Source organism: Microbacterium sp. Leaf320 (genome assembly GCF_001423485.1).
Lineage (GTDB): Bacteria > Actinomycetota > Actinomycetes > Actinomycetales > Microbacteriaceae > Microbacterium.
This window is the reverse complement of the sequence record NZ_LMOD01000002.1, coordinates 727,932-782,878: the sequence shown is the minus strand read 5'-3', so window position 1 is coordinate 782,878 and position 54,947 is coordinate 727,932. Positions and strand designations below refer to the sequence as shown.

Genomic DNA, 54,947 nt, shown 5'->3' with positions numbered 1-54,947 from the left:
GGCGCACGCGGTGAGCGCCAGGGCTCCCACGAGCAGCGCTGCGGCTGCGGTTCGAAGTCGAGTGAATCTGCGGGTCATGAGCTGTTCCGTTCTGCGGTGTCTGGCTTGTCTCGGTGCGGGTGGTGGCCATCCTGACGCGGGTCAGAGGGGCGGCGATAGGGAGGTGTCACAAAGGTTCCGGCGACGAAACCTGGCGTCACATGTCGTCGTCGGAGGACTCCGACGACGGGCGATCAGCGGGTCGCGGATGCCGTCGCGGGGGTCTCCGCGGCCGCATCCGTGCCTGCGGTCACGAGGGTGTCGCGAGCGGGAGTGCGCCCGTAGACGCGGTCGAGGACTGCTGCGGCATCCGCTGCGTCCACGCCTCGCCATGCGACGTGGTGGTCGGGTCGGACCAGCGCGTAGGGGGCGCCGTAGAGCTCGCGTGCGCCGGCATCGGGGAGGTGGATCACCTCGAGGCTGATCGCCCGTTCCCGCGCCGCCTCGGTGAATCCGACGACCGCGGAGACGTCGTCGGAGAGGACCAGCAGGGCCACATCGCCGCCGATGCGGTCGTACAGTGTGACGCCGTACGGGTCGATGATGCCGTTGGGTGCGCGATGCCCCGGACGACCGCCGGGCACATAGACGCCGGCATCCCAGGGCGTCTCGGTCGCGGCCTGGTCGGGCTCGTAGGCGATCACCGGGGAGTCGTCATAGCGCTCGTCGAAATAGACGCCGACGTCGCGACGCTGGCCCTGGGCGAGGATCTCGCGGATGCGGTCGCGTCGCTCCTCGGCCTCGGGACTCGTGTCGTCGTCTGCGGGGAATCCGAGCCTGCGGGCCTCGTCGACGTTGCTCTCGGTGCGGTCGGCGCGCGCCTTGGCCGAGGCGCCGACGCGGGCGTTGTGCGGCCGGCGTTCGCGGTCGTAGGAGTCGAGCAGGGCGTCACCGCCGGTGCCGCGCAGGACTGCCGCGAGCTTCCACCCGAGGTTGAACACGTCGCCGAAGCCCTCGCCGAGGTTGCCGCCGGGCGTGCGCACGTGGGCGGCATCGCCGACGAGCAGCACTCGACCCTGCCGGAAGGTCTTCGCGAGCCGGGTGCTCTTGAAGTAGGGGGTCACGTCGACGACCTGGAGTGAGAGGTCCGAGCCGAAGGCCGCGCGGGCGAGCGTCAGGAGCTCCTCCTCGGTGGGGGTGTGCTCGAGCGGGTACGGACCCGCGTAGACACGCCAGTCGGTCTCGTTGAGAGCTGCGAGGAAGCCGGAGTGGATGCCGTTCACGATCACGTTCACGGCGCTCGGGAACGGGTCGCGGCCGGCGTAGTCGCCCTCGGTGCGCACCACGAAGCGGAAGTGCCGATCCGTCGCATAGGCGCCGTCCCGTTCGATTCCCGCGAGAGTGCGCACGGTGCTGCGGGCGCCGTCGGCACCGACCACGTACTTCGCTCGGATGCGACGGACGGCCCCGGTCTCGACATGTTCGACGGTCGCGATGACCCCGTCGCGTGCTCCGGCATCCTGCTGGTCGCCGGATGCGCCCGATGCACCGGATGCACCCGATGCACCCGATGCGCTCTCGAGCAGCGAGAGCAGGCGCCATCCGCCGGCCACCGATACGTCGAGTTCGGCCAGCTGGTCGAGGAACGCCTGCTGCAGGGCGGTCTGCGGGCGGCGCAACGATTCGGCCAGCGAGTACGGGTTCTCGGCGCGGCCGGTGAAGCCGGGACGGCCGGTCGGAGTGCCGGGGCGTGTGAGGTCGTGGCCGATCAGGGAGGTGCGGAACGTGGTGCCGAGGTTCCACTCGGGCGGGAAGGTCCAGCCGCGACGGATGCGGTCTTCGACGCGCCACTGCTGGAAGAACTCCACCGTGCGGGCGCTGTGCCCCATCGCCCCGGCTCGGATCAGGCGGAACGAGGTCGCCGCATCGACCACGGCGACGTCGACCTTCTGCCTGTTGAGCTCGAGCGCGGTCGCGAGACCCGACGGCCCCGCACCGACGACGAGGACCTCGACCTCCTGCGGCGGGGTGCCGTGTGCGAGCAGCACCGTGTCGACGTGCCGCTCTCCGCGGCTGATCTCGTTCTGGGCGACCATGGGGGAACCTCCAGGCTGGGGTCGGGAATGCAGATCATCATTCGCCTCACCCGCGGCGCATGGGTCTGCGGTGTCACAGAACTTCTGCGCGCGTCATGCGGCGTCACCGGACGACACGGGCCGACAGCCGGCGCCGCCGCCGAAGCCGCGCTGGCTACTGTGAGCCGCACATCGCATCGGACCGGAGGACAGAGATGACGATCACCGACACAGGGACGACACCCGCTCCCGCCTTCGACTTCGACTTCGTGCAGGAGTGGCAGCAGTGGCACGACGGGATCGAGGCGCAGCGGCGGACCCCGCACAGTTTTCTCGCGTACACGAGCTTCAACCTGTTGAGCGAGGAGCCGCAGCGCTTCGACGACGTGCCCGGCACCTGGACGACGGGCCCGGAGGGCGTGATCGTGCAGCTCGACGCCGGACAGGTGCTCGATGTCGACGGCGCCGCGGTGCGAGGGGTGCACCAGTGGGGCGTGATCGACGAGCGCACGTTCCATCGGGCTCGCTTCGAAGACGCCGTGGTCGAGGTCTCGAAGCGCGGCGGCCGGGACATCGTGCGGCCGCTGCATCCGGAGCATGCGCTGCGCACCGAGTACGCCGGCACGCCCACCTTCGCGCCCGATGAGCGCTGGGTGGTCGAGGGCGTGTTCGAACCGGAGCCGCTGCGCGACATCGACATCGCGGCGGCGATCCCGTCGATCGAGCACGTGCATGCGACGCCGGGCAGGGTGCGTTTCTCCGTGGACGGCATCGAGTCCACCGTCACGCTGATCGGGCAGGGGCCGGATGCCGCGGTGCTGCTGTTCCGCGATTCGACGAGCGGCGTGACCACGTACGGCGCGAGCCGGACTCTCGCGGTGACGTTGCCGAGCGGGGGCGACCGTCGCGTGATCCTGGACTTCAATCGGGCGAGGAATCTGCAGTGCGCCTACACCGACTACTCTCCGTGCCCGTTGGCGCCGGTCGAGAACTGGCTGCCGTTCGCGGTCGAGGCGGGTGAGAAGACGCCGCTCGCCCGCACGTCATGACCGCAGGAGTAGCCTGACCGCGTGACGGTCATCATCGCTTTTCTCGCCAACATCCTCGTCGCTATCGCGAAGACCGTCGCGGCGGTGCTCACATCGTCGGCGTCGATGGTGGCGGAGGCTGCGCACTCGTGGGCGGATGCCGGCAACGAGATCTTCCTCCTCATAGCCGATCGTCGTGGCGCCCGCGCGAAGGATGAGCGGCACCCGCTCGGCTACGGTCGCGCGGCGTTCGTCTGGTCGCTGATCGCCGCCTTCGGGATCTTCACCGCAGGGTCGATCGTGTCGATCATGCATGGCGTGCAGGAGCTGTCCGCGACCGGACCTGTCGAGAGCCCCGCCGTCGCCTACACGGTGCTCGGCATCGCGTTCGTGCTGGAGGGCGCGTCGTTCACGCAGGCGATGGTGAAGTCGCGACGCCTCGCGCGTGAGCGCGGATCGTCGACCTGGGACTATGTGCTCGACACCAGCGACACGACGTTGCGCGCGGTGTTCTTCGAGGACATGGCCGCCCTGATCGGTCTCGTCCTCGCCGCCGGGGCGATCGCGATGCATCAGATCACCGGGGTCGCCGCCTGGGATGCCGTGGGATCGATCCTCGTGGGAATCCTGCTCGGTGTCGTCGCGATCATCTTGATCGGGCGCAACATCGCGTTCCTCGTCGGCTCGAACGCGTCGCCGCAGCTGCGTGACCGCGTGGGGCGCGCGCTGCTCGGTTCGCCGCAGATCCAGCGCCTCACCTACCTGCACATCGAGTACGTCGGACCGAACCGGCTGTTCATCGTCGCCGAGATCGACCTGGCCGGCGACGCCCGGGAACACGATGTCGCCCGACGCCTGCGCGAGATCGAGCAGCAGATCGAGGCGCACGAGGTCGTCGAGACCGTGGTTCTGTCCCTCTCCGTCGACGACGAGGACTCGCTCGTCTTCGGCGCAGGATCCGGCACGGGTGCAGGCGCGCCCGAGCAGCCGCAGTAGCCGCGTCATCCTGCGTGCGCGAAGAGAGGAGGGCTCTGCGCCTGCCTCGCCCCGTGCATTCGCGTCGGCTCTCGCCGCTGCGTCGAAGAACTGAGTCGCGGCGTGTGCCATCGCTGCTCGGGGTCCCACCACCGCGGACCCCGCACCTGCGGAAGACCGTCGTCCATCCGAATCTCCCACCCCGAGCTGCCGAGACTTCGGTGATGCCACCAGCACAACGGCACACCGTTATCCGTATGCGTCGGCCCACCCCTCGCATGCTCTGTCACATGGTGAATCTCGCACCACGACGCCGGAACATGACAGCCCGGAATCAGGCACTCCTGATCGCGGGCGACGATCGCCCGCCGTTGATGCACCGTGAAGACCCGGTCGGTGGTTGTGATCCCGATGATCCGACCTTCATCCATGAGCACCCGTTGGATGGTCCCCGAGCATCCGACGTGCGCGGCGACGCTCACAGGCAGCTGCCCCCATGCACCGCTGACGCTCGCACGCCCGGTGCCGCTATCGAGGTCTTTCGCATCGACCGTCACGACCAGTACCGGACCCGCACCTCCGAGCGTGGGCATGTCCCGGTGGCGTGCAGCGATCGCCAGGGCCGCGGCAAGAGCATCGTGCCGCTTCTGCGCAGCCGTGCGGCCGTCGATCACGTTGCGCGGATCCGAGTTGAACGGATCTTCTTCGGCACCGCGCTCGTCGGCGCCGCTCTCGTCGGCACGGCGCTCGTCGGCACCGTTCTCGTCGGCATCACCCTCCCCCTGCGTGAACGCCACCCCCGGCTTCGGCGGACCGTCGCCCTTGGGGTTGTTCTGCGCGTCGAGGATCAGCTCCAACTGCGCGGCGACCTCGGGCGTCAGATAGCCCTTGATCGAGCGCAATCCGTCACGCACCCGCCCGAGCGTGATGCCTCGCCGGCGGGTGGGCTCGTCGCCGGGTTCGTCTCCGTCGGGGTCGAGCAGCGCGACCAGCGTCTCGGCAAGCAGCTTCAGCTCTTCGAGAGTGGGTGCCGGACCCTGAACCTCGTCATCGGGTCCACCCGCAGGATCAGGCCTGATGCCCCGCGCCGCCCGGGCAAGGCACATGTCGGCCTCGAGCCGATCATCGACGCTGATGCGATACGACACCTTCTCGAGCGGTTCGGTAGCCGCGAGCATGCCCGCGACTCCTATCGCACCGTCGAGCATCGCCTCTCGCAACGCCGGCCAACGCGCGGGCAGTCGATCGCCCGACACCAGGTTCACATTCCGCCGGATCAGGGCGACGACCTTCTCGACCCGTGTGGCCCCGCGCACATCTGTCAGCAGTGTGCGCTGCAGCAGTTCGTTCGGTGTGCGGCAGCCCGTGGAATGCGGGAAGTCCACCGCATCCGTCGAGGCGATCGTCTCGACCACCACGGCCTCGACCCGCCGGAACGCCGCGCCGGCCGCCTGCAGCACCTCTACCCGTTCAGCGTCTGACAGCCCCGCGAGCGCGTCGTCGGACAGCACCCGATCGAGGTCGGCGACGACCTGATCGACAAGGGCGCGAGTGCGGGATGACATGACTCCATCTCACTCGGGGCCACCGACATTCCAAGCGCAGAATCGGGCACTTTTCGACCAGATCAGAAGCATATTCTGGAACACCGGAGCAGCGTTCCGGAATGCCGATCGCGAACGCCACGGTCGCCGGCGAGACACTGACCGAGCGCTCAGCTCTCCCAGTTGTCGGCGAGCTTGTTCAGCAGGTTCGCGAGCTGCTCGCGCTCATCTTCGGTGAACGCCGCGAGCGCCTTGCCAAGTGCTTCACGCCGCTCGCCCCGCATGCCTCGCGCGACCTTGCGGCCCTCATCCGTGAGCGCGATGCGCGTGCGTCGCGCGTCGTCAGGATCCGCCTCACGCCGCACGAAACCGTGCGCGACCCCCTGCTGCACGAGTCGCGAGGCGCGCGGCTGATCGACGCCGATCGCCGCACCGAGGTCGCTCACGCTCAAGGGCGCAGCCGCCGCCGCGAGCGCTTCGAGCATCCGCATCCGAGCCGGCCCCCCGAAGCGTCCGGACGGGTCGTTCATCCACGGAGGCATGCCGGGACGCCCCGAGTGCGCGTGGCCATGACCATGATCGTGACCACCCTGCTCGAAGTGATCAGAATGCGGGCCAGCGTGCCAGCCGTGGGGCCCACCCATTCCGCGGGGGCCGCGACCGCGTTCACCCGGACGGCGTCCGCGCAGACGGGACAGGGCGCGGGCGATGGCCTCGGTGGGGTCGTTCTCTTCGGCACTCACCCCACGATTTTACATGCGACTTGACATGCATCCGCACTGCATGTCACACTACATATACATGCATAGTGACAAGCACATGCTCCATGACATCTAAGGAATCACCTCATGAACACCTCTGACACTCAGAACACACACACCACTCCCCGCCCGTTCGGCTTCTGGATCAAGGCCGTCGACCGCCTGATGGCCGCCGAGTTCGCCTCGGCCTTCGAGGGCGAGCAGGCGAGCCGCCGCGACTGGCGGATCCTCAACGTGATCGACGGCACGGCGCCTGCGCGCCGCCCGCTGAACGGCCACAAGCTGCACGACCTCGTCGAGCGCGGATGGGTCGTCGCCGATGGCGACGGCTGGACGCTCACCGACGACGGTCGCGCCGCCAAGGAACGACTCGGCGGCATCGTCGACGGCATCCGCGCCAAGGTCACCGACGCCGTCTCTCCCGAAGACCTCGCCACCACACTCACCTCGCTCGAGCAGATCGCCCGCGCATTCGGCTGGGACGAAGAGACCCCTCTTCCCCGTGGACGCGGCCGTCGCCACGGCTTCGGCCCGCGCGGGTTCGGACACGGCTTCGGCCCCGGACACGGCTTCGGCCCCGGCTTCGGCCGTCGCCATGGCAGCCCGTTCGGACGCGGTCGCGACTTCGGCTCGGACTTCGGTCCGGGTCGCGAGCACGGCCGCGACCACGGGTATGAGCACGGTGCGGATGCCGAGTTCGGCACCGACTCCGACTTCGCCGACCGCGCCTGCGCGCACCGCGGACACCGCGGGCACGACCGCTTCGCCGACGAGCGCGGCGGCCACGGCCACGGCGACAGCCACGGCTTCGGTCCCGGCCACGGCCACGGCCATGGCTTCGGCTTCGGCCACGGCCACAGCCGCGGCGACCACCGCACCGCCCGCGCGGCGCAGCACGCCTACGAGCGCGGCTTCGACGCCGGGTTCTCCCGCGGTCGCGACGCCTGACCGCATCCGATAACCGGAACGCCCCGTCTGACCCCGGTCAGGCGGGGCTTTTCTGCGTGCGCGCGGGTGAACGACGCAGGATCAGAAGAGGCCCGGTCGCGACCCGGTGCGTCACTGACCGCGGACATCCTCCGGCCGGAGCAGCCCTGATGCGCCGAGGATCTCGACCCCGAGCAGATGACCGTCGCGATCGAAGTCGAGGATGAGTTCACCGGACATGCCGTCGGGCAACGCCACAGTCACCTGCCGCGCCGCCTCGCCGGGCCGGATCGGCCGCCCGATCGTGGCGTAGGCCGCGTCGACCTCGGGGTCGTAGGTGAGGTCGCCCACGTCACCCGGTCCAGGATGCCGCAGCGGCCGCGACAGAGGAGGAATCGACGGCCGACAGCCCGAAGGTCGTGACCCCGAGGTAGATCGCGCCGATGATCGCCGCGGCGAGGAGCAGCAGCAGGAACGCGAAGATCACGAAGGTCAGTGCGCGATATCCGCCGGACGTCGGAACCTCGGGGGCGACCGACGGCTGAGCCCAGTCGTCTGCGACGGGGGCGGGCTGGTCGCCCGTGAGGATCGCGGGCTTCGGCCGAGTCCGACGGGTGGCCGGAAGCATCGCCTCGGGGGGAGGCGGCGGGATCACGACGTCCGGAACAGACGACTCCGGCGGAGGGGGCGGAATCACCGCATCCGGAACAGACGACTCCGGCGGAGGCGGCGGGATCGTGGCATCCGGAACTGCGCTCTCGAACGGAGGCGGCGGGATGACAGCATCCTCCGACGGGTCGTACGGATCTCTGCTGTCACCGCTCATGTCAGCCTCCTACGGCTCCGACGTCGGTCGTGCCGACGTCCGTCTTGTGGAAGTTCTGGAACGACCGGGATGCCGTCGGCCCCCGCTGCCCCTGGTAGCGGTTGCCGTACGGGCCGGAGCCGTACGGGTTCTCGGCCGGTGAGGTCAGGCGGAAGAAGCACAGCTGGCCGATCTTCATTCCCGGCCACAGCTTGATCGGCAGCGTCGCGACGTTCGCGAGCTCGAGCGTCACGTGCCCGGTGAAGCCGGGGTCGATGAACCCGGCGGTCGAGTGCGTGATGAGGCCGAGGCGGCCGAGCGACGACTTGCCCTCGAGGCGGGCAGCGATGTCATCCGCCAGCGAGACCTGCTCGAAGGTCGCCCCCAGCGCGAACTCGCCGGGGTGCAGGATGAACGGCTCGTCGGGGTCGACCTCGATCAGGCGCGTGAGCTCGGGCTGATCGACCGACGGGTCGATGAACGGGTACTTGTGGTTGTCGAAGAGGCGGAAGTAGCGGTCCAGGCGCACGTCGATGCTCGACGGCTGGATCATCTCCGGCTCGTGCGGATCCAGCCCGATGTGGCCGGATGCGAGTTCTGCTCTGATGTCGCGGTCGCTGAGAAGCACGGCCCCAGCCTAGTTGCCGCATGCCGCCGACACTTTGGCCATGACGGATCAGACGGGTAGGCTGGCGTTCACCCGCTCCTCGGATGCAGGTACGGGGCTGTAGTTCAATGGCAGAACTTCTGCTTCCCAAGCAGATAGCGCGGGTTCGATTCCCGTCAGCCCCTCCACGACTTGCGCGGATTGTATATCGCGACACGAACCGGCGGCCGGCTTCGGTCACGTCCGCAGTCGCCCCGCCGTGGTTAGCATGACCCATGGCAACGACGTCACGCACTCAGCTGCTCGTCAACTCCTCCGTCGCACTCGTGTTGGCCGGCATGACGACGGTCACCCTCCACGAGCTCGCGCACTTCGTCACTTCGTCGGCATTGGGCCATTCCACGACTCTGTTCGCGACCTCGGTCGACAGCGCCGCGACCGACGTGCCGACGAACATCGCGACAGCTGCTGCCGGACCCCTCTTCAGTCTGGTGTTCGGCCTGGCGATCGTCTTCGGAGGCCGACTGTGGGGCGCAGGATTCGGACGGTTGTTCTGGATGTGGTTGGGATTCACCAGCGCCCAGACCGGCTTCGGGTACCTGATGATCGCGATCATCGCGCCCGTCGGCGACACCGGCAAAGTGCTCGAACTGCTCGGAGCGCCGGCGATCCTGTTCTGGGTGTCCCTGGCCGTAGGCATCGCCGGCACCCTCTGGCTGTCGCGGCTCTTCGCCACCCGCGTGGTCGCCTACTCCGACGGCACAGAGCCCTCGATGCGCGCCTTCGGGATCTTCTCGTGGCTGATCGGCACCGGGGCCCTGGTGCTGATCTACGCGGTGACCGTCATGACTCTTCCCGCTGATGCGATCTTCGTCTCGATGATGGGCATCGTGGCCCTGGCGATCTTCGCGCCCATGTTCAGCTTCTTCTACAAGGGCGTCTCCGTGCCCCACGAGCACCTCGCGCTCCGAACTCCGATCATCTGGATCGTGGTCACCGTCGTCGCCGCCCTCGTCGTCATCCTCGTCCTGAATCGCGGCGTCACTCTGGGCTGATCGCCCAGCCCGGATCAGGCATCTGCACACGCGCCGCGAGCGAGAACCCCGGCCGCGGCGTGAGATCGTCGTATCGGGGCAGTATTTCGCGCCACGCCCGCAATCTCCTCCCATCCGAACCGTCACCGGCTCCGAACAAGGGGATACGGGCGGTACTCGCGCGCCCGCGCTGTCGGCAACACGCTCCGACGCCCATCAGCGTCACGCGTCTGAGAGCAACCCCGTACGACCGAGAGGAGCCCCGATGATCGAGTCATCGACCCCGCCGCTTGCAGACCTCGACGGGTACCGCAACGTCACCGACCTGCTCGTCGCACGCGTCGCCTCCGCTCCCGATCACGTCGCCTTCGAGGTGGCAGGGGCGGATACGAACGCGCCCTGGCGACCGATCACGACGCAGGCCTTCTCTGATGAGGTGCGCGCCCTGGCGAAGGGCTTCATCGCCTCGGGCGTGCGACCTGGTGACCCCATCGCGATCATGGCGCCGACGCGCTACGAATGGGCCGTCGCCGACCTCGCATCCTGGTTCGCCGGCGCGGTCGTCGTGCCGATCTACGAGACCTCCTCCGCTTCCCAGGTCGACGCGATAGTCGCGGATGCCGGGGTACGTCTCGCGATCGGCGGCACCACGGAGCACGCGGCTCTTCTGCAGGCGGCACTCGCGAAGACGGATGCGGCCGCGCTCGGAGCCTGGACGATGGATGTCGCCTCGCCCAGCGCTCTCATCGACCTGGTCGCGCGCGGCGTCGATGTCTCCGACGACGAGCTCGAGTCGCGCAGGACGTCGGCCTCGCAGGACGACGCCGCGACGATCGTCTACACCTCGGGCACCACCGGTGAGCCCAAGGGCGTCGTGCTCACGCATCGGAACTTCCTCGGGCAGGTGCTCAACATCGCCGCCGCGTATCGCGAGATCGTGAACGAGAGCGGGAACACCGTCATCTTCCTGCCCCTCGCGCACGTGCTGGCACGCGGGCTGCAGCTGATCTGCCTGGCCAGCGGCATGCGCATCGCGCACCTGTCCGACCCGTCGACCGTCGTCGCCACCCTCGACACACTGCGCCCGACCTTCCTGGTCGTCGTGCCCCGCGTGCTGCAGAAGATCCAGGCGGCCGCTGGCGACAAGGCCGCTGAGAAGAAGCTCTCGGCAGTGTGGGCGAAGGCCCGCTCGACGGCCATCGCCTGGGGCCGCCGTGCCGAGCGCATCGATGCCGGCCGCCGTGTGCCGAGGGACCGCGGGCTCCGCCTGCGTCACCGCTTCTTCGACGCGCTCTTCTACCGGCGCCTGCGCACCGTGATGGGCGGACGCGTCGGCTACATCCTGTCGGGGGGTGCCGCGCTCGACGCCGAGCTCTCGCTCTTCTTCCGCGGCATCGGGGTCCCCGTCATCGAGGGCTACGGCCTCACCGAGACGACGGCACCCCTGACCGGCAACCTGCCCGGTCGCATCTCCTCCGGCAGCGTCGGCTCTCCGCTGCCTGGTCTCACGGTGCGCATCAGCGACGAGGGAGAAGTGCTCGCCCGCGGCCTCGGCGTCTTCGGCGGCTATCGCAATCCGGCCCACGACGAGGGCGCGTTCGTCGACGGCTTCTTCCGCACCGGCGACCTCGGGCGTCTCGACGACCAGGGCCGGCTGATCCTCGAGGGCCGCCTCAAAGACGTGATCGTGACCTCCAACGGCAAGACGATCGTGCCGACCCGCTGGGAGGGCGCCGTCGAAGCGGATCCGCTCGTCTCGCACGCCGTGATGGTGGGCGAGGGCAAGCCGTACCTCTCGGCGCTGCTCGTGCTCGACCCTGAGCAGACGCTCGCCTGGGCGGACGCCCAGGGCACCAGCATCCCCGCCGTCACCCAGCCCGACATCCGCGAGGTCACCGACCCGGCGCTCCGCGCCCACCTGCAGCGTGCCGTCGACGCCGCGAACGCGCTCGTGGCACGCAGTGAGCAGGTGCGGCGCTTCAGCGTGGTCTTCGCCGACCTCGAAGACCGCGGGCTGGTCACGCCCACCATGAAGCTCAAGCGGAGCGTGGTGCTCGATCGCGCCGGCGCCACCGTCGAAGACCTGTACCTCTGAGAACCGGAAAGAACACGATGTCCTCCCCCACCCCCACGAAGCCCAAGTCCTCGCGCGCCTCGCTCATCGCGATCATCGTCGCACTCGTCATCGGGGCGCTCGTCGCACTCGCCGGCAGTCAGGGCGGTGCGACGCTCGGCGGCGTCCCGCTGTTCGCCCTCGCCGTCGCCGCGGCGTATGCGATCCAGATCCTCGCCTTCATCCCTGCGATGATCCTGCGCACCGAGCGGTTCTTCGACCTCACCGGCAGCCTCACGTTCCTGGCGATCTCCGTGGCCCTCGTGCTGCTCACTCCCAAGCCGGACGCCCGCAGCTGGATCCTCGCGGCGATGGTGATCCTATGGGCCGCGCGCCTCGGATCGTTCCTCGCCATGCGCGTGCACAAGGCCGGGTCCGACGGACGCTTCGACGAGATCAAGGGCTCCCCCGTGCGCTTCCTGCAGGTGTGGGTGATCCAGGGCGCGTGGGTGTCGATCACGGCAGCCGCAGCATGGATCGCGATCAGCACGGATGCCGGCGCGCGGGCCCCCATCGGATGGCTGACCGTCGTGGGCATCATCGTGTGGGCACTCGGCCTGGTGATCGAGATCGTCGCCGACGCGCAGAAGTCGGCATTCCGCGCCGACCCCGCGAACAAGGACGAGTTCATCCGCACCGGCCTGTGGTCGCGCTCGCGCCACCCCAACTACTTCGGTGAGATCGTGCTCTGGGTGGGCGTCTTCCTCACCGCCGCACCGGTGCTCGCCGGATGGCAGTGGGTCGCGATCCTGTCGCCCCTCTTCGTGATCCTGCTGCTCACGCGAGTCAGCGGCATCCCGCTGCTCGAGGCACGCGCCGAGAAGAAGTGGGGCGACCGCGCCGACTACATCGAGTACCGCGAGAACACGCCGTCGCTGATCCCGCGTCTCACCCGACCTGCCGTGCGCGAGAGCGCCGCGTGATCAGATCGCACACGGTCGCTGCGGCCGCGCCCACCGCGTAGGCGATGAGGTCGCGCGCGTCGAAGCCGGCACCCAGCACCAGTCGCACGGGCCAGAACGCCTCTGCCCACACTCCGGGGAGACCCGTGAGCTGGAACAGCTCGATCAGGGTGCAGACGATGAGCGCCGCTGCGCCGATCACCCAGGACGCGGCGCGCGCGAACACGACGGCGATGACGAGGTAGATCATCACGGCGTAGAGGGCATCACCCGCGAAGTCCGCCACCGGGCCGCTGCCGATCAGGTGCACGGCGAGGCCGATCACGATCACCAGCACCGCGGCGACCAGAAGTCGTCGGCGACGCGTACGCACGGTCGCGTCGCGGTCGGGTGAGGGCTGCACCCCCTCACCCTAGGTCAGCGGGCTCAGAGCACGTCCTCGAGGACTCCGAACACCCGCTCGGGGTCTTCCAGGTGCATGTCGTGGTGGATCCCGGAGATCCGACGGATGTCCCAGCCTTCGCTCTCGAGCCCGGCCGCCATGGCATCGGACAGCACCGCGGGCGACTCGTCGGAGAGCACGATCGTCGACGGCACCACGGGAGCCGCGATCGCGACCGGGTGGAAAGCGATCTCGCGGAACACACCGATCGCCATCTTCGAGTCGAAGCGCCGCTGGCTCTCCTTCATCGACTCCCGGATGCTCTCGGGGTAGACGGCTCGCTGCGACGCGCTGCGACGTGCCTGCCGCGCACCGACGACCCCCAGGGTGAGCACCGGAACCGCCCAGAAGGCACGGCCGGCGAGGCCCGTGGTGGGAAGCGCGAGACCGAAGCCGGGGTCGAGGTAGATCGCACGCGCAGGGCGGAGCCGTTCGACCGCGCGGACGAGCACCGCACCACCCAGCGAGTGCCCGACGACGCTGTGCAGCCCCTGCGGCAGCGACTCCACGACGTCGTCGGCGAGTTCGCCCAGCGTGTACGACGACGCCCGGTCGCTGCGCCCGTGACCCCGCAGGTCGATCGTCGTCACGGCGTACCTGCCCGTGGCGAGCATCAGATCGATCAACGGCTGCCACGTCGTGCCGTCGGCTCCCAGGCCGTGGATCAGTCCGACATGGTGCTCGCCTGAGCCGGAGGTCGCCGTGTGCAGCTGCATCCCGTCATTGTGTCATCCGAGTGTCATCCGCCGTTCTCGTCGTGAGCGGCCTCAGCGATACGCTGACCGGCATGAGTGAGAACGCGACGCCCGCCCACCTGACACTCGCCTCGTTCGCGCAGCCGGACACGGCAGCGGCCCGGGCCGCCCTGTCTCTCGCGACGCAGTACCACTCACCGACGATGCTGAATCATGTGCTGCGGTCGTGGCTGTGGGCCGAGGCGTTCGCGATCATCGAGGGTCGGACGGACATCGACCGCGAACTCCTCTACGTCGCCGCCGTGCTGCACGACATCGGCCTGGTGCCCGAGTTCGACAACGTCTTCCGCTCGTATGAGGAGTCCGGAGGGCACGTGGCTGTCGCGCTCACCCGCGGTGCGGGATGGGACCAGCGTCGGGGTCAGCGGGCGCTCGAGGTGATCGTGCGCCACAACTGGCCGGCCGTCGATCCCGACCTCGACCTCGAGGGATACCTGCTCGAGATCGCGACCGGTCTCGACATCTCCGGCGCTCGACCCGATGCGCTCCCCGCGACCTTCATCCGAGAGGTGCTCGACGCGCACCCGCGTCTCGACCTCGCTCAGGAGTTCGGCACCGGCGTCGTCGACCAGGCCTCGCGGAAGCCGCACACCGCAGCGCACCGGCTGGTCGAGGGCGGCGTCGTCCGCAAGCTGGCGAACAACCCGCTCGGCTGACGCACTCGGCGCGCCCCCGTGCGGCGCTCACTTCACGGTCGCGGTCACCAGCAGGTACTCCCAGTCCATCGCGCCGCCGTCGAGGTGGCGGTCGCCGAGCGCGGCCAGAGCGTCGTCCAGCTCGCCGCGCCGTTCATCGTCGTCGCCGATCCCGCGGTAGGCCGCCGCTGTGGGTCCGTAGAAGTCCCGGAAGAAGTCCCGGAACGCAGCGCCCGACGCGAACCTGTCGACCGACAGCCGCCGACGCTCCATCGTCAGATCGGTCACGCGGTCTCCGAGCAGCTCGCGCACGTGGTCCTCGCTGCCCCAGAGCGGTGGCGGCTGAACGCCTGCAGGAGGCGCAGGGACGAACTGCTTCAGCGTGGCGAACAGCTGGCCGATGAAACCCTCGGGGGTCCAGTTGATCAGTGCCAGTCTGCCGCCCGGGCGGCCGACTCGGGTCAGCTCGCCGGCCGCGACCTCGTGGTGCGGTGCGAACATGACGCCGACGCACGAGAGCACCACGTCGTACGAGTCGTCGGCATAGGGCAGCGCCTCGGCATCCGCCTCTTCGAAGGTGAGCTCTACGCCCTGACGCGGGGCATCCTGCCTTCCGATCTCGAGCAGCTCGGGCGTGAGGTCGCTGGCGACCACGGATGCTCCGGCACGTGCAGCCTCGATCGACGCGTTGCCCGTGCCGGCGGCGACATCGAGCACCCGGTCACCGGGCCTGACGCCGCTCTCGGCTACGACAACCCTGCCGAGTTCGGGAATGACCTCACGCGCGACGGCGGCGTAGTCGCCGAGCGCCCAGACGATCCTGTGCTTCGCCTTCAACGCGCGATCCGCATCGGTCTGAAGGTCTGTGGTGGTGTTCATGATGGGCTCCTCTGCCTTGTGATCCTCACGCTACGAAGCCCGCACAGACCGCTCTAGTATCGGATCTGTACCGGGTCTATCGTGAGCCTCGTGGGCGCCCCCTATTACCAGTTCTGCCCCGTCGCCAAGGCGATGGAGCTGCTCGACGAGCGGTGGACGATGCTCCTGCTGCGCGAGCTGCTGCTCGGCACCGAGCACTTCAACGACCTGCGTCGCGGCCTCCCCCGCATGTCGCCCACTCTGCTGTCGCATCGGCTCGACCAGCTGCAGCGCGCCGGACTGATCGAGCGGATCGCCCAGGGCGCCGACGTCCGCTACGTGCTCACCCCGGCGGGCGCCGAGCTGCGGCCGGTCGTCGAGCAGCTCTCGGCATGGGGCGTGCGATGGATCGGCGAGCTCGGCGACGCCGATCTCGACCCCAAGCTGCTGCTCTGGGACATGCATCGCAACATCGACCATGAGACCGTTCCGGAAGCGCGCACGGTGATCGCCCTGCACTTCACCGATGCGAGCCCGGCGCAGCGACGGTGGTGGCTGGTCATCCACGACGGGGATGCCGACGTGTGCCACGCCGATCCCGGTTACGAGGTCGCGATCGAGGTGCGCTGCTCATTGCGCTCACTGACCCGGTTCTGGCGCGGCGACATCGAGTGGACGACGCTGCTGCTCGCGGACGACGCCACGACGACGGGCCCGACCCACCTGCGGCGAGCGCTGCCGTCGTGGTTCATCCGCCCGGGGTATGCCGGGGTGCCGCGCGTGGGCGCGGGCGTGGGGGCGAGCCGCTGAAGCGCGGCACACCCGCTACTCCTCGTCGCTGTCGAGGAAGACTCCGACGCGGTCGCCGTCGAGCACGAACTGGAGCGCGACGCCCGAGGGATATCGCTCGATCAGCTGTGCCGGCATCTCCGCGTCGATCAGCACCTCGACCTCAGCCGGGAACGCACCGATGCTGCATGCCGCGTACATCGGTCCGCTCGAGTACGACGATCCGTCGTTCGAGCCCTCGTCCGGCACATCGACCGTCCTGACGACCGAGATGCAGCGGTTCTCCGACGACCGGTCGCCCGACTCCGAGACCCACCCCGGACCCTCGAAGACCGTCAGGCCGAAGAACTCGGCGGCCGCGACGTCGGTCTCGGCCCCGAACCACCCCGGGGGCACCGCTCCGGTGCGCGACAGTTCGAGCGTCTCGATCTGCGGCGCCTCCGCCGATGACGAGACCGACGGCATCGACGTCAGGGCGAAGGTCGCACCGGCGGCCACGGCAGCGGATGCCACGACCGATGCCACCCACAGCGGCGTCCGCCATCGCGCGAGATGCGACCGCCAGTCGGCATCGTCGGTCGGCTCATCGAGCGCGACGGTGTCATCCCAACGCGAGTCGTCACCCAGTCGATCGAGGAGCTCGTCGCTCGCGCGGGAGTCGTCTGCAGCAGGGATCACGAGGCGCAACTCGGCGGCGGCATCAGGGGAGTCGAGAGCGGTCGCCCCTCCCTCTCGGAGTCGGGCGGGCGACGCAGCACGCGACGACTCGAGCTCCTGCAGCCGGCGGAGAGCAGCCGGATCCGTCGCGATATCGGCGTGAGGGCCGTACGCGCGAGCCCGCAGCTCCCGCAGTTCGTCCTCCGCGGCGGCATCCTTCCCGGCATCCATCCCGGCATCGTCTCACGTCGGCTCCCGCGCGCACAGCAACGGGCGGGTGGAGGTGTGAATCACCCTCCACCCGCCCGCGCCGGGGGTCTTACTTCTTGAACGCGTCCTTGACGTTCTCGCCGGCCTTCTTCGCGTCGGCCTTGACCTGGTCGGCCTTGCCTTCGGCGGCGAGCTTGTCGTTGTCGGTCGCGTTGCCGATCGCTTCCTTCGCCTTGCCGGCGATGTCCTGAGCGGCGTTCTTGATCTTGTCATCGAGTCCCATGAGGAGCTCCTTTCGTGAGGGTGATCGTTGACTTCGGGAGGATTCCCGACGTCTTATCGCCGTTGCTCTTCGCGACCGACGATAAGTGTGTGGACGGGTGTCAGCGGCGCACCCGGTCGAGCGCCTTCTCCGCGGCCTTGGCCGCCTTCTTGGCGGTCTTGGCGCGTTCCTTCTTCGCCTTCGGGTCGTTCCACATCCGTACGAGCTGATGCCGGACCGACTCGCCCTTGTTCACCTGCACGGTCGCCGACCGGCTGCCCAGGATGTAGGCGGCGAAGGCGACGGCGCCGATGAGGAGGATCTTGTTTCGCATGATGCTGGTTCCTGCTTCCTGAGTACGAGGGCGACGGCCGGTGTTCACGACAGTCGACGCTGGTCGTGGGCGAGACGCGCACGGAGTCCGGTGTGGATCGAGACGTAGGTCTCGGTGTCACGGCCGGTCAGGGTGGCGAGGTTGGTGAGCAGCCGGTCGACGTGATCGACGAGCTCGCGCGGGTCGGTGTTCTGCCGCGGCGTGACCGACACGTGCAGCACGGGCGTGTTGCGGATGTCGTTCGCCGTGACCTGCGCCGAGAGGATCTCGTCTCGCGTCGCGAGCGAATTCTTCACGGCATCCGACACGAAGGACTCGGTGACGGTGACCCGACCCAGTGGGTTCTGCGCACCCGTCGAGCGGAACGCCGTCTTGGAGCGGCGTCCGGCGATGCTGGTGAGCGCGAGGATCAGCAGCACGACGACCACGAGGATCGCCGCGACGGCACCGATTCCGATCCACGAGAGACTGCCGCCCGCGATCGCGGTGGCAGCGATCGCCTGGTCGAGCCAGGAGCGGGCGTTCTCACCGGCCGACGTCCAGATGTCCGTCGCGGTGGGCCAGCTCATGATCGTGATGCCGATGGCGCCGAGGGCCAGGAACAGCAGCCCGATGATCAGCAGCAGTGCGCGGTTCAGCGCACGGTTCGTGTTGTTCACAGCTCGTCCTCCTGATCGGTGGGGCGCTCGATGCGCACCCGGGTACGGACGCTCCTGGTGAGTCGGTACGTCTGCAGCTCGGCTTCGGCGGCGGACTGCACCGCATTCTTGTCGAGCGGGATCCCGGCGCCGGGGCGCACGGTGACGTCGACTCCGCGGTGACCCACACCGACGGTGATGTTGTCACGGGCGAGGCCCGTCTCCTCAGACAGGTGTTGAGCGAGAGCGCTCGCGATCACGCCGTTGTCGACGACGACCGCCCGGTCGCCCGCGTCGAGGGTGTGCTTCGACAGGCGGCCCGGTGTGAGGGCGAGCACGAGGAAGACGACCCCGATGAGGGCGAGCACCACGCTGCCGGCGATCACGAGTCCGGCGGGCTGCGCGGTGGGCAGACCCACCAGCCATCCGCCGGCCGCTGCGGGACCGAGCAGGAGCGCGGGCTGGGCGGCGAGGCTCAGCACGATCTCGAGCCCGATGTAGGCAAGGGCGAGGATGAGGAGGATGACCGCCACGAACATCGCGACGGTACGCGGTGAATGCGTCTCGCGTCGGACGACGCGACGAAGAACAGGGGTGCTCATCGCACTCGTCTCCTCTCGGGGATGGTCGCACCGGTGATGGTGAGGTTGATGCGGGTGACGTCGCGTCCGAGGACATCGGTCAGGTTCCGCTGGAGCTGCTCCTGCAGCTGGCGGGCCCGATCGAGCACGGGGACGCTCTGGGAGATCGCGACGGTGTCGTCGAGATCGGGAACGGGAAGCGGTGTGGCGATGCGCACCGCGATCCCGCCGGGGTGTTCGGTCACGTCGACCTTCACGTCACCGCGCGGGACACCGATCAGGATTGCGGACGCCTGTTCGGTGACCGTGCGGTAGACGCGCTCTTTCACGTCGACGCGACCAGGGACGGTGGCCTCGGTGGCGGCCCCGACGGGGCCGCCACCGGCGGCGAAGTGCTGGTCGGCGCGCATCAGGAGGTACGCCGCCCGGTGAAGGCGTCCGCGAGACCGCGGACGTCGAGCTTGCCGGACGCGATCCGACCGATGAGCGCCCCGATGCCGGCGAACAGAGCCATGAGCAGGAAGCCCCAGAATCCGAACATCAGCGCCGCGAGGGCGAGGAGGGCACCGATCAGGGCACCCGTGGTGGTGGGGGTCATGAGACGCGCGACTCCTCGTTCTCGTGGTTGTCGTCGCCGGGCACGTGGACGTCGTTGACCTCGACGTTGACCTCGACGACCTCGAGGCCGACCAGACGGCTGATCGCTCCCGCGACGGCGGCGCGGACGTTGTTCGCGACCTCCTGGATGGGGGCGGGGTACTCGACGACGATGGTCAGGTCTGCGGCGGCCTGCGTCTCACCGACCTCGACCTTGACACCCTGCGAGAGGTCGGTGGCGTTGACGGCGTCGCGGATGGCGCCGAAGGCGCGTGCTCCGCCGCCACCGAGCGCGTACACGCCGGCGACCTCACGGGCGGCGATGCCGGCGACCTTGGCCACGACGCCGTCGGCGATGGTGGTCTTGCCCGCGGCATCGGAGTCGGCGGGGATCCGCGACGTCGAGAAGCTGGAGGAGCGGTCCACGCGCGAGGTGGATGCTGCCGACTTCGGCGCGGCGGAAGTCTGTGCCAGTTCCTTCTCAGCGGGGCTGGCGGGGGTGTTCTGGTCCTGAGTTGCCATGACTTTTCCTTCGTCTCACGGGGTGCCGGCTGCGAGACCTGATGGCCTCACCGGGAGCGTGTTGGTCGCTCACAGATAGGACGTGCGGGGGCGGGGATTCGTCACAGATTCGTCGAAGAATTCTTCCTGAGGCTCTTCGAACGCCACCTAGGTTGGAGAGCATGACCTCCTCAGCGACGGGAATACCCGACCTGCACGGCCGCACGATCCTCGTGACCGGGGCGAATGCGGGCATCGGATACTGGTGCGCCGAGATCCTCGCCGCACACGGCGCACGGGTGCTGCTCGGATGCCGGTCGACCGAGCGCGCAGAGGTCGCCGCTTCCTCGATCCGCGCTCATGTGCCGGGCGCGGATCTCAGGATCCTCTCGGTCGATCTCGGCTCTCTCACGAGCATCCGAGCAGCCGCCGCGTCGCTCGACGAGCGCGTCGACGCCGTGATCTGCAACGCGGGGGTCAAGGCGGCGGATCGCGACGCGCGCACCGCCGACGGACTGGATCTGATGGTGGGCACGAACTTCGTCGGGCACTTCGCTCTGCTCGCTCAGCTCGGGCACGTGCTCGCCGACGATGCGCGCGTCGTGGCGGTCGGCTCGCTCGCTCATCGCTTCGCAGACATCGACCCTGCGACGCTCGCAGAGCCGTGGACCGGAGCATCGCTGCGCCAGTACGGCCGCTCGAAGGCCGCGCTCATGGCGTTCGCGTTCGAACTCAACCGCCGCTGGCGGGGCACGGCGCGCTCCGCGCTCTGCGCGCACCCCGGCTACGCGGTCGATCCGCTCACCCCGCACCGCGACGGACTCGCAGACGTCTCGGCCACGACGCGGGCGTTCGCCTCGCTGAGTCGCGCGCTCGTGCAGGGGAAGGATGCCGGAGCAGCGCCCATCGTGCACGCGGCGGTCGCCTCAGACGCCACCGGCGGCGATTACTGGGGCCCCGGCGGTCTGCTCGAGTTCCGCGGAGCGCCCAAGCGGGTCACCGCGAGCGAGCAGGTGCGCTCGGTCGACGTGGGGGCCGAGCTGTGGTCCGTCGCCGAGCACATGGCCGGCGTGCGCTTCTCGGCCTAGCCACGGGGCCCTGGACACGCCCTAGTCGTCTTCGAGCACGTATGCCCCCGAGGCGTCGGTGAACAGCCCGGTCTGGCCGGACTTCGCTTCGCGCACGAAGGCCGCGACCCACGGGAAGCGGGCGACGAACGAGTCGACCGACCACACCTCGTGATTCGCGGAGTCGTTCATGTACTCCTCGGACTCGAGCCCTGTGACCGACTGCAGGTCGCTGCCCGTGAACGTGATCCAGCGGGGCGGATGCTCGGCATGCAGCTTCGACAGGAAGACGGGGGCATTGCCCGCGAGCCCCGGAGACGAGGCGGCGTCGTCGCGCGTGACATCGAGCAGAGCATCCACCGACCCTGCCTCCGCGACCAGGGCGTCCCACCCCTTCGCCGAAGCGAAGCCGGCCTCGGCATCCGTGAGCATCCGGAGCGTGCGGACATGCCCGATCACCGTTCCGTCGTCGGCGCGGACGTCGTCGAACGATGCGCCCCAGCGCGACGGCGTCACCATGATCGCCGAGATCCGGGTGCCGGTGAGGAACGGCTCGCTGTTGCGCCACGGGGCACCGACCGGGGGCACCCGCCGGTTCGTCGCCATGTCGTCGCACACGATCCCGAGCGCCACGCGAGCGGCACCCTGCTGACCGTCGAGCACCTCGACCGCCAGCTCGACGCGCTCGCCCGAGTCCGTGGGCATCAGAGAGGCCCCCGAGGTCATGATCGTGATCGGACCGCCGGCCGGCCGCTTCTCGACCACCCGGATCGCACCGCCGATGCGGTCCTCCCACGCGATGGGATCTGCGCCGAGCGCATCGAAGACATGGCGGGGGAACTCGAGGCCGTCGGTCATCGCCCCAGTCTCACAGGGAGTCGCCCGGCGTGGCAACGGGCCGACCCTGTCCGGCCCGGCCGGCACTGCGCCTTCTCGGCTGGGCGCATGACCCCTGACGTCGTGGAGTCAGCGCTCTGACGTCCAGCGCGAGGACACGACGCGATCGATGCGGACGACAGCCCCGAGGCACCCCGCCGCATCGACGCGATCGCGCACGGACGCGTCGAGATCGATCACGCTGTGCGCCGCGATCGGCGCGATGTGCAGGGTGAGATCCGCACCGGGAGCGAGTTCGGTGACGTCGATGCGCCAGGTCAGGCCGTCCCAGAAGCGATCCCCGATCACGACGCCGTCCGCGCGGAGCTGGGCGACGTCGCCCTCCCAATCGACGACGAGCTCGACGAGATCTCCCGCCGACCGGTCGTGCGGCGCGGGCGGCACGATCCGCCAGACACCGGCGACGTCGTCGAACTGCGCGCTGTCGGGCGCTGCCGACCGGCCCATCGATTCGCCGTAGCGCGCCGGGACGTCGCCCACGGGGCGCAGCTCCTCGACCATCACTCGGGTCGATCCCGGCCGCGCGTGGGTGCGCAGGACGAGCGGGGTGAACTCCTCGCCACTCCAGATGAGCGCCGTCGGCTCGCGGTCTGCGCGCACCACGAGGTCACCGGCTTGCCGCCAGACGGCATCCGTCGAGTCGATCAGGTCGGCGCCGAGGTACCAGAGCCGCTCGGCTCGCTCCTCGTCGACCACGAGGATGCGCAGGGCACCGTCGATCACCAGGACATCACCCGGGTCGAGATCGAGCGGCGCCGCTGCATCCACCTCGATCCCGCGAAGGAGGGCACGAGGCCCTCCGCCGAACTGCAGACGAGCGGGAAGGCCGTCGTGCGCACGGAGGACCAGCGTCGGCACCTCACCGTCGACGATCCCGGCGACGGATGCCGTCGCCCACTCGACGCGGACACCCGCGACGTCGATCCGCAGCGGCCAGCGGCCGATCACCCCGCTCGGGATGTCGATCGGGCGGTCGGGGACCACCAGGTCGCCATCGGCGAAGGGGATGCGGAACTGCACACCGGTCGAGCCCGACAGCGGCTCGTGCGGCTGATGGGTGTTGACGAACAGGAACCCGCTGGCACCGTCTCCGCGCACCGCCCAGCGCAGCGAGTCGAGGTCGTGAACGTCGACGGGGGCATCGTCGGGAAGAGAGCTGAACGTGTCGGCGAGGCGCGGGCCGAAGGCGGCGAGGAACGCGTTGTGGTCGCGGAGCACGCCCAGGCTCGGGCCCGGACGACCCGTGGCGCCGAACGCCGCCTGGAAGTCGTAGTCGAAGCGCGGCAGGTCGTTCGGGTATCCCGTGGCGAGGCTCTCCTGCAGTCCGTCCTCGGGGTTCACGCCTCCCGCGTACATGTAGAAGCCCTGCCACGCCGACCCGTTGCCGATCTTCACATTGGCGAGGGCGGCGATGTCCCGCCCGCGCGCGATCGGTCGGCGGTGATACGCGGTCGCCATGCCTCCACCGAGCTCGCACGTCGCCGGAGGGAACTCGGGGTCGATCGCACGCACGACGATCTCGGCGCCCTCCTCCCGGAAGTCGCCTCCCACACCCGGGTCGTCCCAGACGTGCGCGAACCGGAAGTGATCACGGAAGCTGTCGTCCCAGGTCGAGCCCTGACCCGCCCAGAAGCCGTCGGCATACCCGCTGTAGAGCGGGAAGACGTCGTGGGGCGGCAGCATCGCACCGCCCCACCCCGTCGCCGTCCACATCGGGGCCGAGAGCCCGGACTCCTGGGCGATGACCTTCAGAGCCGCGATGTGATCGGGCTGGTCGTGGAGCTCGTTCTCGAGCTGGATGCCGACGATCGGCCGATCCGGGCCGCAGAACGGCCGAACCTGTTCGGCGATGCGTTCGTACCAGTCGCGCACCAGCGCGAGGTATTCGGGATCGTTCGTCCGTGCGCGACCGCCGAGGGCTGAGACCACCCAGTCCGGATGACCGCCGTTTCGGACCTCTCCGTGACACCACGGACCGATGCGAAGGATCACGTCGATGCCCACCCGCTCCGCCGTCTCGAGAAAGGCCGCGATGTCCAGGTCGCCGTCGAACCGCACCTGACCGCGTTCGCGCTCATGGTGGATCCAGAACACGTATGTCGAGACCGAGGTGAGTCCGGAGGCGACGAGAAGCCGCAGCTGCTCCTCCCACCGCCTGCACGGTATCCGGCTGAAGTGCATCTCGCCGGTCACCGGCACCGTCGGTGACCCATCGACCTCGATCCACCGACTCGTCAGACGCAGCCTCTCGTGCGGGTCCTCGGTGTTGCTCATGGCCGGCTCGATGAGCGGGGGCCGGTCATCGAGGAGCCGGATGGTCCGAAGGCGCGACGTCGCGGTCATGGTTCTCCTCAGTGAGCCGTGTCGAGTGCCGGGGATGCCGCCTCACCGAGCGGGATCCCGCGCGCGGGCTCCGGGCGATGGATGCCACGCGGGCGGTACTCCAGAGCGTCGGATTCGCCGAGCAGGTCGGCGAGAAGCCAGACGATCGACAGCCACATCTCCGTGCCCTGAAGCCCCGGTGCCGAGGCACCCGTGAGCCCGCTCGACGACGACGGGGTCTGGAAGCCGAATCCCTCGCCGTCGACCCAGTTGTCGAGCGCTGCGTCGAGAAGGTTCGAGGCGAGGGCCCGGATCTCGTCGGATCGATAAGCGCCGGTCTGCGGGCGCAGCAGCCAGAGCGGATGCGCGACATCGAGGACGTTGCAGGCGTTGAGTCTCTCCGGCTCGAAGAACCGCGTATCCCGTGTATGCGCGAGCACGGTGTCCACGGCACGGTCGGCGTACGGCAGCGGGACTCCGAACTGGGCGAAGCTGCCCCTGGTCAGCCGGTAGTAGCCGTTCACGATCTGCAGCAGACCGTCGTCCGACCGCGGGTGGCCCCACATTCCGGTCGCCGGGTCGACGTGGGTGAACAGCCAGCCGAAGTACGCCTCGAACGCGCCCCGCTTCCCGTGGTCGAGGTTCCACAGCAGCGCCGTTCCGAGCGCGTCCACGTCGTGGCCGGCACCCCATGCCCGGCTGCGCCATGAGCGGCTCCCGAGAAACCCGACCACCTCGTCGCCCGACATCTCGGCGACCGAGCGGATGGGGTACGGGAAGCGCGCACCGAGCAGGTCGAGCGCATAGCCGACGCATTCGACGTGATACGCCGCATCGCCGTCGTTCAGGTCGACTCCTGGCGCGGGGCGCTCGATCAGGCCATCCGCGCCCAGGCTCGGGACGAGGCCGGTCTCCGGATCCTGATACGACTGCAGCCGAGCGATCTGCGCGTCGGCAGGGAGTTGATCCGGCGCCCGGCCCAGCAGCAGCGAGCTGATCTCGATCGCGTCGCACTGCGCCCGCACGGTCGGTGGGGCATCGGGACTGTCGGAGAACAGGCCGTCGGCGATGTGCGGATTCCAGGAGCGGGCGAGGATGGCGGGCGCCTGCGCTCGCGCGGTGCTCGCGAAGTGTACGAGCCGGCCCGACAGGGACTCGGGCTTCGGCACGACCGGTTGCGGTGTCGGTTGCGGCACCGCTCGCGGCACCGGTTGCGGCGACATAGGTTGCGGCACCGGCTGCGGCGTCGTCGGCGCTGTCGGCGCGAACCGCGAGCGGATGACCCGCGCCGGGTTGCCGCCGACGATCGCCCCGGCCGGTACGTCCTTCGTGACGACCGCACCCGCGGCGAGGATGGACTTCTCGCCGACGGTGATCCCGTCGAGCACCGTCACGTGCGAGCCGATCCACACGTCGTCGCCGATCACGATCCCCGTGCTGGTGAGCGGCTGCCGGAAGATCTCGACCTCGGTGTCTGCGAAACCGTGGTTGAAGCCGATGATCGACGCGAAGGCGCCGATGCGCACGGCATCCCCCATGCGGATGTCTCCCCTGACGATCGCCGACGGATTGATCGTGCAGTCCCTGCCTGTGCGCACCTTTCCGGTGACATAGGCATTCGCGGCGATGTACGTGCGATCGCCGAGCTCGAGGCTGTCGGTCTGCACCGCCGCGAGCTCCGAGATGAAGGTGCGATCGCCCAGCACATGATCCGGTCTGGCGCCGACGAGGGCGTGCTGCAACGCGAGCTGCCGCTGCTTCTGCTCGTCGGACGCGTCGGTCCAGAACGACCACGGCGAGTAGTCGAAGTGAGTGCGGTCGAACGGGAGGCCGGTCTCGGATCCGGTGGTCATGTCAGCCTCTCGGGTCGGGTGATCCGGCTTGCTCCAAGCGGGAAAGCGTTTACTGGGCAATCTACGCCACCTGCGGGAAGCGGGCAATCCGCGAGAGGAGGCGGTCCTCCCGCCTCCTCCGTTCCGACGGCGCACCGACTACACGGCCACGCCCGCCCGCACCGGGATCTCGTCGATCGAGCGATACACGGGCAACCCGCGCTCGAGGGCGATCTCGACGTCCTTGTCGGCCCCGGCGGACTCGCCTGCCAGGCGCAGCACGGCGTCGCAGTGCTGCAGCAGTCGGTGGGCGGTCTCGTACATGACGTCGCCGTCGGCGGCATCCGCCTCATCCATCCCGCGGAGGATCGGCAGGGCTGCCCATTCGCCGATCATCGGCACGTGGCCGCGGCGGTGAATGGGGGCGGCGGCCTCTTCGAGGCGCTCGAGGTTGCGGGCGATCAGGGCGGGGTCTCCGCCGGTTCCCGAGCGGTAGGGGCCGGCGATGAGAATCAGGAGTGGAGTTGTCATGGGGAAGACTGTAACGTTAACCGTGCAAGAACGTGCAACTTCGCGAGAGATCAAGTACTGAGGGAGTCGGATGCTGGGCGCACAGCGCAAGGACCATCTGCGAGAGATCCTCCGCAGAGACGGCCGCGTGGTCGCGAAAGACGTCGCCCTCGACCTCGGCGTCTCGGAGGACTCGATCCGACGCGACCTCCGAGAGCTTGCCGACGCCGGCGAAATGGTGCGCGTCTACGGCGGAGCCCTGCCGGTGCCGCCCGCCGACAGACCCGTCGATCAGCGCTCCTCGCTTGCGACGGACAGCAAGGAGCGAGTCGCCCGTCGTGCGGTCGACCTGATCGCCCCGGGCTCGACGATCGTGCTGGATGCCGGCACGACGACCCTGGCGATGGCCCGGATGCTCCCCCGCGGCGCCGAGCTCACGGTCATCACGCCGAGCCCCGCGATCGCCCTGGCCGTGGCCGAGCACTCCGACGCCCGCATCGTGATGATCGGCGGAGAGCTCGCACGATTCTCTATGGTCGCGAGCGGCCCGCTCGCGATGGAAGCCGTGCAGCACCTCGCCGCCGACCTGTTCTTCCTCGGCGTGACGGGCATCGACCCGGCGCGCGGCCTGACCACCGGCCACCTCGACGACGCAGTCACAAAGCGGGCGATCGCCGCACGCTGCACACGGACGTTCGTGCTCGGCAGCGAGGAGAAGATCGGCGCGACCTCGCAGTATCCGGTGCTCGACCTCGACTCCGTCGCGGGCGTCGTCGTCGACCCCCGCGATGCGAATCCCGTGATCGAGGAGCTCGCGGGGCGGGTGTCGGTGCTGCGCTGACGGGCGTCAGGTGATCGTCGCCGCCACGATCGTCGGCGTCATGATGGCCACCATCGCGGCGGTGATCGCATCGTTGACGGCCTTGGCGACGGCATCCCCCGCGGCCGAGCCTGCAGTGAGATCCTCGATCCTCCGCTTGAGGTCGCGTGCGGACATCCCCTCGCACTGGTCGCGCAGAATCGCGTGGGCAGAGTTCAGGTTCTGCAGGATCGAGAGCAGCGCCAGATCGGCCTGGGTCGGCGCCCCCGTGCCGGCGATCACGGCGGAGAGCCTCGCACGCAGCACCTGCTCCGGCGTGGAGTCGGACTCAGGCGTGCGGGCCGAACCCCACCCGAAGAAGCCGCGCTCTCCGCGGATGAGCACACCCTGCACGACCAGCGACTCCACGACGACCTCGAGCGGATCGAGCTTCGGACGCGCGACCAGCGACTGCAGGCGCTTGCCGCTCAGCGGCACGAGGCGCTCGAGCGTCGAATCGAGAATCGGATTGCCCGTCGGCTCTGTCGACACGATCTCGACGGTCGGGTTCTTGCCCTCCGAGACGACGACGCGTCCGTGCAGGGCGAGGTCGACGATGACCGCAGCGATCTCACCGTAGAGGCGGTTCACGCTCACGGCGCTCTCGACGCGACCATCAGGCCGGAGAAGCAGCATGTGGAGTTCTTCGACGATCAGCATGCATCCACGCTATGACGGAGCTTCGCGACTCGGCATCCCCCGGACGGATGACTTCGGATGCCGTCGCCGGCCGCTCCGGTCGCAGTTCGCGCCGCCGCTGGCCCTCCGGTCGCAGTTCGTGCCGCCCGCGCGCCAGTTGCGCGGCACGAAGTGCGACCGCGACACCACACGAAACGCACGAGCGCCGCGCCCTCCGCAGAGGACGCGGCGTTCGATGAAGAGTGTTACGCGCCGATCTTCTTCGCGTCGTCCGTGTTGAGCAGACGGAAGAGCAGGGCCGCGATGACTGCACCGACGACGGGAGCCGCGATGTAGAGCCACAGCGAAGCCCAGTCGAAGTAGCCGCCGACCGAGAGTCCCAGCGCCACGGCCGGGTTGAAGCCGCCGCCCGAGATCGAGCCGACTGTGGCCGCACCGATGAACACGGTGGCACCGATCGCGAGACCGTAGAACGAGTTGCCCTCGGTGTCCTTCGAGGTCGCGGTGTTGAGCACGACCCAGACGAGGATCAGCGTGAAGAGCGCCTCGACGAAGAACGCCGGGCCGACCTCGACGATCATCGCCTCCCCACCGCTGGGCCACACCGCGAGGCTGGCCAGGGCAGCGAGCGCGCCACCGACGAACTGCGCAACGAGGTAGGCGATGAGGTCGACGACGCTCAGCCCGCCGCGCAGGAAGACGCCGACCGAGACGGCCGGGTTGAGGTGAGCGCCTGAGATGTGGCCCGTCGAGTAGACGAGCACCATCAGGGTGAAGCCGATCGCGAGCGGCGTCAGCGGGCTCTCGCTGTTCACCGCGGCGATGATGCTGAGGACGAAGAGGAAGGTGGCGAGCGCTTCTGCGATCGCCTTGCGAGGAGTACCGGTCATGTGTGTGCCCTTTTCCTGAGAGATGGCGAAAGGCGACCCCCGCCCGCCACCGCACTCCAGCCGACGCACCTTCCGGTTTCGCGACCGAATCTAGCGACGGCGCACACCCCGCAGACGCGCGCCGCGCGGGTTTTCTGTGAAATTCCTGTACACGCCCTGGACGGCTGTCAACCCCGTCGCCACCGGGTCAGAGCCTTTCTAGAGTTCCGAGCATGACCTCCGACACCGCCCAGACGCACGAGGAGCCGACCCGGCTGCGTCGCGCCATCACCGGTCCGCTGCTGTTCGCGTTCATCCTGGGCGACGTCCTCGGGGCGGGGATCTACGCCCTGATGGGGGTGCTGTCCGAGAAGGTCGGCGGGATGCTGTGGGCGCCGTTGCTGCTCGCGCTGCTCCTCGCCCTGCTCACCGCCGGCTCGTATGCGGAACTCGTCACGAAGTACCCCCGTGCAGGCGGAGCGTCGGTGTTCGCCGAGCGCGCGTTCCACAGCCCTGTCGTATCGTTCCTCGTCGGATTCAGCATGCTGGCCGCCGGCGTCACGAGCGCGGCCGGTCTCGCGATCGCCTTCGCCGGCGACTACCTCGGCACGTTCTTCGACCTGCCGACGATCCCCGTCGCCATCGCGTTCCTCGCCGTCGTCGCCGCCCTCAACGCCCGCGGCATCCGCGAGTCGCTCGGCGCGAACCTCGTGATGACGGCGATCGAGCTCAGCGGTCTGGTGATCGTGATCGTGGTGGTCGGCATGTTCGTGGCCGGAGGCGGCGGTGACGCCTCACGCCTCACCCAGACACCTGAGGGCACACCGGTCGCCCTGGCGGTCCTCGGCGGAGCGGTGATCGCGTACTACTCGTTCGTCGGCTTCGAGACCTCCGCCAACATGATCGAAGAGGTCAAGGATCCGCGACGCACCTACCCGCGGGCGCTGTTCGGCGCTCTGTTCACGGCCGGCGCGGTCTACGTGCTGGTGGGCGTCGCGAGCTCGATCGCCCTGCCGGCATCGGAGCTGCAGGAGTCGAGCGGTCCGCTGCTCTCGGTCGTCGAGGCGGCGGGCGCGAGCATCCCGTCCTGGCTGTTCAGCCTGATCGCCCTCGTGGCCGTCGCGAACGGCGCACTGCTGACGATGATCATGGTGAGCCGTCTGACCTATGGCATGGCGGAGCAGAACCTGCTGCCGTCGGTGCTCGGACGCGTCCTGCCGAACCGCAGGACGCCGTGGGTCGCGATCCTCACCACCACCCTCGTCGCGATGGGGCTGACCCTGGTCGGCGATCTCGCGACGCTCGCCGAGACGGTCGTGCTGCTGCTCCTGTTCGTGTTCCTCAGCGTCAACGTGTCGGTGCTCGTGCTGCGGCGCGACAGGGTCGAGCACGACCACTTCCGCATCTGGACCGTCATCCCCGTGCTCGGCATCGGCTCATGCCTCCTGCTCCTGACGCAGCAGCGGCCCGTGGTCTGGCTGTTCGGCGCCATCCTGCTCGCGGTCGGCGGAGTCCTGTACCTGCTCGCCCGCTGGAGCCGCAGGCGCTCCGCGTCGCGCGCCCACTCTTCAGACACCACCGACACCACCGTCACCACCGACACCCCCGACACCCCGAAGGAGAACCATGAGCACGCCTGACCAGACCCCTGACGAGGCCATGACGAGCGAAGAGAAGCGTCATGACCAGCTGACCGCGGCACCGGATGCCACCGAAGCCGACGCCGCACCTCGCATCGAGGTGTCGGAGCACGACGGCAACACGCGCATCGACATCGCTCCGGATGCCGCGGTGCGCCCGGGCCCCGGCCCCGGCGTCGAGACCGAAGACGAGACGGAAGACCAGACCGCCGTCGAGACCGGCGTCGAGACCGAGCCTCAGGAGTAGCGGGCGCTCACGAGCGCGCGGCGGTGCGGCGGCGGCGGACAGCCGCGACGATGCTCACCGCGGCGCCCGCGAGCACGAGCATCCCGCCCAACGCTGCTGCCCCCGAGCTGTCGGCGCCGGTCACGGCGAGCGCGCCGCGCGACGGATCCGTCGGGGTCGTGGACTCCGGCGGCGCATCCGCGATGACCTCGTGTGCGAACGACTGCGGTGCGGTCGCCACGGCACCGCCTCGCGCGCCGGGGCTCTCGGCGGCGACGTCGACGTCGATGACCGTTCCCCCCACGCGCACGAGCGCGGTGAACGACACCGTCACGGCTTCGCCGGGTGCGAGCGCGCCGACCCAGCGCAGCACGCTGCCGTCGAGTCGCGCCTGCCCGATGCTCGCCTGGAACGCGCCGTCGATGCCCGCCGAGCTCAGCAGCGAGGCGAGGTCGGCGGTCAGCGTGGCATCCGTCAGCGGCACGTTGCCCGTGTTCGTGAGGGTCATCCGGTAGCGAATGCGATCGCCGGTGCGCACCTCGGCACCGGAGTCGGGTTCGGCCGAGGCCTCGAGAGCGAGCCCCGGCGCGGCCGCGGCTGTGACCGCGGTTCCGGCGGTGCGCCCGGCGTACAGCAGCAGAGTGCTCTTCTGCGTGGAGTGCGAAGGATCCCGGGACGCATCGCTGACCGCCCCGACCGCCGAGTACAGGGCGACCTGGCGAGCCACTTCGGGAATGGCGGGGTTGTCGACCGGGAACCACGTCGACTCGCCCGTCACGTTCCTCGTGGAGGAGAGCACGTAGAACGCCCCCTGCTGCGGTTCAGGGATCGTCGCGCTGACGATCGGCTGGCCGTCGAGAGTGTCGTCGCAGTTCGCGGTGTAGTCGACGCCCTCGGCCAGCAGCGTCCCGCCTTCGATCGGCACGTTCACGGGGCCGGGATCCTCTGCGAACACCCGCAGGGTGGTGGCTGAGCAGTCCACGACCGAGGCCCCGAACGGGGGCATCTCCTCGGTGCCGGCCGCGACCCATCGCCCACCGAAGTCCGCGGCAGTCTCGTCACCGATCGCCTTCGCCTGCACGACGAACCGCGCAGGTGACGTCGCGGTCGCACCGCTCACCCAGTGGCCTCCCGTGCGCTGGTACAGGTCGATCGCGGTGCCGTACGGCACGTCCGAGCGGAAGACGGCGCCACCGCTCTCGAACTCAGCCGAGTAGACGCCACCGGCCGCATCGAGGATGCCCGAGCCGACCACCTGCAGGAAGAACGTGAAAGACCCGGTGACGCTCACGGCATCCGCGGCGGCCGCGGTGAACGTGCCGCGCACGAGGTCGCCGGCCGTTCCGGATTTGGCGACGGTCACATCGACGAGCGGCGCCCCGCTCGCGGCATCCGTCACGGTCGCATCGGTCGAGAGCACCGCCCGGGTCCCGGCGGGGGTGCGGACATCGAACGTCTCACCGTCACTCGCGAGTTCGCGCTCGAACTCGACCGTGACCGCCAGGAAGGCCAGAGCAGCTGACGGCACCAGCGGGTTGGCCGCCTCATACGGGGCGACCGAGACGGCGGTCACGGGCGACGGCGAGGCGGCGGATGCGGGGGCGACACCGCCTCCGAACAGCGCGGCGCCGAGGACCGCGGCGAAGGAGAGCACCACGGCGATGCGGTGACGGGGACGACGTTCGACGGGCACAGCAGGTCTCCAGACACATCGGCGGGGATCGACCCAGCGTATCCGCGAGATCGCGATCGGGCGGCTAGAGCCAGCCCTTGCGCTTGAAGACCCAGTACAAGCCGAAGCCCATCCCCACCATCAGCGCGATCGCCATGGGGTATCCGAACGCCCAGTGCAGCTCGGGCATGTGGTCGAAGTTCATGCCGTAGACGGTGCCGACGAGGGTCGGCGCGAACAGGATCGCCGCCCAGCCGGAGATCTTCTTGACCTCGTCGTTCTGACGGATGCTCAGCTCCGTCATCCGCGTCATCTCCTCGTTCTGACGCCGTGCCACGATCGTGGACTCGACGGTCAGAGCGTTGTCGAGCACGGTGCGGAACGTGTTCGCGCGCTCCGAGACGCGCAGGGTGTGGTCGAGCACGTCGCGCAGGTAGCGCTGCAGCTCCTCGTCGACCTGATATTTCGCAGAGCCGCGCAGCAGGGCATCGAGCATGCCCGCCAACGGCTGCACCGCCCGCTGGAAGTCGATGACCTCTCGCCCCAGCTCGTAGATGCGCTGCGTCGCGTCGACTCCGTCTTCGAAGAGCTGGCTCTCGATCTCGTCGATGTCGTTCTCGAGGCCTGCGAGCACCGGCGCATACTCGTCGACGACCTCGTCGAGGATCGCATAGAGCACGGCCTCGGGGCCGAGCTTCAGCAGCGCGGGGTCGCTCTCGAGGCGACGGCGGACGCGCGCCAGGTCGGGAGACTCCGCATGCCGGATGGTGACGACGAAGTCCTTGCCCACGAGCACGTGGATCTCGCCGAACTCGACCTCTTCGGACGCGTCGAGATAGCGAGCCGAGCGGAGCACCATGAACAGCACGTCGTCGTAGCGCTCGAGCTTCGACCGCTGATGCCCTGACAGGGCGTCCTCGACGACGAGAGCGTGGATGCCGAACTCGTCGGCCACCTCACGGATCTCGGCCTCACTCGGACGGTACAGCCCGATCCAACTCAGTCCGCCGCGCTCGCGCATCGCCTCGAAGGTCTCGCTGAGGTTCCGCGGGTTCTCGGTGCGGACACCGTCGACGTAGATCGCGTTGTCGATGATCGCCATCGGCTTCCCTTCCGTCCGGCCGGGCCGGGCCGCGGCTCGACGCCCCGGTCTCAGCCCTCAGCGGGTGCGACGCAGGGGATCGCCGATGCGGCGATGGCCTCGTGGTACTGCTCGGCGGTGAACGGCAGACCGAACTCCGGAGCGGTCTGACCCTCTGCGGCCGGCGCCTTGGAGGCGATGGCCGCGAGCTCCCACGCGAGGTACGCGGCAGTCGTGCCGCCCGTGGTCGAGTCGTTCAGCGACACCGCGACCGTGAATCCGGTCGCAGGGTCGGAGTAGGCGGCGGTCTGGTACCCGGGGGTCCAGCCGTACTGACCGACCATCGAGCCGACGAGGACAGCCCCACCGGTGGCCTGCAGCCACGACGGTGTATCCGCAGCGACCGGGAGCGGGCTCGCGAAGCGATCAGGTGTCTGCTCGGTGCGGAGCGTGGCTTCGGCCTGCGCATAGCGACCGAGGTCCTCGATGGTCGAGACCGCTCCGGAGTCGGTGAACCCGGAGCTCGACGAGAGCGTCGTGATGTCGACGGGCGCAGCGCAGTTGTACCCGCCCTCGACCGGCGAGAGGTAGTGCCCCTTCATGGCGGGCCCTGTGGAGGGGGGCGCGGCTGCGGCAGCCGGCAGCGACGTGTTCGCGAGACCGAGCGGCTCGGTCACGTACTCGGCGATCAGCTCGGACGCAGTCATGCCGGAGGCGCGCTCGAGAGCGAGGCCGAGCAGCAGGTATGCGGTGTCGGAGTTCGAGTACGTGGTGTGCACGGCTCCTCGCGGAGCACCGAGGCCGTAGGACGCGAGCTCGAGCGGAGCCCACACGCGCTCGGGCGTGTTCATCCACGCCGACTTCGCGACGGCCTCGGACGAGCCCAGTCCCGCCGTGCCGTTGCACAGATCGAGCAGGGTGATGTCCTGCAGGTTCGGGACACCCGACACGTAGTCCGGCACGGGGTCGTCGAGGTCGACGACCCCGTCATCGACCAGACCGTAGAGCACGTCGCAGGTCATGAGGCGCGTCACGTCGGCGACGCGGAACGCCATGTCCGTGCTGATCTCGTCGGCCCCACCGGGCTCCTGCGTGCCCACTCCGGTCACCCAGCTGCCGCTCCACGGAGCCCAGACGCCGACGACGGCACCGGATGCGCCAGAGGCCGTCAGCGCGTTCGCGACGGCGGCCTCCATCGCGGCGACGGTGTCGTCCGGCAGTGCGCCGTCGACCTGAGCCGGTGGCTCGTAGCTGAATTCCGGTTCGGATGTGCATCCGGTGAGGACGAGCCCGAGCACGGCTGCGCCGGCCGCTGCTGCGCGGAACCTGCGCGACGAGAGAAGCTGCATGAAAGGGGACCCCCGGAAGACGTGTCTCCCGAGTCTAGAACGCCGTTCCTGAAAGATCGCATCGCCGGGGCCCGTTTAGGGTGATCATCATGCCCCACTCCTTCGATGCCGACGTCGTCTCCGCGATCCTGCGCCACATGAACGGCGACCATACCGACGACAACCTGCTGATCACGCGCGCCTTCGCGCCCGCGGACGGCGGCGAGATCACGGACGCCGTGATGACGGGCCTCGACGGCGACGGCGGGGCGTGGGAGATCACCCGCGAGGGGCTCTCCTCCGAGGTGCGCGTCGCGTGGCCGTCAGGCCCCATCAGCGAGCGGCCCGCCGTGCGCCGAGAGGTCGTCGCACTCTATGACCTCGCCTGCGAGAAGCTCGGGGTGGAGCCGCGTCCGCACGCGTGACGCTCTGAGATCATGGGGTTTCGCCAGAGGTAAGGCAACCCTTACACTGGGCACATGTCCGAGATCATCTCCTTCTCCGCCGCGCTCCGCGAGCGCTCCTCCAGCTCGCACTCGCGCAGCGAGGGCGCAGGCTTCATGTCCGACCTGCTCAAGGGCGAGGGCTCGCGCGAGGACTACATCGCGCTCGTCGCACAGCACTACTTCATCTACGAGGCCCTCGAGTCGGCGGGCGACCGTATGCGTCAGGACCCTGTGGCATCCGTCTTCATCAGCGACCAGCTGACCCGGCTGCCTGCGCTCGAGGCCGACCTCGAGTTCCTGCTCGGCGCCGACTGGCGCGACGAGATCACAGCCCTCCCCACCACGCAGCGCTACGTCGAGCGCATCCGCCAGGTCGGAGCGACGTGGGCAGGCGGCTTCGTGGCGCACCACTACACGCGCTACCTCGGCGACCTCTCGGGCGGCATCTTCATCGGGCGTGTGATGGCGCGCCGCTTCGGCTTCGAGACCAACGGCATCGGGTTCTACCTGTTCGACGACATCGCCGACCCGGCTGCCTTCAAAGACGTCTACCGCGAGCAGCTCGACGCTGCCCCGTGGGACGACGCCGAGCGCGAGCGCGTGATCGACGAGGTCCTGCTCGCCTACCGCTTCAACACCGAGCTGTTCGAAGACCTCGACCGAGCACGCGTCGCGGCCTGACTCCCGCTCATCCAGCGAGGAGCGCAGCGCCCGAGACCCCGCTCGTTGAGCGAGGAGCGCAGCGCCCGAGACGAAACGCCTCAGCCCTTGCCGACCTCGGGCGTGGATGCCGCGAGCCACGCGTCGCGCATGAAGCGGCGCACGTCCTCGTCGACCCGGATGTCGCTCGGGCGCAGCGCCCTCGACAGGTAGAGCCCGTCGAGAGACGTGAGACGCGAGAGCGCCACATAGGTCTGCCCCGGCGCGAAGGCCCCGGAACCCAGATCGATGATCGCGCGGTCGTAGGTCTTGCCCTGCGACTTGTGGATCGTGACGGCCCACGCGAGACGCAGCGGGAACTGCGTGAACTCTGCGACCACGTCGCGAGACAGCTTCTTGGTGCTCGGCTCGTACGAATAGCGGAAACGCTCCCAGACGGCGGGGTCGACGTCGACCTCCTCGCCGTCGATCTCGACGCGCACGGTCTCGCCGAGGATGCGGATGACCGTGCCGATCGTGCCGTTCACCCACCGGGGCGGCTCGCCGGACATCGACGTGTCGTTGCGCAGGAACATCACCTGCGCGCCGATCTTGAGCTTCAGCTCCGACTCGGCGGGCAACGAGGCCTCGCCCTTTCCGAACTCGCCGCTGACCTCGGCCCGCGCCGTCTGCTCCTTGCCCGGGAGGGCGGCCAAGTGTCGACTGTTGATCGTGTTCACGATGTCGTTGCGGGTGGCGAGCGTGATCATCGGCACCTCCCCCGGCTCGGGGTCGGGGGGCGTGCGAGCACCCTGCGTGTTCAGCACGCCGGCGATCTCGGCGGTGACCCGCCCGTAGCGCACGGCGTTCAGCATGGCCTTGAATCCGTCATCCGACTGGCGGTGGATCTGCACGAGTTCGCGCACGTGCAGCTCGGCTCGGGTGTCGACCGCGAAGAGACCGCCGTCGTCGTCTGGAGCCTCGCCACCGGCGGCTCCTGCCCAGACCTTGGCGTCGAAGAACCAGAAAGAGCGGTAGTGATCCTTCACGTAGCGCAGCTCGTCGCCCCGCGGCGGCACGGGGGCGAGCTGATACGGGTCGCCGAACATGACGATCTGCACGCCGCCGAACGGGATGCCGCGCTTGCCCCGCGCCTGGCGCAGAGAGCGGTCCATCGCATCCATGAGGTCGGCGTTCACCATCGAGATCTCGTCGATCACGAGCGTCTCGATGGCGTTGAGGATGCGGCGGGTGTTGTCGTTCTGATCTATGTCCGAGTCGCCGATCAGACCGATGGGCAGCCGGAACAGCGAGTGGATCGTCTGCCCCTCGACATTCAGTGCGGCGACGCCGGTGGGAGCGCAGATCGCGATCTGCTTCTTCGTGTTCCACGAGAAGTACTGCAGCAGCGTCGACTTGCCGGTGCCCGCGCGCCCGGTGATGAACACGTGCTCACCGGTGTCCTCGATCAGCCGGAACAGCTCTTGCTGCTCTTCGGACAGGGCGGGAAGCGACACGGATCTCTCACACGGGACGACGGCGGAAAGCGCACGCGGAACACGCGCTCTCCCATGCTACGTGGCGCTGCGGCCCGTCATCCGACGGACACAGCCGAACCGGCCCGTCACAGAGCGACGCCATGCTCGGCTCCGTCCCAGGCCGCCCTCCTAGACTGACGCCATGCAGCAGGTCGAGACGAAGGCGCCCCGGCGTTCGCGCCTCGTCGCCGACCTCGCACTGCTCTCGGTCATCGGTCTGCTGCTCGTCGCCGCTCTCGGCGCCGGCGGGGCCACTCTGTACCGGCAGTTCTACGGGCCCTCCGCGTTCGTGGTGCGCTACCTCGACCTCCTCTCGGAGGGCCGTGCGGCAGATGCCCTGCGCATCCCCGGCGTCGCGGTCGACCGCGAGACGCTCGAGGCAGCGGGCATCGGCGCCACGGCATCCGAGGCCCTGCTCCGGCACTCAGCGCTCGCCCCCCTCACCGACGTCGAGGTGGTGTCCGAGAAGTCCGACGGCGACAAGACCGCGGTGACCGTCTCGTACAAGGCCGCCGAGCACTCGGGAATCACGACCTTCACGGTCGAGCAGGACGGCTGGGCCGGGGTGACGCCGAACTGGCGCTTCACCGACAGCCCTCTCGCGGTGATCGAGCTGACCCTGCGCGGCGCGGATCAGTTCGCGGTGAACGGCTTCGAGGTCGACCGACGGCAGGTGTCGTTCGCCGGCGCCGATGCAGCCCCGCTCGACCCGCTTCCGCTGCTCGTCTTCACTCCGGGGCTGTACTCGGTGACCGTCGACACCGTGATCTCAGACTCCGACGGTGTCGGCGTCCTCGCCGACTCCCCTCTCGCCACGACGCCGGTCGACGTGCAGACCACGCCCACGGCTGACTTCGTCTCGGTCGTGCAGCAACGGGTCGAGGAGTTCCTCACCGCGTGCACGTCGCAGCAGGTGCTGCAGCCGACCGCCTGCCCGTTCGGGCTGCAGGTCTCCAACCGCATCGCGTCGCTGCCTGAGTGGTCGATCGCGAACCAGCCCCAGGTCACGGTCGTCCCCGACGGCGGACACTGGAAGATCCCCCCGACGGATGCTGTGGCGCACGTCGAGGTCGAGATCCGTTCGCTGTTCGACGGCTCCGTGCAGGAGGTGTCCGAGGACGTCGCGTTCCAGGTCAACGGATCGATCACGATCCTCCCCGACGGGTCGGCCTCGATCCGTGTCGGGTCCCCCGACGAGGAGTCGACCGGCTGAGCTGCCCGGCTGGGCGGCCTCGCTCGGGTCAGCGTGCCTGGCGTTCGGCCTCGCGCTGGTCGCGCTCAGCCAGAGCCGCGAGCTTCGCGTTGTACTCCTCGAGCTCGGCCTCACCCGTGCGATCCGCATGCCGGTCGCGGCGCTTCTGCAGCTTGGTGTCGCTGCGGCTCCACTGGATGGCCACGGTGATCGCCAGGATCAGTGTGGGGATCTCGCCGATCGACCAGGCGATGCCGCCACCGATGTACTGATCCTCGAGCGGAGAGGGTCCCCAGGTCCGCCCCATCGAGCCGAACCAGTCGGCGACCATCAGACCCTCCTGCATCATGATCGCGATGCCGAAGAAGGCGTGCATGGCCATGATCGCGATCAGGGTGATGAGACGGCCGGGGTACGGCAGGCGGTACGGCACCGGGTCGGCGCCGATCAGGCTCATCACGAACAGGTAGCCCGAGATCAGGAAGTGAGCGACCATCCACTCGTGGCCCAGGTGCTCGAACATCGACCAGCGCACCAGGTCGGTGAAGTAGAAGGCCCACAGCGACAGGATGAAGATGCCGGCCGCGACGAACGGATGCGTGACCACCCTCGAGAACGGCGAGTGCACCGCCCACATGATCCACTCACGGCCGCCACGGGTGCCGTCGTCGCGCTTGTGGATCGCGCGCAGCGCCAGGGTGATCGGCGCACCCGAGACCAGCAGCAACGGGATGGCCATCGACAGCATCATGTGCCCGAGCATGTGCACGCTGAAGAGGTACTCCTGGTAGGCGTTGATCGGCCCACCCGTGACCCACACGAGCATCAGCATGCCCAGCACCCAGAAGATCGTGCGGTGGACCGGCCAGTGGTCGCCTCTCAGCCGCAGGCGACGGACGCCGGCGAGATAGAAGAACAGGCCGAAGCCCGCGGCGACCAGCCAGAGCACGTCGATGTCCCACGCCGTGAACCAGCGGTCGATCGTGAACTCCGGCGGCAGCGGCGAGCGGGTGAGGTTCTCGGCCGGCGTCTGCACGAAGGCCGCCTCTTCGCCCGTGGGCGGAGGGGTGCGCGCGAGCGCGGCGGCGGTGCCCGAGGCGAGACCCATGAGCGCGACCTCGCACAGCACCAGCATCCAGAACCAGCGCGAGGCGTTCGCGCCCTCGAGACGAGGGATCAGGCGGATGCGGTACCAGGCGCCGAGCAGGCCCATGGCGCCCAGCAGCACCACCTTCGCGAGCAGGATCATGCCGTACGGCGTCCACAGCTGCGAGATGTCGCCGAGGGCGACGAACGAACGGGTGAGTCCCGAGATCGCGACGACGGCGAAGGCCGCGATCGCGAGGCTCGAATAGCGGCCGACGAGATGCGCGGTGCCGATTCCCGAGCGGCCGCGCAGGATCACGACGAGCAGCAGACCGCCGAGCCAGACGGCGGCGCCGATCGTGTGCAGCAGGATCGAGTTGACGGCGATGTTGTGGCCGGACAGCTCACCCGAGTGGCCCTGCGTCGCCAGGGGCAGGAACGATGCGGCGGCCAGGAGCGCCGTGATGAGGGTGGGAGTCCAGGTGCGCCACGCGAAAGCGAGCACCGTGATGACCGAGCCCATGATCGTGGTGATCAGCCAGGACTGTCCGAGAGGCAGCTCCAGCAGGAACCGGCCGAGCTGCTGGCCGAATTCGCGCTCGGCACTCAGCTGCGGGTTGAAGGCCGCCATGAAGGTGAAGAAGCCGCCGATGCCTGCCGTGACCGTGAAGACGGCGGCGCCGATCGATGCCGTGTTGAGCGCGAGGTCGAACGACTTCTCCTCGCTGCGCAGCGCGAAGAGGGCGAGCACGAGGGAGCCGAGCATCGCCGCCGAGGCGATGTTCATCACGAGCTTGGCGATCGGGGTGGCCCACCGCACGAACGGACCCGGGTCCTGCAGCAGCAGCGGCGCCGCTCCCCCGCCGAACGCGAGGGCGATCAGCACGCCGATCAGTGCGGCCGCGAGGAGGATTCCGATTCCGCCCGCGCGATACGCGGAGCTGGTCGGGGTCTGCACGGCACGGGCACTCACACCACAAGCCTAAGCCGCCCCATCGGGGAGAACGCACGAAGGCCGCCCCCGACTGATCGGGAGCGGCCTTCGAAGAGGTGCGGTCTTACTTGACGGCAGCCTTGAGCTTGGAACCAGCGGTCACCTTGACGCGGTGGCCGGCCGGGATCTTGATCTCGGCGCCGGTCTGGGGGTTGCGGCCCGTGCGAGCTGCGGTCGCGACCTGCTCGAACGAGATCCAGCCCGGGATCGAGACCTTGCTGCCCTTGGCAACAGCGTCGGAGACCGAGGAGAACAGCGCGTCGAGGACACCGGAGACGGTGGCCTGGCTCTGGCCGGTGGCGGAAGCGATGCTCGCGACGAGCTCGGTCTTGGTGATGGACTTGTCAGCCATGTCATCCTCCAGCGACGAGGTTCCCGTCGCATCGTTGGTGTTCGGGGGGCTGATGCCCTCCGTTGGTCGAGTGACCGCCTTGAATGTACCAACCACCACCCACATTTCCGCGTCATTTCGCGGGTTTTGGGCTTTTCGGCGGCGTGTCGTGGTGCAGAAGTGACGAATGTGACTCGTGTGGCGGCTTCTCAAGCGCCCGCTTCAGGTGCCGATGCGGCTGCGTTCCTGGCCGCTCCTGCGCCCGCGATCACTGCACGGGTGACGTACTGGGCACCTGATCACTGCCGGAATCCGATGCCGCTGCAGCTGCGGACGCCGCTGCTCGACGCTTCGCCCGGCGGGTCCGCGTCTCCTTGGAGAGCGGGAAGCGAGCATCCAGCTGCGGCTCGAGGACGATCCGTCGCAGTGCGCTGAGGATCACGTAGCCACCGACCCAGTACGACAGGAAGAGGACCAGACCGTACGGGAAGGTGAAGCTGAGCAGGGTGCAGACGATGCCGATCCCCACGTAGAGCCATCGCCAGGCCTTCGTGGTCCGATCGCGCGATGCCTGCTGATCGTCGGTGCGCTGCTGCAGTGAATCCACTCGACTGCTGAGCGCGTCGTCCTCGATCGCGGCGAACAGGTCGCGCACCGGAACCTGCAGCGCATCGGCGACGAGCGAGAGAGTCTCGAGGCTCGCATCCTGCCCCGCCTCGAGCCGCTGCACGGTTCGAAGCCCGACTCCGCTCTCGTTCGCCAGCCGTTCCTGTGTCCATCCCTGCGCCTGGCGCAGCTCGGTGATTCGTGTCGTGTTCATGTGCTCCATGCTCTCGATCGGCCGCCATCCACCGCCACGCCATCGGAGCGCCAGTCAGCCGCCAGTCGGCCGCCACTGATCCGCCACACATCCGCCGGCGGCCGCCCGGCATTCGCTGTGATCCGCCGCCTCATCGAATGCGCCCGTCAGCGCGGGCGGTGCGCGTCGATCACGGAGCGGGCGGTGCGCGCGAAGGCCGGGGCCACGCGATCCTCTCCGTCGAGGTAGCCCCCGACGAGGGCCGCATCGCGCAGCAGCACGAGCGAGGCCGCGACTTCGGCGGGGCTGTCGAGACCGGCCAGCTCGGCGACCCCCTGCAGGGTGGAGCGGAACCACTCCCGGTGCTCCTCGATCAGCTGGCGCACCGCGCCCTCGGCATCCGGGTACTCCGCCGCCGCGTTGATGAAGGGGCATCCCCGCGTGTGCCGGAGGCGGATGTCGGCCGCGATGCCCTCGATCACCGCATCGACCAGCTGGGCGGGGTCGGCGACCTCGGCGCCGGCCTCGGCGAACATCGCCCGGAGCATCTCGTCTTCATTGCGCAGGTAGGCGAGGACGAGATTCTCCTTGCCGCCGAACTGCTTGTAGAGGGTGGCTCTGGTGACGGCGGCCTCCTCGATGATCCGATCGACGCCGACCGCGTGGATCCCCTCCTCGTAGAAGAGCCTCGTCGCGCTGTCGATCAGCCGGGCGCGGGCTGCGCTGGGCCGCTTCGGAGCGTCGGCGTGTGGGGCATCGGTCATCGTCGTGCGAGTGGTGGTGTCCATGGTGATCCCTCTCATCGTGTCATCCGAACCCCGGTTTCGAACCGCGACTTGTGAATTTTGGGGAATACGTTGCGGTAGATAGAACGTTCGGTCTACTATCAGCGTAACGCACTCGCACCCGGCGGGGCAGACAAAGGAGAAGAGACAATGAGCAGCACCGAGAAGACCCCGATCGTCCTCATCCACGGACTCTGGATGACGCCGAAGAGCTGGAACACGTGGGCAGAGCGCTTCCGGGCACAGGGCCACGAAGTGATCGTGCCCGGCTGGCCCGGCATCGACGACCGCTCGGTCGAAGACATCCGCCGCGACCCGTCGGCACTGAAGGGCATCGGCCTGAAGCAGATCGCCGACAACTACGAGCGCATCATCCGCGCGCTCCCCGTGAAGCCGATCATCATGGGCCACTCCTTCGGCGGGGTGCTCACCCAGATGCTCGCCGACCGCGGACTCGGTGCCGCCTACGTGGGCGTCGCCCCCGGACAGACCGCCGGCGTCACCGCCCTCCCCCTCTCGACGCTGTGGACCGGAACCCCGATCCTGTCGAACCCGTTCGGCATCAACGGCGCCAAGCCGCTGTCGAAGCGCCACTTCCACTTCACGTTCGGCAACGACCTGTCGCGCGCGGCATCCGACGCCCTCTGGGAGGAGTACGCCGTGAACTCCTACAACAAGGTCTTCTTCGAGGGCGTGACCTCGGTGCTCAATGAGAAGGGCGGAGTCACCCACGTCAACTACTCCCGCACCGACCGCGCTCCGCTGCTCGTCATCACCGGCGAGATCGACCACGTCGTGCCGCCGGCCATCGGTCGCGCGATCGTCAAGAAGTACCGCTCCTCCGGCAGCCCCGCCACCGTCGAGTACAAGGAGTACGCAGGCCGCACCCACCGACTCGTCAGCCAGGACGGCTGGGAGGAGATCGCCGACTACGCGCTCACCTGGGCGGTGGCGCACGCGACAGCATCCGTCTGATGTGGGGCGCTGGCCCTCCGGGGCGCCCTCCCCCTGGGAGGAGGACTGCCTCTCGGGAGGAGAGATCTGCGGATTTCCTCCTCCCGAGGCGCAGTTCTCCTCCCGAGGGGTCGGTCACATTCAGGCCGCAAGATGAAGTCGCTGCCCGATGGCGGCCAGAATGACCTGCTGCACCTGTGCCCACTGTCCCATCAGCTGGTCGTAGCCGATGCGGATCACGTGATAGCCGTGCAGCGTCAGCAGGGCGTCATGGGCGATGTCGCTCGTGCGCTGCTGCCCGACATGGTGTCCGCCGTCGATCTGGATGACGAGACGTTCGCCGATGACGAAGTCAACCCGATGGCCGAGTATCCAGACCTGCGGCACCACGGGGATTCCCAACCACCGCAATCGCGCCTGGAAGATGCTCTCCGTACCGGAATCGGCGAACGGCCGGGCATCGGCGAGTAGCCGTCGGGCCTTCGGCGGAAGCGGAGCTCGCTTGAGCATCCCCGGGTCCACGAGAGACTGCCGCATGGCCGACTCCCATGTCGCCAGCGCGCTCTCGTAAGGCTGGCACCCTGCGACCACGATCAGCGCATTCTCGAGTGAATCCTCCCGTGAGTCGGGGTTCCGCGGAAACACCGGCTCGTTCCAATGGATCGTTCCGCGCGCGACCGTCACATGACCCGACCTCGCCGGTGCGGCGACATGCGGTTCGGAGGCGTCGAGCACCCACAGCCCCCTCCGCGCCGCGAGAGTGACGCAGCTCAGGACCACCCCACGGCGCGCAGCAGCCAGAAGCATCGGGTCGGCGCCAGGCAGCGCGACCCACCCCCGGCGCACAGAGATGACCTCACCGCGTTGCACTGCGGACCGAATGGAATGCCGGCTGACGCCGAGCCGACTCAGCGTCTCGGTGCGGGCCACGCCATCGTACTGAGCCAGGGCCTGTGTCGGGGTCACTCATCGAGGATCGCTGATGACGGCATCCGAGTTTGGCGCGATTCCCACGAATCGTGCATCGCGCAGATCGTTCGCTGCCACGTGCAGAAGATGTGGCGCTGCCGCACGCCGACACCCTCCCACCCCCGTCGTAACTACTCCGCGCTTCGTCGTGCGCCTCGGGAGGAGGACTGCGCTTCGGGAGGGGAAGATCCGCGGATCTGCCCTCCCGAAGCGCAGTTCTCCTCCCGGGAGGCGCGAGGGGGCGCAAAGACTCGGGCGGCGCGAGGGATGCGGGACTCAAAGGTGTGGGACACGCAAGGGGCGGCGGCGCGGCGGCACGCCCGAAGAAGTACGAAAGGGGCGAGGATCCCGAAGACCCTCGCCCCTCCCGGCTGTCTGACGGCTTACTGCACTCTGCGACGGGGAATCGCGAGAGACAGGATGCCGGCGACGAGCAGGAGTCCACCGGCACCCAGAAGGATGCCGTCGACCTCACCGCCCGTGGCAGCCAACGCCGCCGCCCGCGCCGGCGCCGTCAAGGGCGCAGACGCATCCGATGGGGAGATCGGATCGGCAGCGGCTCCGGATCCGGGCTGGGGGCCCGCCTCCGGCGTGGATCCGTCACCGGGCTGGGGGCCCGGAGCGGAAGTCTTGTGGATGCTGACGGCGACCGGCGTGCTGACATTGCCGACGCGGTCGGTCTGGGCGACCGAGAGCTCCTGGTCACGGTCCTCGAGAGCGGGGATGACACAGGTCCAGGTGCCGTCGGTCTCGACGGTGGTGGAGCACACGACGGTGCCGGCGTCGTCGCGCACCTCGATGGTCGCGCCCTGCTCTCCCGTGCCGACGAGCTCGACGGGCTCACTGAGATCCTGCTCACCCTCGGGGCCGGCCACGGTCGGCGGGTCGACGAGTGCGTCGACGAGCACGATGCCGCCGAGGTTCATCGAATCTCCGTCGACTGAGCTCTGATATGCCGAGAGTCGATTGATTCCGTGCGCGAGGGGCGTTGTCGGGATGACGCTCCATCTGCCGTCCTCAGCGACCACGGCAGTGCCGATCAGGGCGCCCTGATAGATCGACACGTGCACCGTGGCTCCGACGACACCGGTTCCGGTGACGGCCGCCGTCGGTCCGATCGCCATCGAGGGGGTATCGAAGACGGGGGCGGCGACGAATGCGCGCTCGTCCACCGGCAGGATCTCGGGGGCCGGGTCAGCGGGCACGTCACTCGCAGGCGGTTCTGCGTCGACGGGGGTCTCGACATCCGACTCGGTCGGAAGCGGGGCCTCGGAGGACGAGTCGATCGGAGCTTCGGCCTCGACCGGTGCGTCCTCAGCGGGGGCAACGATGGCCGCCGCCGTGAGGGAGTCGGCCGTGGCGTCATCGGAGGCGGAGGCCGCCGCGGACGCGGGTGCGGCGAAGCCGATGATGGATGCTGCCGCGATGGCGATGCCGATCGCGACTGCGGCACCGGAGGTAGCGCGTGGTCGCGGCGCGTGGCGCGCGGAGGAGTTCGGGATGGTCATGGGGTTCCTTCGATAGGTCTTCGCGACGGTGTCGCGTACGCCGGCTCCAGAACTCTCGATCCGACGGATCAGCGGGTGGCTGATACCCCAAGAATACATTAATATTTCAATAACGCCAAGTACTAATATTTCTTACCTCCGCAAAGTGCTCACGAAGACGCCCACGAGGGCGAAGCACACTCCCCGGGACACACGCCGCCCGGGCACAGCGAAAGGGGCGAGGATCCGAAGATCCTCGCCCCTTTCGGCTTGTCTGCTGAGACTTACCAGCTCGACTTGGTGACACCGGGCAGCTCGCCACGGTGTGCCATGTCACGGAAGCGGACACGCGAGATGCCGAACTTCGTGAGGACACCGCGGGGGCGGCCGTCGATGACGTCGCGCGAACGCACGCGAGCCGGCGACGCGTTGCGCGGCAGCTTCTGCAGGCCGACGCGTGCGGCCTCGCGGGCCTCGTCGGTGGCGTTCGGGTCGACCAGGGTCTTCTTCAGCTCGGCGCGACGCTCTGCGTAACGCTCGACGATGACCTTGCGCTGCTCGTTGCGAGCGATCTTGCTCTTCTTAGCCATTGATCAACGCTCCTCTCGGAATTCGACGTGCTGACGGATGACCGGGTCGTACTTCTTGAGCACGAGGCGGTCGGGGGTGTTGCGGCGGTTCTTCTTCGTCACGTACGTGTAACCCGTACCTGCCGTCGAGCGCAGCTTGATGATCGGACGTACGTCCTGAGCCTTCTTGGCCATTAGAGCTTCACACCCTTCGCCTGGAGGTCCTTGACCACGTTCTCGATGCCGCGGACGTCGATCACCTTGATGCCCTTGGCGGACACGTTGAGCGTGATCTTACGACCGAGCGAAGCGACGAAATAGGTCTTCTTCTGCACGTTCGGGTCGAAGCGACGCTTCGTCCGGCGGTGCGAGTGCGAGACGTTGTGACCGAAGCCGGGAACAGCTCCTGTCACCTGGCACACTGCTGCCATGATGTGACTCCTTCTATACCGTGAGGCCGGACGGCCTCACCCAAGATCCCTTGTCTGCGCGCCACCCCGCATCGCCGATTTCTCGGTGGAAGAAGGGGAAGCACGCGAACTACGCACAGGAGTGTGCGCAGACAAAGAGTCAGTTTAGCATGGCCCCCAGCCAGACCCGAACGGCCAGCCAGACCCGAACGACCCGTTCAGACTCGAACGGCCTCGAGCAGCATCGCCGCTCCCGGCGCGAGCAGCGGCAGGGGCACTCCGACGGACTCGAAGAACGAACCCGTCGCCTCGATGCCGACATCCAGCCATGCGGGGTCTGACACCTGGTGACGCGACACCGCGCCGAGCTCGTCGCGCACGCGCAGTCGGTACCGCTCCCCCGGCTGCAGTCCGGGGATGCGGGTGCGGGGCGTGAAGCCATCGACCGAGGCGCCCAGACGCACCCACGCGAAGACACCCCGCGATCCATCGACCGCGACCACGCCGTGCAGCAGGGTCTCGTCGTCGACCTCGTCACTGCGCACGGTGACGCCCGAGTGCAGCAGCGGCCGCAGCTCGCGATACAGCGCGGTCCAGCGCGCCAGCGCCGCACGCTCGTCGTCGGTGCATCCGGTGATGTCCCACTCGATGCCGGCGTGGCCGAACAGCGCGGTCGTCATGCGGAACGGCAGGGATGCCGCGCGGTGCGTCGTCTCGGCGACCGGCGGGCCGACGTGCGAGCCCACGACTTCCGGCGGCACGAGCGTGCCGGTCCAGCGCTGGATGCGCTGACGCTCGACCGGGTCGTTCGAGTCCGAGGCCCACACGCGCTGCGTGCGCTGCAGCACTCCGAGGTCGACGCGGGCGCCGCCGCTCGCGCACGATTCGATCTCCAACGACGGGTGCCGCTCGCGCAGCGCGTCGAGAAGGGCATAGAACGCGGTGGTCTGCGCATGCACCGACGCACGGCCGGTGTGCGGCGACACCGCCGCGTGCAGGTCGCGGTTGTGATCCCACTTGATGAAGTCGATCCCGACCTCGGAGACGAGCGCGTCGAGGCGCTCGAGCAGGTAGGCCGCGGCATCCGGGTTCGCGAGGTCGAGCACCTTCTGGTGCCGCCAGGTGGGCGAGTCGGGTGACGCCTGAAGCACCCAGTCCGGATGCTGTGCGGCGAGGTCGGACACCGGATTCACCATCTCGGGTTCGAACCAGAGCCCGAACTGCATGCCGAGAGAGTGCACGTGGTCGGCGAGCGGGCGCAGCCCCTCGGGCCATTTGGCGTGATCGATGTGCCAGTCTCCGAGCCCCGACCGGTCGTCGGGGCGTCCGCGGAACCAGCCGTCGTCGAGCACGAACCGCTCGACGCCGACGGATGCCGCGGCCTCGGCGAGCTCGACGATCTTCGCCGGATCGTGATCGAAGTACACCGCCTCCCACGTGTTGAGCACGAGCGGGCGCGGCGTCGTGGGGTGCGCGGAGAACGCGCGGACCGTCTGATGCAGGCGGGCCGAGACCGAGTCGAGCCCGCTGTCGCCGTAGGTCAGGAACACCCGAGGAGAGACGTAGGTCTCGCCCGCGCCGAGCCGGATCTCGCCGGGAAGCAGCAGCTCTCCCCCACCGAGCACCGCGCCGTGCACACCGGCACCCTCGGGGAGCCTCTCGACCCCGACCTCGAGGTCACCGCTCCACGCGACGTGCGCTGTCCAGAGCTCTCCCCGACGGAAGCCGAACCCGTCGGTGCCGACCGCAGTCAGGTACGGGGCATCGTGGCCGCCACGACCGCGGCGCACCTGACGCAGGTGGGCTCCGTGGCGCAGAGCGCCCCGCTGCGGGTGACGCTCGCCCGTCCAGCGCCCGGTGTGATCGAGCACCTCGGTGGCATGAGCGGGGATCGGCAGCAGGATGCGCGCGGCCAGCAGATCCAGCGGCTCGGCCCGCTCGGCGGCATCCGCGGTGCTCGTCACCGATATCTGCGCGGTCAGCACGCCGACGGCATCCAGCGAGAGGTCGAGCACCACGGATGCACCGGCCGCGGCATCCGTGAACTCCGCCCGCAGCGACGTCGCCGTCGACTCCCACCCGACCGATCGCAGCAGCGGGGCGCTGTGCAGACCACCCCGGTGCCAGGCAAGAGCCGGTGCGCCCGACCACCCGTCGGCCTCGACGGCCAGCAGCGGGAAGGTGCGCGGCGCGTCGAACGAGCTGAAGGTCACCGAGCCGGTCGACGAGCCCGCGAGCGCCTCGAGGTCGGCGCCGTCGAGCGCCGCCCCCCAGTGCAGCAGGCGCGCACTCATCGTGTCGATGACGACGCTCACGCCGGCCGAGGTCAGGTGGACGAGTTCGCTCATTGCCGCTCCAGACGAAAAGGGAGGCCCGCCCGTGAGCATACGGGCGGGCCTCCGAGGGGTGTTACTCCTTGACGGGGATCGACGCTGCCTTGAGCGCGTCGACGGTGGCCGTCTGACCCTTCTCGATCGCGTCGAGCAGCGTGCCGCTGCCCGAGACCGCGGCCTTGAAACCGTCGGACACGTCCGAGTAGGTCTGGGTCATGGTCGGGCCCCATGCGAAGTCGGGCGAGACCTGGGTGGCGGCGTCGGCGAAGACGTCGTAGATCTTCTGTCCGCCGTAGAACTCGACGCCCTCGGCGTAGACCGGAAGGTCGAGGCCCGCTGTGGTGGCCGGGTAGAGGTTGGCGGCCTCGGCGAGCGCGGTCAGCGCCTCATCCGACGTGTTGAGCCACAGCGCGAACTTCGTCGCCTCGAAGAGGTGCTCGCTGCCCTTGAGGACGGCGGTCGACGAGCCGCCCCAGTTGCCGGCGGCGGATCCGCCCTCTTCCCACTGCGGGAGCGGTGCGACGGCCCAGTTGCCCGCCGTGTCGGGCGCGCCGCTCGAGATCGAGTTGGCACCCCAGACGGCGGAGTTCCAGGTCCAGACCTGACCGGAGTTGTAGGCGTTGTTCCACTCGTCGGTCCACGCGGGAACCGTCGCGACCAGGTCGTCGTCGAGCATGCTCTGCCAGAAGTCCGCGACCGTGGCGGTGGCGTCATCGGCCATCGAGACCGTCCAGCCCTCGTCGTCGCTCGAGAACCACTGAGCGCCGTCCTGCCAGGCGAAGCCGGCGAACTGGTTGATGTCCGACTGCGAGAAGTTGGTGATGTATCCGCCGAGGTCGCGGATCTTCACGGCGGCGTCGCGGTACTCGTCCCACGTGGTGGGGATCTCGATGCCGTTCTGCTCGAACAGGTCGGCGCGGTAGAACAGCGCCATGGGGCCGGTGTCCTGCGGCACGCCGTAGACGCCCTCGGTGCCGAGCGTCACCTGACCCCAGGCCCAGTCGACGAACTGGTCTTCGGCGGCGACCACGTCTTCGCAGGCGCTGAGGTCTTCGAGGCCGTCCTGCACGAGGAAGTTCGGCAGGGCGTCGTACTCGATCTGGCCGAGGTCGGGGGCGTCGCCCGCCTTGATCTGGTTGAAGAAGTTCTGGTACGTGCCGCCGTTGCCGTTCGGGCCGGTCTGCACGTCGACCTGGATCTCGGGGTTGGCCTCGTTCCAGATCTCGACGACGTCTTCGATGCCGGGGATCCAGGAGGTGAACTCGAGCGTGACGTCGCCGTCGGCCGGGGTGCAGGCGGCTGCGTCGCCGCCGGTGCCGGAGGTGTCTCCGCCGGACGCCGAGCAACCGGCGAGCGCGAACGCCGAGATGGCGATGACAGCGGCTGCCTTCATCTTCGAATGCTGCATTTCGATCCTTTCGTGGATGCGATGGGGGTGGTGCGGGTGTGTGGTGCGGGTGGTGCGGAGCCGTCCGGTCGGTCCGGTCGGCTGCCTGCTCACTTCAGGGCGCCGGCGCCCAGTCCGTTGCGCCAGAAGCGCTGGAGCAGGAGGAAGGTGACGATCAGCGGGATGACCGACAGCAGAGCGCCGATCAGCACGAGACCGCGGAGTTCTGGCAGCTGGTTCAGCTGGTTGTTCCAGTTGTAGAGACCGAAGACGACCGGGAAGAGGTCCTCGGATCGGAGCATGATCATCGGCAGGAAGAAGTTGTTCCAGATGGCCACGAACTGGAAGAGGAACATCGTCACCAGCGCCGGGGTCATCAGGCGGATGCTGACGGTGAAGAACGTGCGGATCTCACCCGCGCCGTCGAGTCGACTCGCCTCGAGCAGTTCGTCGGGCACCGACGAGGCCGCGAAGATCCGCGCCAGGTACACGCCGAACGGACTCACGATCGAGGGCAGGAAGACCGACCAGAACGTGTTGGTCAGCTGCGCCTGGCTGAAGATCAGGAACAGCGGCAGCGCGAGGGCCGTCGCCGGCACGAGCACGCCGCCGAGCACGATGTCGAACATCAGGTCGCGTCCAGGGAACCGGTACTTCGCCAGCGCGTAGCCGGCCATGGCGGCGAGCAGCGTCGCGATGGCCCCGCCGAGTGCCGCATAGAGCACCGAGTTCATCAGCCAGCGCAGGTACACGCCGTCGCGGTAGGCGAACAGCTCGGCGATGTTGTCGAGCAGATGGAAGTCGGCGAACCACAGCGGAGCGGTGGTCAGGATGTCGCCCGTGTCTTTGCTCGAGGCCACGAGCAGCCACCACAGCGGCAGCAGGAAGTAGACCGTGAACACGGCCATGATCAGCATGGCGCCCGTTCGGGAGATGCCCGACTCGCGAGCGGCCTTTCCGCGCGGGGCCTTGCCGCGCGAGCCCCGACCGGGGGCGACGATCGACATGGTGCTCATGCGTTCTGCTCCTTGCGCTGCATGTACTTCATGAATCCGAACGACAGCACGAAGGTCGTCACGGCGAGCACGACCGAGAAGGCGGCCGCCAGGTTCGTGTTCGGGATGGATGCCGTCGCGTACACGGTCATGTTCGGGGTGAAGGTGCTCGTGACCGCCGAGCTGAACGAGCGGAACACCTGGGGTTCGGCGAGCAGCTGCAGCGTGCCGATGATCGAGAAGATCGCGGTCATCACGATCGCCGGGCGCACCAGCGGGATCTTGATCGACCAGGCGATGCGCCACTGGCCTGCGCCGTCGAGGATCGCCGCCTCGTAGAGCTCCTGCGGGATCGACAGCAGCGCCGAGTAGATGATCAGCATGTTGTAGCCGACGTAGACCCAGGTGACGACGTTCGCGATCGACCACAGCACGAGGTCGGCTCCGAGGAAGTCGATGTTCCTGGTGATGGCGGTGAACGGCGACAGGTTGGGCGAGAACAGCGAACCCCACATGATCGCGGCGATGACACCGGGCACCGCGTAGGGCACGAAGAACGCGAGGCGGAAGAAGCGCTTGCCCCGCACGAGCGGCGAATCGAGCAGCAGCGCGAACAGCAGGGCGAGGCCGAGCATGACCGGCACCTGCACGACACCGAAGGTCAGCATCCGCCCCATCGAGGCCCAGAACGCCTCGTTCTGGAAGACGAGCACGTATTGGGCGAAGCCGCCGAACACCTGCTCGGCCTTGCCGAACGTGCCGTCACGCTCGACGACGAGCAGCGACTGCCAGAACGCGTAGGCGATCGGCACCACGTAGAAGAGGAGGAACAGGATGCCGAACGGCACGATCAGGAAGGCGATGGCGCCCTTGTGCGGGATGCGTCGGCGCCGTCCCTGCGCCTTCGGCGCCGAGGCGACCGCCGGAGCGGTGAGCGTGGTGGTCATACATCCTCCTTGATGATGCGGACTCCGCCTGCCGGGACGAAGCCGGTGGCGGGGGCGTCGGTGACGAGGTCGTGCCCCGTGACGCCGATCTCGGCGGCGGAGTCGCCGTGGTTGATGACGAACAGGAACGAGCCGGCGCCGCCGGTGCGACGCACGACCTCGACGTCGCGGTCGGCACCGGGGATCGGCGCGATGCCCGCATCCGAAGCGAGGCGGGCGATCAGATCGCGGTATGCGATGCGGTCGGGCTGCGTGGCGACGAACCAGGCCGAGCCCTTCCCCGCCTCGCGACGGGTGAGTGCGGGGCCGCCTGCGGCGGGACCGTCGGCGAACGACGCCACGGTCTCGGCATCCGTCGTCTTGAGTCGCTCAGCCCATACCGATCCGCTCGTGCCGTCGGTGAGGAACACGGTCTCTCCGGGAAGCAGCGGGGCGAACTCCTCCGAGCGGATGCCGAGCAGGTCGCGGAACGCTCCGGGGTAGCCGCCGGTGCGCACGCGATCTTCCTCATCGACGATGCCGCTGTAGAAGGTGATGAGAGCCGTGGCGCCGTTCTCGACCGCGCGGGCGATGGCCACGGCATCCGCGTCGCTGATGAGGTGCAGAGCCGGAACGATCAGCAGGCGGTAGCCGTCGAGGTCTGCGCCTGGACGGACGACGTCGGTGGTGACACCGGCATCCGACAGCGCCGCGTGGGCTGCGTGCACCTGGCCGAGGTAGGTGAGCGCCTCGCTCGGGCGGCCCTCGTTCTCGGTTGCCCACCAGCTCTCCCAGGAGAAGAGCAGAGCGGCGTCGGCGGCGACACGGGTACCGGCGACCTCGCCGAGGCGATCGAGCAGACCGCCGAGCTCGACGACCTCGCGCCACTGGTCGGAGTCCTCACCCGCGTGGGGCACGAGGGCGGTGTGGTACTTCTCGGCACCCTGCGTCGACGCGCGCCACTGGAAGAAGCAGATGCCGTCGGCACCACGGGCGACGTGCGAGGCGATGTTGCGCTGCATCTCGCCCGGGGCCTTGGCGAGGTTGTACGGCTGCCAGTTCACGGCGCCGGTCGAGGTCTCCATCAGCAGCCACGGCGCACCCTGCGCGAGGCCGCGGGTGAGGTCGGCGGCGAACGAGAGCTCTCCCCGCGCGTCGTCGAGGCGGCGGTCGAGGTAGTGGTCGTTGGCGATCAGATCCATCTCGGCCGCCCACGACCAGTAGTCGAGGTTGCGGATGTGAGCGGTGACCATGAAGTTGGTCGTGACCGGCACGTCGCTGCGCTCGCGCAGGATCTCAGCCTCGGCGCGGTAGAGCGCGAGCTGCTCGTCGGAGCTGAACCGCTGGAAGTCGAGGATCTGACCCGGATTGCGCAGCGAGAGGGCCTGGCCGGGCACGCGCACGTCGTCGAAGTCGCTGTACCGCTGGCTCCAGAAGGTCGTGCCCCATGCGCGGTTGAGCGCGTCGATGTCGTCGTAGCGATCGCGCAGCCAGCCGCGGAACGCCTCGGCACTGGTGTCGCAGTAGCAGAGCGCGTTGTGGCAGCCCAGTTCGTTCGACACGTGCCAGAGCGACACGGCGGGGTGGTCGCCGTAGCGCTCGACGACGCGGGTGACGACCTCGGCGGCGTAGGCGCGGAAGAGAGGCGAGCTCGGGCAGTAGCCCTGGCGGCCGCCCTGCTGGAAGACGGTGCCGTCTTCGCCGACCGGCAGGATCTCGGGATGCTGCGCGGTGAGCCACGGTGCGGGAGACGCAGTGCCGGTGCCGAGGTTGATGCGGATGCCGCCCTCGTGCAGAAGCCCGACGATCTCGTCGAGCGCGGTGAAGTCCCACACTCCCCTGGCCGGGTTGATCGACGACCAGCCGAAGATGTTGATCGCCACGAGTCCGACGCCGGCCTGCTGCATGAGACGAACGTCTTCGGGCCAGACGCTGCGGCCCCACTGCTCCGGGTTGTAGTCGCATCCGAAGACGAGGCCGCGCCCTGCGGAGAGGGTGGCGATGCGGTCGGACACAGCGGCGGCCATCGGTGACGCTCCTTTGCGGTTCATGTGTGCACGTGCACAGCTCGCGGCATGAAAGCAGCGATCGGGATTTCTGTGAACGTGCACACATCGTCGCATGTCTTCGCGAATCCCGTCAAGTCCAGGTCGCTA

At 68.8% G+C, this 54,947-nt stretch carries 58 protein-coding genes and 1 tRNA gene (1 of these 59 only partly in view); 17 read left to right on the top strand and 42 right to left on the bottom strand.

Annotated features, from left to right (window positions below; all coding sequences use genetic code 11):
- Positions 1-78: the start of an ABC transporter substrate-binding protein gene (locus tag ASF63_RS08645; protein ID WP_056512062.1), read on the bottom strand. It extends 1,455 nt beyond the left edge of the window; only the first 78 of its 1,533 coding nucleotides appear in the window; the start codon lies at positions 76-78; the stop codon falls past the left edge of the window.
- A 155-nt stretch (positions 79-233) separates the two neighbouring features.
- The gene (locus ASF63_RS08640; RefSeq protein ID WP_082477965.1) at positions 234-2,075 is read right to left on the bottom strand and encodes an FAD-dependent monooxygenase; all 1,842 of its coding nucleotides are present in this window, start codon (positions 2,073-2,075) and stop codon (positions 234-236) included.
- A gap of 194 nt (positions 2,076-2,269) precedes the next feature.
- On the opposite strand from ASF63_RS08640, the gene ASF63_RS08635 reads away from it, so the two are divergent.
- Complete coding sequence (locus ASF63_RS08635; protein ID WP_056512059.1) at positions 2,270-3,103, top strand: DUF1684 domain-containing protein; 834 nt, start codon at positions 2,270-2,272, stop codon at positions 3,101-3,103.
- Between the two features lie 21 nt (positions 3,104-3,124).
- Positions 3,125-4,078, top strand: a complete 954-nt coding sequence (locus ASF63_RS08630; protein ID WP_056512057.1) for a cation diffusion facilitator family transporter — start codon at positions 3,125-3,127, stop codon at positions 4,076-4,078.
- 5 nt (positions 4,079-4,083) lie between these two features.
- Here the strand turns inward: ASF63_RS08630 and ASF63_RS08625 are convergent, their stop codons facing one another.
- Both ASF63_RS08625 and ASF63_RS19425 read right to left on the bottom strand, forming a co-directional pair.
- Complete coding sequence (locus tag ASF63_RS08625; protein WP_056512050.1) at positions 4,084-5,622, bottom strand: HNH endonuclease signature motif containing protein; 1,539 nt, start codon at positions 5,620-5,622, stop codon at positions 4,084-4,086.
- Between the two features lie 149 nt (positions 5,623-5,771).
- Positions 5,772-6,344, bottom strand: coding sequence for a MarR family winged helix-turn-helix transcriptional regulator (locus ASF63_RS19425; protein ID WP_235560747.1), 573 nt, complete (start codon positions 6,342-6,344; stop codon positions 5,772-5,774).
- Positions 6,345-6,449: 105 nt separating this feature from the next.
- Between ASF63_RS19425 and ASF63_RS19420 the strand changes: the two genes are divergently transcribed.
- Complete coding sequence (locus tag ASF63_RS19420) at positions 6,450-7,310, top strand: hypothetical protein (RefSeq protein ID WP_056512042.1); 861 nt, start codon at positions 6,450-6,452, stop codon at positions 7,308-7,310.
- Positions 7,311-7,421: 111 nt separating this feature from the next.
- Here ASF63_RS19420 and ASF63_RS08605 read toward each other — a convergent pair whose 3' ends face one another.
- Genes ASF63_RS08605 through dcd form a run of 3 tightly spaced genes read right to left on the bottom strand, consistent with a single transcriptional unit; the run spans position 7,422 to position 8,722 of the window.
- Complete coding sequence (locus ASF63_RS08605) at positions 7,422-7,640, bottom strand: DUF2283 domain-containing protein (RefSeq protein ID WP_056512039.1); 219 nt, start codon at positions 7,638-7,640, stop codon at positions 7,422-7,424.
- Between the two features lies 1 nt (position 7,641).
- Positions 7,642-8,115: a hypothetical protein gene (locus tag ASF63_RS08600; RefSeq protein ID WP_056512036.1), complete on the bottom strand. Its 474-nt coding sequence runs from the start codon at positions 8,113-8,115 to the stop codon at positions 7,642-7,644.
- 1 nt (position 8,116) lies between these two features.
- The gene (dcd, locus tag ASF63_RS08595) at positions 8,117-8,722 is read right to left on the bottom strand and encodes a dCTP deaminase (RefSeq protein ID WP_042536862.1); all 606 of its coding nucleotides are present in this window, start codon (positions 8,720-8,722) and stop codon (positions 8,117-8,119) included.
- A gap of 93 nt (positions 8,723-8,815) precedes the next feature.
- On the opposite strand from dcd, the gene ASF63_RS08590 reads away from it, so the two are divergent.
- The 4 genes from ASF63_RS08590 (at position 8,816) to ASF63_RS08575 (ending at position 12,771) form a co-directional block, all read left to right on the top strand.
- Positions 8,816-8,889, top strand: a tRNA-Gly gene (locus tag ASF63_RS08590).
- 87 nt (positions 8,890-8,976) lie between these two features.
- Positions 8,977-9,756, top strand: coding sequence for a hypothetical protein (locus ASF63_RS08585; protein WP_056512033.1), 780 nt, complete (start codon positions 8,977-8,979; stop codon positions 9,754-9,756).
- Between the two features lie 244 nt (positions 9,757-10,000).
- Entirely contained in the window at positions 10,001-11,830 is a 1,830-nt protein-coding gene (locus ASF63_RS08580; RefSeq protein ID WP_056512031.1) for an AMP-dependent synthetase/ligase, read from the top strand.
- A 17-nt stretch (positions 11,831-11,847) separates the two neighbouring features.
- A complete protein-coding gene (locus ASF63_RS08575; protein ID WP_056512029.1) occupies positions 11,848-12,771 on the top strand; it encodes a DUF1295 domain-containing protein in 924 nt (307 codons plus the stop codon).
- On the opposite strand, the gene ASF63_RS08570 is transcribed toward ASF63_RS08575, so the two are convergent.
- Entirely contained in the window at positions 12,737-13,153 is a 417-nt protein-coding gene (locus ASF63_RS08570; RefSeq protein WP_056512026.1) for a DUF2809 domain-containing protein, read from the bottom strand. The two genes, ASF63_RS08575 and ASF63_RS08570, sit on opposite strands and share 35 nt — an antisense overlap.
- 23 nt (positions 13,154-13,176) lie before the next feature.
- Complete coding sequence (locus ASF63_RS08565; RefSeq protein ID WP_056512023.1) at positions 13,177-13,908, bottom strand: alpha/beta fold hydrolase; 732 nt, start codon at positions 13,906-13,908, stop codon at positions 13,177-13,179.
- Between the two features lie 71 nt (positions 13,909-13,979).
- Between ASF63_RS08565 and ASF63_RS08560 the strand changes: the two genes are divergently transcribed.
- Entirely contained in the window at positions 13,980-14,603 is a 624-nt protein-coding gene (locus ASF63_RS08560; protein WP_200933988.1) for an HD domain-containing protein, read from the top strand.
- 27 nt (positions 14,604-14,630) lie between these two features.
- Here the strand turns inward: ASF63_RS08560 and ASF63_RS08555 are convergent, their stop codons facing one another.
- Positions 14,631-15,461 carry a class I SAM-dependent methyltransferase gene (locus ASF63_RS08555; protein WP_056512020.1) on the bottom strand — a complete coding sequence of 277 codons (831 nt, stop codon included), beginning with the start codon at positions 15,459-15,461 and terminating at the stop codon, positions 14,631-14,633.
- A 90-nt stretch (positions 15,462-15,551) separates the two neighbouring features.
- On the opposite strand from ASF63_RS08555, the gene ASF63_RS08550 reads away from it, so the two are divergent.
- Positions 15,552-16,250, top strand: a complete 699-nt coding sequence (locus ASF63_RS08550; protein ID WP_056512936.1) for a winged helix-turn-helix transcriptional regulator — start codon at positions 15,552-15,554, stop codon at positions 16,248-16,250.
- A gap of 15 nt (positions 16,251-16,265) precedes the next feature.
- Here the strand turns inward: ASF63_RS08550 and ASF63_RS08545 are convergent, their stop codons facing one another.
- The 8 genes from ASF63_RS08545 to ASF63_RS08510 form a co-directional block, all read right to left on the bottom strand.
- Entirely contained in the window at positions 16,266-17,117 is an 852-nt protein-coding gene (locus ASF63_RS08545) for a hypothetical protein (RefSeq protein WP_056512018.1), read from the bottom strand.
- A gap of 88 nt (positions 17,118-17,205) precedes the next feature.
- Positions 17,206-17,379, bottom strand: coding sequence for a CsbD family protein (locus ASF63_RS08540; RefSeq protein WP_053098095.1), 174 nt, complete (start codon positions 17,377-17,379; stop codon positions 17,206-17,208).
- Positions 17,380-17,479: 100 nt separating this feature from the next.
- Entirely contained in the window at positions 17,480-17,692 is a 213-nt protein-coding gene (locus tag ASF63_RS08535; protein ID WP_056512015.1) for a hypothetical protein, read from the bottom strand.
- A 44-nt stretch (positions 17,693-17,736) separates the two neighbouring features.
- Positions 17,737-18,351, bottom strand: a complete 615-nt coding sequence (locus ASF63_RS08530) for a hypothetical protein (RefSeq protein ID WP_056512012.1) — start codon at positions 18,349-18,351, stop codon at positions 17,737-17,739.
- The gene (locus ASF63_RS08525) at positions 18,348-18,932 is read right to left on the bottom strand and encodes a DUF6286 domain-containing protein (protein ID WP_056512008.1); all 585 of its coding nucleotides are present in this window, start codon (positions 18,930-18,932) and stop codon (positions 18,348-18,350) included. Before ASF63_RS08525 ends, ASF63_RS08530 begins: the two co-directional genes overlap by 4 nt.
- The gene (locus ASF63_RS08520) at positions 18,929-19,321 is read right to left on the bottom strand and encodes a hypothetical protein (protein ID WP_056512005.1); all 393 of its coding nucleotides are present in this window, start codon (positions 19,319-19,321) and stop codon (positions 18,929-18,931) included. Before ASF63_RS08520 ends, ASF63_RS08525 begins: the two co-directional genes overlap by 4 nt.
- Positions 19,321-19,509, bottom strand: a complete 189-nt coding sequence (locus tag ASF63_RS08515) for a DUF2273 domain-containing protein (protein ID WP_056512003.1) — start codon at positions 19,507-19,509, stop codon at positions 19,321-19,323. The genes ASF63_RS08520 and ASF63_RS08515 overlap by 1 nt, the downstream gene beginning before the upstream one ends.
- Positions 19,506-20,030: an Asp23/Gls24 family envelope stress response protein gene (locus tag ASF63_RS08510; protein WP_082477964.1), complete on the bottom strand. Its 525-nt coding sequence runs from the start codon at positions 20,028-20,030 to the stop codon at positions 19,506-19,508. The genes ASF63_RS08515 and ASF63_RS08510 overlap by 4 nt, the downstream gene beginning before the upstream one ends.
- Positions 20,031-20,191: 161 nt before the next feature.
- Between ASF63_RS08510 and ASF63_RS08505 the strand changes: the two genes are divergently transcribed.
- Positions 20,192-21,097 (top strand): SDR family NAD(P)-dependent oxidoreductase, encoded by a 906-nt coding sequence (locus ASF63_RS08505; protein WP_056512000.1) that lies wholly within the window; start codon positions 20,192-20,194, stop codon positions 21,095-21,097.
- A gap of 21 nt (positions 21,098-21,118) precedes the next feature.
- Here the strand turns inward: ASF63_RS08505 and ASF63_RS08500 are convergent, their stop codons facing one another.
- The 4 genes from ASF63_RS08500 to ASF63_RS08485 form a co-directional block, all read right to left on the bottom strand.
- A complete protein-coding gene (locus ASF63_RS08500; RefSeq protein ID WP_056511997.1) occupies positions 21,119-21,934 on the bottom strand; it encodes a suppressor of fused domain protein in 816 nt (271 codons plus the stop codon).
- 108 nt (positions 21,935-22,042) lie between these two features.
- Complete coding sequence (locus ASF63_RS08495; RefSeq protein WP_056511993.1) at positions 22,043-24,316, bottom strand: beta-galactosidase; 2,274 nt, start codon at positions 24,314-24,316, stop codon at positions 22,043-22,045.
- Between the two features lie 8 nt (positions 24,317-24,324).
- The gene (locus ASF63_RS08490) at positions 24,325-26,148 is read right to left on the bottom strand and encodes an acyltransferase (protein ID WP_056511991.1); all 1,824 of its coding nucleotides are present in this window, start codon (positions 26,146-26,148) and stop codon (positions 24,325-24,327) included.
- 138 nt (positions 26,149-26,286) lie between these two features.
- Entirely contained in the window at positions 26,287-26,658 is a 372-nt protein-coding gene (locus tag ASF63_RS08485; RefSeq protein ID WP_200933987.1) for a DUF4406 domain-containing protein, read from the bottom strand.
- A 70-nt stretch (positions 26,659-26,728) separates the two neighbouring features.
- Between ASF63_RS08485 and ASF63_RS08480 the strand changes: the two genes are divergently transcribed.
- Positions 26,729-27,478: a DeoR/GlpR family DNA-binding transcription regulator gene (locus ASF63_RS08480; RefSeq protein ID WP_056511988.1), complete on the top strand. Its 750-nt coding sequence runs from the start codon at positions 26,729-26,731 to the stop codon at positions 27,476-27,478.
- A 6-nt stretch (positions 27,479-27,484) separates the two neighbouring features.
- Here the strand turns inward: ASF63_RS08480 and ASF63_RS08475 are convergent, their stop codons facing one another.
- Positions 27,485-28,156, bottom strand: coding sequence for a GOLPH3/VPS74 family protein (locus ASF63_RS08475; RefSeq protein WP_056511985.1), 672 nt, complete (start codon positions 28,154-28,156; stop codon positions 27,485-27,487).
- Between the two features lie 224 nt (positions 28,157-28,380).
- The gene (locus ASF63_RS08470; RefSeq protein WP_056511983.1) at positions 28,381-29,025 is read right to left on the bottom strand and encodes an MIP/aquaporin family protein; all 645 of its coding nucleotides are present in this window, start codon (positions 29,023-29,025) and stop codon (positions 28,381-28,383) included.
- Positions 29,026-29,237: 212 nt separating this feature from the next.
- Between ASF63_RS08470 and ASF63_RS08465 the strand changes: the two genes are divergently transcribed.
- Positions 29,238-30,644, top strand: coding sequence for an APC family permease (locus tag ASF63_RS08465; RefSeq protein ID WP_056511980.1), 1,407 nt, complete (start codon positions 29,238-29,240; stop codon positions 30,642-30,644).
- The gene (locus ASF63_RS08460; RefSeq protein WP_056511978.1) at positions 30,631-30,891 is read left to right on the top strand and encodes a hypothetical protein; all 261 of its coding nucleotides are present in this window, start codon (positions 30,631-30,633) and stop codon (positions 30,889-30,891) included. The genes ASF63_RS08465 and ASF63_RS08460 overlap by 14 nt, the downstream gene beginning before the upstream one ends.
- A gap of 7 nt (positions 30,892-30,898) precedes the next feature.
- On the opposite strand, the gene ASF63_RS08455 is transcribed toward ASF63_RS08460, so the two are convergent.
- The 3 genes from ASF63_RS08455 to ASF63_RS08445 form a co-directional block, all read right to left on the bottom strand.
- Positions 30,899-32,563, bottom strand: coding sequence for a DUF11 domain-containing protein (locus ASF63_RS08455; RefSeq protein ID WP_056511975.1), 1,665 nt, complete (start codon positions 32,561-32,563; stop codon positions 30,899-30,901).
- Positions 32,564-32,627: 64 nt separating this feature from the next.
- Positions 32,628-33,644, bottom strand: a complete 1,017-nt coding sequence (locus ASF63_RS08450; protein ID WP_056511972.1) for a magnesium and cobalt transport protein CorA — start codon at positions 33,642-33,644, stop codon at positions 32,628-32,630.
- A gap of 50 nt (positions 33,645-33,694) precedes the next feature.
- A complete protein-coding gene (locus ASF63_RS08445; RefSeq protein WP_056511969.1) occupies positions 33,695-34,972 on the bottom strand; it encodes a serine hydrolase domain-containing protein in 1,278 nt (425 codons plus the stop codon).
- 89 nt (positions 34,973-35,061) lie between these two features.
- Here ASF63_RS08445 and ASF63_RS19415 point away from each other — a divergent pair, with 89 nt between their 5' ends.
- Positions 35,062-35,376: a DUF2470 domain-containing protein gene (locus ASF63_RS19415; RefSeq protein WP_056512926.1), complete on the top strand. Its 315-nt coding sequence runs from the start codon at positions 35,062-35,064 to the stop codon at positions 35,374-35,376.
- A gap of 54 nt (positions 35,377-35,430) precedes the next feature.
- A complete protein-coding gene (locus tag ASF63_RS19410) occupies positions 35,431-36,078 on the top strand; it encodes a heme oxygenase (biliverdin-producing) (RefSeq protein ID WP_056511966.1) in 648 nt (215 codons plus the stop codon).
- Between the two features lie 80 nt (positions 36,079-36,158).
- Here ASF63_RS19410 and ASF63_RS08430 read toward each other — a convergent pair whose 3' ends face one another.
- The gene (locus ASF63_RS08430; RefSeq protein WP_056511964.1) at positions 36,159-37,553 is read right to left on the bottom strand and encodes an ATP-dependent DNA helicase; all 1,395 of its coding nucleotides are present in this window, start codon (positions 37,551-37,553) and stop codon (positions 36,159-36,161) included.
- Between the two features lie 163 nt (positions 37,554-37,716).
- On the opposite strand from ASF63_RS08430, the gene ASF63_RS08425 reads away from it, so the two are divergent.
- A complete protein-coding gene (locus tag ASF63_RS08425; protein WP_056511961.1) occupies positions 37,717-38,787 on the top strand; it encodes a hypothetical protein in 1,071 nt (356 codons plus the stop codon).
- A gap of 28 nt (positions 38,788-38,815) precedes the next feature.
- On the opposite strand, the gene ASF63_RS08420 is transcribed toward ASF63_RS08425, so the two are convergent.
- From ASF63_RS08420 to ASF63_RS08405, 4 genes are all read right to left on the bottom strand, one after another.
- Positions 38,816-40,825, bottom strand: a complete 2,010-nt coding sequence (locus ASF63_RS08420) for a cytochrome c oxidase assembly protein (RefSeq protein WP_082477963.1) — start codon at positions 40,823-40,825, stop codon at positions 38,816-38,818.
- An 85-nt stretch (positions 40,826-40,910) separates the two neighbouring features.
- On the bottom strand, positions 40,911-41,198 hold the full coding sequence (locus tag ASF63_RS08415; RefSeq protein WP_042541574.1) for an HU family DNA-binding protein: 288 nt from the start codon (positions 41,196-41,198) through the stop codon (positions 40,911-40,913).
- Positions 41,199-41,445: 247 nt separating this feature from the next.
- Positions 41,446-41,997 (bottom strand): helix-turn-helix domain-containing protein, encoded by a 552-nt coding sequence (locus tag ASF63_RS08410; RefSeq protein WP_082478023.1) that lies wholly within the window; start codon positions 41,995-41,997, stop codon positions 41,446-41,448.
- A gap of 146 nt (positions 41,998-42,143) precedes the next feature.
- The gene (locus tag ASF63_RS08405) at positions 42,144-42,764 is read right to left on the bottom strand and encodes a TetR/AcrR family transcriptional regulator (protein WP_082477962.1); all 621 of its coding nucleotides are present in this window, start codon (positions 42,762-42,764) and stop codon (positions 42,144-42,146) included.
- A 147-nt stretch (positions 42,765-42,911) separates the two neighbouring features.
- Here ASF63_RS08405 and ASF63_RS08400 point away from each other — a divergent pair, with 147 nt between their 5' ends.
- Positions 42,912-43,736 (top strand): alpha/beta hydrolase, encoded by an 825-nt coding sequence (locus ASF63_RS08400; protein ID WP_056511957.1) that lies wholly within the window; start codon positions 42,912-42,914, stop codon positions 43,734-43,736.
- 120 nt (positions 43,737-43,856) lie between these two features.
- On the opposite strand, the gene ASF63_RS08395 is transcribed toward ASF63_RS08400, so the two are convergent.
- The 10 genes from ASF63_RS08395 to ASF63_RS08350 all read right to left on the bottom strand — a co-directional run bounded on the left by ASF63_RS08395 (position 43,857) and on the right by ASF63_RS08350 (position 54,818).
- Positions 43,857-44,681: a DUF559 domain-containing protein gene (locus ASF63_RS08395; RefSeq protein WP_056511954.1), complete on the bottom strand. Its 825-nt coding sequence runs from the start codon at positions 44,679-44,681 to the stop codon at positions 43,857-43,859.
- Positions 44,682-45,067: 386 nt separating this feature from the next.
- Positions 45,068-46,192 carry an Ig-like domain-containing protein gene (locus ASF63_RS08390; RefSeq protein WP_056511951.1) on the bottom strand — a complete coding sequence of 375 codons (1,125 nt, stop codon included), beginning with the start codon at positions 46,190-46,192 and terminating at the stop codon, positions 45,068-45,070.
- A 263-nt stretch (positions 46,193-46,455) separates the two neighbouring features.
- On the bottom strand, positions 46,456-46,761 hold the full coding sequence (gene rpsN, locus ASF63_RS08385; RefSeq protein ID WP_017829734.1) for a 30S ribosomal protein S14: 306 nt from the start codon (positions 46,759-46,761) through the stop codon (positions 46,456-46,458).
- Positions 46,762-46,764: 3 nt separating this feature from the next.
- Entirely contained in the window at positions 46,765-46,935 is a 171-nt protein-coding gene (gene rpmG / locus ASF63_RS08380) for a 50S ribosomal protein L33 (RefSeq protein WP_017203558.1), read from the bottom strand.
- Positions 46,935-47,171 carry a 50S ribosomal protein L28 gene (gene rpmB, locus ASF63_RS08375; RefSeq protein ID WP_042540533.1) on the bottom strand — a complete coding sequence of 79 codons (237 nt, stop codon included), beginning with the start codon at positions 47,169-47,171 and terminating at the stop codon, positions 46,935-46,937. The genes rpmG and rpmB overlap by 1 nt, the downstream gene beginning before the upstream one ends.
- Positions 47,172-47,368: 197 nt before the next feature.
- Positions 47,369-49,498, bottom strand: a complete 2,130-nt coding sequence (locus tag ASF63_RS08370; protein WP_056511949.1) for an alpha-galactosidase — start codon at positions 49,496-49,498, stop codon at positions 47,369-47,371.
- A gap of 61 nt (positions 49,499-49,559) precedes the next feature.
- Positions 49,560-50,891: an ABC transporter substrate-binding protein gene (locus ASF63_RS08365; protein ID WP_056511946.1), complete on the bottom strand. Its 1,332-nt coding sequence runs from the start codon at positions 50,889-50,891 to the stop codon at positions 49,560-49,562.
- 89 nt (positions 50,892-50,980) lie between these two features.
- Positions 50,981-51,886: a carbohydrate ABC transporter permease gene (locus ASF63_RS08360; RefSeq protein WP_396653429.1), complete on the bottom strand. Its 906-nt coding sequence runs from the start codon at positions 51,884-51,886 to the stop codon at positions 50,981-50,983.
- Positions 51,883-52,812, bottom strand: a complete 930-nt coding sequence (locus ASF63_RS08355) for a carbohydrate ABC transporter permease (RefSeq protein ID WP_056511942.1) — start codon at positions 52,810-52,812, stop codon at positions 51,883-51,885. Before ASF63_RS08355 ends, ASF63_RS08360 begins: the two co-directional genes overlap by 4 nt.
- Positions 52,809-54,818: a beta-galactosidase gene (locus tag ASF63_RS08350; RefSeq protein ID WP_056511938.1), complete on the bottom strand. Its 2,010-nt coding sequence runs from the start codon at positions 54,816-54,818 to the stop codon at positions 52,809-52,811. Before ASF63_RS08350 ends, ASF63_RS08355 begins: the two co-directional genes overlap by 4 nt.
- Positions 54,819-54,947 lie beyond the last annotated feature (129 nt).

What these genes read in the sequence shown, in the direction of transcription:
- ASF63_RS08640 (WP_082477965.1), bottom strand. Translation starts at nt 2,075, where the DNA reads ATGGTCGCCCAGAACGAGATCAGCCGCGGAGAGCGGCACGTCGACACG.
- ASF63_RS08635 (WP_056512059.1), top strand. Translation starts at nt 2,270, where the DNA reads ATGACGATCACCGACACAGGGACGACACCCGCTCCCGCCTTCGACTTC.
- ASF63_RS08625 (WP_056512050.1), bottom strand. Translation starts at nt 5,622, where the DNA reads ATGTCATCCCGCACTCGCGCCCTTGTCGATCAGGTCGTCGCCGACCTC.
- ASF63_RS19420 (WP_056512042.1), top strand. Translation starts at nt 6,450, where the DNA reads ATGAACACCTCTGACACTCAGAACACACACACCACTCCCCGCCCGTTC.
- ASF63_RS08600 (WP_056512036.1), bottom strand. Translation starts at nt 8,115, where the DNA reads ATGAGCGGTGACAGCAGAGATCCGTACGACCCGTCGGAGGATGCTGTC.
- ASF63_RS08585 (WP_056512033.1), top strand. Translation starts at nt 8,977, where the DNA reads ATGGCAACGACGTCACGCACTCAGCTGCTCGTCAACTCCTCCGTCGCA.
- ASF63_RS08580 (WP_056512031.1), top strand. Translation starts at nt 10,001, where the DNA reads ATGATCGAGTCATCGACCCCGCCGCTTGCAGACCTCGACGGGTACCGC.
- ASF63_RS08575 (WP_056512029.1), top strand. Translation starts at nt 11,848, where the DNA reads ATGTCCTCCCCCACCCCCACGAAGCCCAAGTCCTCGCGCGCCTCGCTC.
- ASF63_RS08565 (WP_056512023.1), bottom strand. Translation starts at nt 13,908, where the DNA reads ATGCAGCTGCACACGGCGACCTCCGGCTCAGGCGAGCACCATGTCGGA.
- ASF63_RS08560 (WP_200933988.1), top strand. Translation starts at nt 13,980, where the DNA reads ATGAGTGAGAACGCGACGCCCGCCCACCTGACACTCGCCTCGTTCGCG.
- ASF63_RS08555 (WP_056512020.1), bottom strand. Translation starts at nt 15,461, where the DNA reads ATGAACACCACCACAGACCTTCAGACCGATGCGGATCGCGCGTTGAAG.
- ASF63_RS08545 (WP_056512018.1), bottom strand. Translation starts at nt 17,117, where the DNA reads ATGGATGCCGGGAAGGATGCCGCCGCGGAGGACGAACTGCGGGAGCTG.
- ASF63_RS08540 (WP_053098095.1), bottom strand. Translation starts at nt 17,379, where the DNA reads ATGGGACTCGATGACAAGATCAAGAACGCCGCTCAGGACATCGCCGGC.
- ASF63_RS08535 (WP_056512015.1), bottom strand. Translation starts at nt 17,692, where the DNA reads ATGCGAAACAAGATCCTCCTCATCGGCGCCGTCGCCTTCGCCGCCTAC.
- ASF63_RS08525 (WP_056512008.1), bottom strand. Translation starts at nt 18,932, where the DNA reads ATGAGCACCCCTGTTCTTCGTCGCGTCGTCCGACGCGAGACGCATTCA.
- ASF63_RS08520 (WP_056512005.1), bottom strand. Translation starts at nt 19,321, where the DNA reads ATGCGCGCCGACCAGCACTTCGCCGCCGGTGGCGGCCCCGTCGGGGCC.
- ASF63_RS08515 (WP_056512003.1), bottom strand. Translation starts at nt 19,509, where the DNA reads ATGACCCCCACCACCACGGGTGCCCTGATCGGTGCCCTCCTCGCCCTC.
- ASF63_RS08510 (WP_082477964.1), bottom strand. Translation starts at nt 20,030, where the DNA reads ATGGCAACTCAGGACCAGAACACCCCCGCCAGCCCCGCTGAGAAGGAA.
- ASF63_RS08505 (WP_056512000.1), top strand. Translation starts at nt 20,192, where the DNA reads ATGACCTCCTCAGCGACGGGAATACCCGACCTGCACGGCCGCACGATC.
- ASF63_RS08500 (WP_056511997.1), bottom strand. Translation starts at nt 21,934, where the DNA reads ATGACCGACGGCCTCGAGTTCCCCCGCCATGTCTTCGATGCGCTCGGC.
- ASF63_RS08495 (WP_056511993.1), bottom strand. Translation starts at nt 24,316, where the DNA reads ATGACCGCGACGTCGCGCCTTCGGACCATCCGGCTCCTCGATGACCGG.
- ASF63_RS08490 (WP_056511991.1), bottom strand. Translation starts at nt 26,148, where the DNA reads ATGACCACCGGATCCGAGACCGGCCTCCCGTTCGACCGCACTCACTTC.
- ASF63_RS08485 (WP_200933987.1), bottom strand. Translation starts at nt 26,658, where the DNA reads ATGACAACTCCACTCCTGATTCTCATCGCCGGCCCCTACCGCTCGGGA.
- ASF63_RS08480 (WP_056511988.1), top strand. Translation starts at nt 26,729, where the DNA reads ATGCTGGGCGCACAGCGCAAGGACCATCTGCGAGAGATCCTCCGCAGA.
- ASF63_RS08475 (WP_056511985.1), bottom strand. Translation starts at nt 28,156, where the DNA reads ATGCTGATCGTCGAAGAACTCCACATGCTGCTTCTCCGGCCTGATGGT.
- ASF63_RS08470 (WP_056511983.1), bottom strand. Translation starts at nt 29,025, where the DNA reads ATGACCGGTACTCCTCGCAAGGCGATCGCAGAAGCGCTCGCCACCTTC.
- ASF63_RS08465 (WP_056511980.1), top strand. Translation starts at nt 29,238, where the DNA reads ATGACCTCCGACACCGCCCAGACGCACGAGGAGCCGACCCGGCTGCGT.
- ASF63_RS08460 (WP_056511978.1), top strand. Translation starts at nt 30,631, where the DNA reads ATGAGCACGCCTGACCAGACCCCTGACGAGGCCATGACGAGCGAAGAG.
- ASF63_RS08450 (WP_056511972.1), bottom strand. Translation starts at nt 33,644, where the DNA reads ATGGCGATCATCGACAACGCGATCTACGTCGACGGTGTCCGCACCGAG.
- ASF63_RS08445 (WP_056511969.1), bottom strand. Translation starts at nt 34,972, where the DNA reads ATGCAGCTTCTCTCGTCGCGCAGGTTCCGCGCAGCAGCGGCCGGCGCA.
- ASF63_RS19415 (WP_056512926.1), top strand. Translation starts at nt 35,062, where the DNA reads ATGCCCCACTCCTTCGATGCCGACGTCGTCTCCGCGATCCTGCGCCAC.
- ASF63_RS19410 (WP_056511966.1), top strand. Translation starts at nt 35,431, where the DNA reads ATGTCCGAGATCATCTCCTTCTCCGCCGCGCTCCGCGAGCGCTCCTCC.
- ASF63_RS08425 (WP_056511961.1), top strand. Translation starts at nt 37,717, where the DNA reads ATGCAGCAGGTCGAGACGAAGGCGCCCCGGCGTTCGCGCCTCGTCGCC.
- ASF63_RS08415 (WP_042541574.1), bottom strand. Translation starts at nt 41,198, where the DNA reads ATGGCTGACAAGTCCATCACCAAGACCGAGCTCGTCGCGAGCATCGCT.
- ASF63_RS08410 (WP_082478023.1), bottom strand. Translation starts at nt 41,997, where the DNA reads ATGAACACGACACGAATCACCGAGCTGCGCCAGGCGCAGGGATGGACA.
- ASF63_RS08405 (WP_082477962.1), bottom strand. Translation starts at nt 42,764, where the DNA reads ATGGACACCACCACTCGCACGACGATGACCGATGCCCCACACGCCGAC.
- ASF63_RS08400 (WP_056511957.1), top strand. Translation starts at nt 42,912, where the DNA reads ATGAGCAGCACCGAGAAGACCCCGATCGTCCTCATCCACGGACTCTGG.
- ASF63_RS08390 (WP_056511951.1), bottom strand. Translation starts at nt 46,192, where the DNA reads ATGACCATCCCGAACTCCTCCGCGCGCCACGCGCCGCGACCACGCGCT.
- rpsN (WP_017829734.1), bottom strand. Translation starts at nt 46,761, where the DNA reads ATGGCTAAGAAGAGCAAGATCGCTCGCAACGAGCAGCGCAAGGTCATC.
- rpmG (WP_017203558.1), bottom strand. Translation starts at nt 46,935, where the DNA reads ATGGCCAAGAAGGCTCAGGACGTACGTCCGATCATCAAGCTGCGCTCG.
- rpmB (WP_042540533.1), bottom strand. Translation starts at nt 47,171, where the DNA reads ATGGCAGCAGTGTGCCAGGTGACAGGAGCTGTTCCCGGCTTCGGTCAC.
- ASF63_RS08370 (WP_056511949.1), bottom strand. Translation starts at nt 49,498, where the DNA reads ATGAGCGAACTCGTCCACCTGACCTCGGCCGGCGTGAGCGTCGTCATC.
- ASF63_RS08365 (WP_056511946.1), bottom strand. Translation starts at nt 50,891, where the DNA reads ATGCAGCATTCGAAGATGAAGGCAGCCGCTGTCATCGCCATCTCGGCG.
- ASF63_RS08360 (WP_396653429.1), bottom strand. Translation starts at nt 51,886, where the DNA reads ATGAGCACCATGTCGATCGTCGCCCCCGGTCGGGGCTCGCGCGGCAAG.
- ASF63_RS08355 (WP_056511942.1), bottom strand. Translation starts at nt 52,812, where the DNA reads ATGACCACCACGCTCACCGCTCCGGCGGTCGCCTCGGCGCCGAAGGCG.
- ASF63_RS08350 (WP_056511938.1), bottom strand. Translation starts at nt 54,818, where the DNA reads ATGGCCGCCGCTGTGTCCGACCGCATCGCCACCCTCTCCGCAGGGCGC.